This window comes from Pseudomonas frederiksbergensis, from assembly GCF_017114915.1.
Taxonomy (GTDB): Bacteria; Pseudomonadota; Gammaproteobacteria; order Pseudomonadales; family Pseudomonadaceae; genus Aquipseudomonas; species Aquipseudomonas frederiksbergensis_I.
The window spans coordinates 174,104-230,962 of the sequence record NZ_JAAUOE010000004.1 but is presented as its reverse complement, the minus strand read 5'-3'; the positions used below and the strand labels follow the sequence as shown (position 1 = coordinate 230,962).

Annotated in this window: 51 protein-coding genes (1 of these 51 running past the window's edge); 17 read left to right on the top strand and 34 right to left on the bottom strand. The window is 60.4% G+C overall.

Translation table 11 applies throughout. The annotated features are described in order from the left end of the window. The first annotated feature begins 7 nt into the window (after positions 1-7). Positions 8-1,027: a DUF4917 family protein gene (locus HCU66_RS05305; RefSeq protein ID WP_205887484.1), complete on the top strand. Its 1,020-nt coding sequence runs from the start codon at positions 8-10 to the stop codon at positions 1,025-1,027. Between the two features lie 58 nt (positions 1,028-1,085). Here the strand turns inward: HCU66_RS05305 and HCU66_RS05300 are convergent, their stop codons facing one another. From HCU66_RS05300 to HCU66_RS05290, 3 genes are all read right to left on the bottom strand, one after another. Continuing rightward, positions 1,086-1,430, bottom strand: a complete 345-nt coding sequence (locus tag HCU66_RS05300; protein WP_205887483.1) for a YegP family protein — start codon at positions 1,428-1,430, stop codon at positions 1,086-1,088. Positions 1,431-1,577: 147 nt separating this feature from the next. Next, the gene (locus HCU66_RS05295; protein WP_205887482.1) at positions 1,578-1,877 is read right to left on the bottom strand and encodes a ribbon-helix-helix domain-containing protein; all 300 of its coding nucleotides are present in this window, start codon (positions 1,875-1,877) and stop codon (positions 1,578-1,580) included. A gap of 14 nt (positions 1,878-1,891) precedes the next feature. Beyond that, positions 1,892-2,473 (bottom strand): DJ-1/PfpI family protein, encoded by a 582-nt coding sequence (locus HCU66_RS05290; protein ID WP_205887481.1) that lies wholly within the window; start codon positions 2,471-2,473, stop codon positions 1,892-1,894. 213 nt (positions 2,474-2,686) lie between these two features. Between HCU66_RS05290 and HCU66_RS05285 the strand changes: the two genes are divergently transcribed. Then, positions 2,687-3,577 (top strand): DMT family transporter, encoded by an 891-nt coding sequence (locus tag HCU66_RS05285; protein ID WP_205887480.1) that lies wholly within the window; start codon positions 2,687-2,689, stop codon positions 3,575-3,577. A 104-nt stretch (positions 3,578-3,681) separates the two neighbouring features. On the opposite strand, the gene HCU66_RS05280 is transcribed toward HCU66_RS05285, so the two are convergent. The 4 genes from HCU66_RS05280 to HCU66_RS05265 all read right to left on the bottom strand — a co-directional run bounded on the left by HCU66_RS05280 (position 3,682) and on the right by HCU66_RS05265 (position 7,083). Further along, positions 3,682-4,896 (bottom strand): class I SAM-dependent methyltransferase, encoded by a 1,215-nt coding sequence (locus HCU66_RS05280; RefSeq protein ID WP_205887479.1) that lies wholly within the window; start codon positions 4,894-4,896, stop codon positions 3,682-3,684. 125 nt (positions 4,897-5,021) lie between these two features. After that, positions 5,022-5,639 (bottom strand): TPM domain-containing protein, encoded by a 618-nt coding sequence (locus tag HCU66_RS05275; protein ID WP_205887478.1) that lies wholly within the window; start codon positions 5,637-5,639, stop codon positions 5,022-5,024. A gap of 48 nt (positions 5,640-5,687) precedes the next feature. Next, entirely contained in the window at positions 5,688-6,428 is a 741-nt protein-coding gene (locus HCU66_RS05270) for a TPM domain-containing protein (RefSeq protein ID WP_205887477.1), read from the bottom strand. 43 nt (positions 6,429-6,471) lie between these two features. Continuing rightward, positions 6,472-7,083 carry a LemA family protein gene (locus HCU66_RS05265; protein WP_205887476.1) on the bottom strand — a complete coding sequence of 204 codons (612 nt, stop codon included), beginning with the start codon at positions 7,081-7,083 and terminating at the stop codon, positions 6,472-6,474. Positions 7,084-7,332: 249 nt separating this feature from the next. On the opposite strand from HCU66_RS05265, the gene bglX reads away from it, so the two are divergent. Continuing rightward, complete coding sequence (bglX, locus tag HCU66_RS05260; protein ID WP_205887475.1) at positions 7,333-9,624, top strand: beta-glucosidase BglX; 2,292 nt, start codon at positions 7,333-7,335, stop codon at positions 9,622-9,624. 132 nt (positions 9,625-9,756) lie between these two features. Here bglX and HCU66_RS05255 read toward each other — a convergent pair whose 3' ends face one another. The 5 genes from HCU66_RS05255 to HCU66_RS05235 all read right to left on the bottom strand — a co-directional run bounded on the left by HCU66_RS05255 (position 9,757) and on the right by HCU66_RS05235 (position 14,190). Beyond that, positions 9,757-10,914, bottom strand: coding sequence for a phospholipase D-like domain-containing protein (locus HCU66_RS05255; protein ID WP_205887474.1), 1,158 nt, complete (start codon positions 10,912-10,914; stop codon positions 9,757-9,759). 1 nt (position 10,915) lies between these two features. Beyond that, positions 10,916-11,506, bottom strand: coding sequence for a YceI family protein (locus tag HCU66_RS05250; RefSeq protein WP_205887473.1), 591 nt, complete (start codon positions 11,504-11,506; stop codon positions 10,916-10,918). A gap of 210 nt (positions 11,507-11,716) precedes the next feature. Beyond that, positions 11,717-12,046: an amidase gene (locus HCU66_RS05245; RefSeq protein WP_205887472.1), complete on the bottom strand. Its 330-nt coding sequence runs from the start codon at positions 12,044-12,046 to the stop codon at positions 11,717-11,719. Further along, positions 12,043-13,137, bottom strand: a complete 1,095-nt coding sequence (locus tag HCU66_RS05240; RefSeq protein ID WP_205887471.1) for a serine hydrolase domain-containing protein — start codon at positions 13,135-13,137, stop codon at positions 12,043-12,045. The genes HCU66_RS05245 and HCU66_RS05240 overlap by 4 nt, the downstream gene beginning before the upstream one ends. Before the next feature lie 171 nt (positions 13,138-13,308). Then, positions 13,309-14,190 carry an acyl-CoA dehydrogenase family protein gene (locus HCU66_RS05235; RefSeq protein ID WP_205887470.1) on the bottom strand — a complete coding sequence of 294 codons (882 nt, stop codon included), beginning with the start codon at positions 14,188-14,190 and terminating at the stop codon, positions 13,309-13,311. Positions 14,191-14,344: 154 nt separating this feature from the next. Between HCU66_RS05235 and olsB the strand changes: the two genes are divergently transcribed. Both olsB and HCU66_RS05225 read left to right on the top strand, forming a co-directional pair. Then, the gene (gene olsB / locus HCU66_RS05230) at positions 14,345-15,100 is read left to right on the top strand and encodes an L-ornithine N(alpha)-acyltransferase (RefSeq protein ID WP_205887469.1); all 756 of its coding nucleotides are present in this window, start codon (positions 14,345-14,347) and stop codon (positions 15,098-15,100) included. Beyond that, entirely contained in the window at positions 15,100-15,891 is a 792-nt protein-coding gene (locus HCU66_RS05225) for a lysophospholipid acyltransferase family protein (protein ID WP_205887468.1), read from the top strand. The genes olsB and HCU66_RS05225 overlap by 1 nt, the downstream gene beginning before the upstream one ends. Before the next feature lie 118 nt (positions 15,892-16,009). On the opposite strand, the gene HCU66_RS05220 is transcribed toward HCU66_RS05225, so the two are convergent. Then, on the bottom strand, positions 16,010-16,585 hold the full coding sequence (locus HCU66_RS05220) for an acyl carrier protein phosphodiesterase (protein WP_205887467.1): 576 nt from the start codon (positions 16,583-16,585) through the stop codon (positions 16,010-16,012). A gap of 155 nt (positions 16,586-16,740) precedes the next feature. On the opposite strand from HCU66_RS05220, the gene HCU66_RS05215 reads away from it, so the two are divergent. The 3 genes from HCU66_RS05215 to HCU66_RS05205 are packed head-to-tail and all read left to right on the top strand — an operon-like array spanning position 16,741 to position 19,301. After that, complete coding sequence (locus HCU66_RS05215; RefSeq protein WP_030132713.1) at positions 16,741-17,061, top strand: ArsR/SmtB family transcription factor; 321 nt, start codon at positions 16,741-16,743, stop codon at positions 17,059-17,061. Positions 17,062-17,063: 2 nt separating this feature from the next. Next, complete coding sequence (locus HCU66_RS05210; protein ID WP_205887466.1) at positions 17,064-18,230, top strand: MFS transporter; 1,167 nt, start codon at positions 17,064-17,066, stop codon at positions 18,228-18,230. 21 nt (positions 18,231-18,251) lie between these two features. Beyond that, positions 18,252-19,301, top strand: a complete 1,050-nt coding sequence (locus HCU66_RS05205) for an alkene reductase (protein ID WP_205887465.1) — start codon at positions 18,252-18,254, stop codon at positions 19,299-19,301. A 106-nt stretch (positions 19,302-19,407) separates the two neighbouring features. Here the strand turns inward: HCU66_RS05205 and HCU66_RS05200 are convergent, their stop codons facing one another. Together HCU66_RS05200 and emhR are read right to left on the bottom strand one after the other, a co-directional pair. Next, positions 19,408-20,292 carry a DMT family transporter gene (locus tag HCU66_RS05200; RefSeq protein WP_205887464.1) on the bottom strand — a complete coding sequence of 295 codons (885 nt, stop codon included), beginning with the start codon at positions 20,290-20,292 and terminating at the stop codon, positions 19,408-19,410. 162 nt (positions 20,293-20,454) lie between these two features. Continuing rightward, the gene (gene emhR / locus HCU66_RS05195) at positions 20,455-21,087 is read right to left on the bottom strand and encodes an efflux system transcriptional repressor EmhR (RefSeq protein ID WP_205887463.1); all 633 of its coding nucleotides are present in this window, start codon (positions 21,085-21,087) and stop codon (positions 20,455-20,457) included. Between the two features lie 265 nt (positions 21,088-21,352). On the opposite strand from emhR, the gene emhA reads away from it, so the two are divergent. The 3 genes from emhA to emhC are packed head-to-tail and all read left to right on the top strand — an operon-like array spanning position 21,353 to position 27,135. Further along, positions 21,353-22,510, top strand: coding sequence for an efflux RND transporter periplasmic adaptor subunit EmhA (gene emhA, locus HCU66_RS05190; RefSeq protein WP_205887462.1), 1,158 nt, complete (start codon positions 21,353-21,355; stop codon positions 22,508-22,510). Between the two features lie 3 nt (positions 22,511-22,513). Then, on the top strand, positions 22,514-25,675 hold the full coding sequence (emhB, locus tag HCU66_RS05185; RefSeq protein WP_205887461.1) for an efflux RND transporter permease subunit EmhB: 3,162 nt from the start codon (positions 22,514-22,516) through the stop codon (positions 25,673-25,675). Further along, complete coding sequence (gene emhC, locus HCU66_RS05180; RefSeq protein ID WP_205887460.1) at positions 25,675-27,135, top strand: efflux RND transporter outer membrane subunit EmhC; 1,461 nt, start codon at positions 25,675-25,677, stop codon at positions 27,133-27,135. Before emhB ends, emhC begins: the two co-directional genes overlap by 1 nt. A 130-nt stretch (positions 27,136-27,265) precedes the next feature. Here the strand turns inward: emhC and HCU66_RS05175 are convergent, their stop codons facing one another. From HCU66_RS05175 to HCU66_RS05160, 4 genes are all read right to left on the bottom strand, one after another. Further along, positions 27,266-29,236 carry a multinuclear nonheme iron-dependent oxidase gene (locus HCU66_RS05175; RefSeq protein ID WP_205887459.1) on the bottom strand — a complete coding sequence of 657 codons (1,971 nt, stop codon included), beginning with the start codon at positions 29,234-29,236 and terminating at the stop codon, positions 27,266-27,268. Between the two features lie 16 nt (positions 29,237-29,252). Continuing rightward, positions 29,253-30,413 carry an aKG-HExxH-type peptide beta-hydroxylase gene (locus tag HCU66_RS05170; RefSeq protein ID WP_205887458.1) on the bottom strand — a complete coding sequence of 387 codons (1,161 nt, stop codon included), beginning with the start codon at positions 30,411-30,413 and terminating at the stop codon, positions 29,253-29,255. A 14-nt stretch (positions 30,414-30,427) separates the two neighbouring features. After that, entirely contained in the window at positions 30,428-30,904 is a 477-nt protein-coding gene (locus tag HCU66_RS05165; protein ID WP_205887457.1) for a GNAT family N-acetyltransferase, read from the bottom strand. 96 nt (positions 30,905-31,000) lie between these two features. After that, the gene (locus HCU66_RS05160; protein ID WP_205887456.1) at positions 31,001-31,264 is read right to left on the bottom strand and encodes an Os1348 family RiPP precursor; all 264 of its coding nucleotides are present in this window, start codon (positions 31,262-31,264) and stop codon (positions 31,001-31,003) included. Positions 31,265-31,884: 620 nt separating this feature from the next. Here HCU66_RS05160 and HCU66_RS05155 point away from each other — a divergent pair. Further along, complete coding sequence (locus HCU66_RS05155) at positions 31,885-33,144, top strand: OprD family porin (protein ID WP_205887455.1); 1,260 nt, start codon at positions 31,885-31,887, stop codon at positions 33,142-33,144. Between the two features lie 122 nt (positions 33,145-33,266). Here the strand turns inward: HCU66_RS05155 and pcaC are convergent, their stop codons facing one another. From pcaC to pcaR, 10 genes are all read right to left on the bottom strand, one after another. Further along, on the bottom strand, positions 33,267-33,659 hold the full coding sequence (pcaC, locus tag HCU66_RS05150; RefSeq protein WP_205887454.1) for a 4-carboxymuconolactone decarboxylase: 393 nt from the start codon (positions 33,657-33,659) through the stop codon (positions 33,267-33,269). A gap of 10 nt (positions 33,660-33,669) precedes the next feature. Beyond that, positions 33,670-34,476 (bottom strand): 3-oxoadipate enol-lactonase, encoded by an 807-nt coding sequence (pcaD, locus tag HCU66_RS05145; protein ID WP_205887453.1) that lies wholly within the window; start codon positions 34,474-34,476, stop codon positions 33,670-33,672. Between the two features lie 11 nt (positions 34,477-34,487). Next, complete coding sequence (locus HCU66_RS05140; RefSeq protein WP_205887452.1) at positions 34,488-35,852, bottom strand: 3-carboxy-cis,cis-muconate cycloisomerase; 1,365 nt, start codon at positions 35,850-35,852, stop codon at positions 34,488-34,490. Between the two features lie 154 nt (positions 35,853-36,006). Further along, entirely contained in the window at positions 36,007-36,573 is a 567-nt protein-coding gene (pcaG, locus tag HCU66_RS05135) for a protocatechuate 3,4-dioxygenase subunit alpha (RefSeq protein ID WP_205887451.1), read from the bottom strand. Between the two features lies 1 nt (position 36,574). Then, positions 36,575-37,279 (bottom strand): protocatechuate 3,4-dioxygenase subunit beta, encoded by a 705-nt coding sequence (gene pcaH / locus HCU66_RS05130; RefSeq protein WP_205887450.1) that lies wholly within the window; start codon positions 37,277-37,279, stop codon positions 36,575-36,577. Positions 37,280-37,316: 37 nt separating this feature from the next. Beyond that, positions 37,317-38,522: a 3-oxoadipyl-CoA thiolase gene (gene pcaF, locus HCU66_RS05125; RefSeq protein WP_205887506.1), complete on the bottom strand. Its 1,206-nt coding sequence runs from the start codon at positions 38,520-38,522 to the stop codon at positions 37,317-37,319. Further along, the gene (locus HCU66_RS05120) at positions 38,519-39,298 is read right to left on the bottom strand and encodes a CoA-transferase subunit beta (RefSeq protein WP_205887449.1); all 780 of its coding nucleotides are present in this window, start codon (positions 39,296-39,298) and stop codon (positions 38,519-38,521) included. The genes pcaF and HCU66_RS05120 overlap by 4 nt, the downstream gene beginning before the upstream one ends. Then, a complete protein-coding gene (locus tag HCU66_RS05115) occupies positions 39,298-40,155 on the bottom strand; it encodes a CoA transferase subunit A (protein WP_018926877.1) in 858 nt (285 codons plus the stop codon). Before HCU66_RS05115 ends, HCU66_RS05120 begins: the two co-directional genes overlap by 1 nt. A 287-nt stretch (positions 40,156-40,442) precedes the next feature. After that, a complete protein-coding gene (pcaK, locus tag HCU66_RS05110; protein ID WP_205887448.1) occupies positions 40,443-41,789 on the bottom strand; it encodes a 4-hydroxybenzoate transporter PcaK in 1,347 nt (448 codons plus the stop codon). Between the two features lie 289 nt (positions 41,790-42,078). Next, on the bottom strand, positions 42,079-42,921 hold the full coding sequence (gene pcaR / locus HCU66_RS05105) for a pca regulon transcriptional regulator PcaR (RefSeq protein ID WP_105348389.1): 843 nt from the start codon (positions 42,919-42,921) through the stop codon (positions 42,079-42,081). Between the two features lie 665 nt (positions 42,922-43,586). On the opposite strand from pcaR, the gene HCU66_RS05100 reads away from it, so the two are divergent. Next, on the top strand, positions 43,587-43,787 hold the full coding sequence (locus tag HCU66_RS05100) for a hypothetical protein (RefSeq protein ID WP_205887505.1): 201 nt from the start codon (positions 43,587-43,589) through the stop codon (positions 43,785-43,787). A 378-nt stretch (positions 43,788-44,165) separates the two neighbouring features. After that, the gene (locus tag HCU66_RS05095; RefSeq protein WP_205887447.1) at positions 44,166-45,641 is read left to right on the top strand and encodes an inorganic phosphate transporter; all 1,476 of its coding nucleotides are present in this window, start codon (positions 44,166-44,168) and stop codon (positions 45,639-45,641) included. 257 nt (positions 45,642-45,898) lie between these two features. On the opposite strand, the gene ccoM is transcribed toward HCU66_RS05095, so the two are convergent. The 3 genes from ccoM to HCU66_RS05085 all read right to left on the bottom strand — a co-directional run bounded on the left by ccoM (position 45,899) and on the right by HCU66_RS05085 (position 46,762). Beyond that, on the bottom strand, positions 45,899-46,009 hold the full coding sequence (ccoM, locus tag HCU66_RS27305; protein WP_277397045.1) for a cytochrome c oxidase subunit CcoM: 111 nt from the start codon (positions 46,007-46,009) through the stop codon (positions 45,899-45,901). 144 nt (positions 46,010-46,153) lie between these two features. Continuing rightward, positions 46,154-46,315 (bottom strand): hypothetical protein, encoded by a 162-nt coding sequence (locus tag HCU66_RS05090; RefSeq protein ID WP_007935839.1) that lies wholly within the window; start codon positions 46,313-46,315, stop codon positions 46,154-46,156. A 105-nt stretch (positions 46,316-46,420) separates the two neighbouring features. Continuing rightward, a complete protein-coding gene (locus HCU66_RS05085) occupies positions 46,421-46,762 on the bottom strand; it encodes an aspartate-semialdehyde dehydrogenase (protein WP_205887446.1) in 342 nt (113 codons plus the stop codon). 229 nt (positions 46,763-46,991) lie between these two features. Between HCU66_RS05085 and rapA the strand changes: the two genes are divergently transcribed. Then, the gene (rapA, locus tag HCU66_RS05080; RefSeq protein ID WP_205887445.1) at positions 46,992-49,838 is read left to right on the top strand and encodes an RNA polymerase-associated protein RapA; all 2,847 of its coding nucleotides are present in this window, start codon (positions 46,992-46,994) and stop codon (positions 49,836-49,838) included. A 62-nt stretch (positions 49,839-49,900) separates the two neighbouring features. On the opposite strand, the gene HCU66_RS05075 is transcribed toward rapA, so the two are convergent. Beyond that, a complete protein-coding gene (locus HCU66_RS05075; RefSeq protein WP_205887444.1) occupies positions 49,901-51,253 on the bottom strand; it encodes a spinster family MFS transporter in 1,353 nt (450 codons plus the stop codon). A gap of 312 nt (positions 51,254-51,565) precedes the next feature. Between HCU66_RS05075 and HCU66_RS05070 the strand changes: the two genes are divergently transcribed. Further along, complete coding sequence (locus tag HCU66_RS05070; protein ID WP_205887443.1) at positions 51,566-53,848, top strand: putative bifunctional diguanylate cyclase/phosphodiesterase; 2,283 nt, start codon at positions 51,566-51,568, stop codon at positions 53,846-53,848. Here HCU66_RS05070 and HCU66_RS05065 read toward each other — a convergent pair. Next, entirely contained in the window at positions 53,739-54,635 is an 897-nt protein-coding gene (locus HCU66_RS05065; protein WP_205887442.1) for an NAD(P)-dependent oxidoreductase, read from the bottom strand. The genes HCU66_RS05070 and HCU66_RS05065 overlap by 110 nt on opposite strands. Before the next feature lie 197 nt (positions 54,636-54,832). On the opposite strand from HCU66_RS05065, the gene HCU66_RS05060 reads away from it, so the two are divergent. Continuing rightward, positions 54,833-56,859, top strand: partial view of a hypothetical protein gene (locus tag HCU66_RS05060; RefSeq protein WP_205887441.1) — the 5' portion only. 172 nt of this gene lie beyond the right edge of the window; 2,027 of the gene's 2,199 nt are visible here — the first part of the coding sequence; the start codon lies at positions 54,833-54,835; the stop codon falls past the right edge of the window.

The following is a 56,859-nucleotide window of genomic DNA, read 5'->3' as shown; positions in this document are numbered from 1 at the left end:
GATCGCAATGACCGATTTCCAGGATGTCGATGCCCAACTTGAAGACTGGAACGCCTTGCGCACCACCGCCTCGTTCGGCGGCCTGCTGGTGGGTAATGGCGCCAGTCGTGCGGTATGGGACGACTTCGGCTATGACTCGCTGTTCGAAAACGCCCGCACCGTCGAAGAAAAGCCTCTGAGCCAATCCGAACTGAGCGTGTTCGACGCGATGCAGACGCGCAGTTTCGAGCAGGTGCTTGGCGCGCTGAAGACCACCAGCCGGGTCAACAAGGCCCTGGCCGTCAGCTCCGCGGCACCGCGCAATCGCTATTACGCGATCAAGGAAGCGCTGATCAACAGCGTGCACGCGGTGCACATCCCGTGGCGGCTGGTGAAAGCCTCGACACTGATGGCGATCAATCAGGAACTGGGCAGCTATCGGACGGTGTTCACCACCAACTACGACTTGCTCAACCATTGGGCGATCCAGCATCGGCCTGACGTCATGACCGATCTGTTCCAGGGGACCGAGCCGGGTTTCGACCTGAGCGCCAGCGCCACCGACAAGCCACGTTTGTTGTACCTGCACGGCGGCCTGCATCTGGTGCGCAATCAGGACGGCACGGCGCGCAAACTGATGTCGACCGAGGGTACGTTGCTGGGCAATTTCGCGATCAACAATACGATCAAGACCCTCGACGACGTGCCGCTGTTCGTCAATGAAGGCCCGGCGCAGGACAAGCTCAAAACCATTCGCAGCTCGGATTACCTGTCGTTCTGCTACGACCAGTTACTGGGCCATGGCGACGGGTTGTGCATCTTCGGGCATGCCCTTGGCGAGCAGGACAGTCACATTGTTCATGCGTTGCGCCAGGCGAAGCCGAAAGCGGTGGCGATTTCGATTTACCCGCGCAGCAAGGCGTTCATCCAGCATCAGAAGCGGCATTACGCGAAGGTGTTCGAGGGGACGGGGGTGGCGTTGCGGTTTTTTGATTCGAAAACCCATGCGCTCGGTAACCCTAAGCTCACAGTTCCAGTCGAGGTTTAGCGGCGACGCGGCTGACACCATCGCGGGCAAGCCCGCGAAGGGGAGTTGGATGCTGTGCTCAGAACACCGGCAAGGTCTTGTCCTTGATCACCGTGGTCGGGCCATTGGCTTTGACGCTGGCAATGCCCTTCTCCCTCGCGGCGTCGGATGAGTAGGACTCGCTGCTGCCGATGATTTGATGGTTGGCAGCCTTGAGATTGAAGTAAGGATGGCCGTCCTTGGTGCTTTTTTTCTCGTAGCGTTCGTCCAGCGGGCTGTTGGCCTGAACCGAGGCGATACCGCCATCGGCCGCACTGCGCGTGGTGTATAACTCGCTGGTCAGAATGGTTTCGGCATTGGCAGCTTTCAACACAAACCTGAACTGACCATTGCTGGTTTTGCTCACTTCGTACCATCCGGACATGTTTGTACTCCTTGGCGATTGATAGGTTTCGCGCTTCAGAGTAAAGACCACCTCAACGGCAAGATCAAAAGATCGCAGGCTTCGCCAGCGCCTACACGAGGTTGCATACCTCTGCAGGAGTTGGCGAAGCCCGCGATTTTTCGATGTTCAGGCCGACCGCACCACACTCATCTGTGGCACAGCCACCCGGCGCTGGCTCAAATAGCGCATGCAACTGACCCGCAAGAACGAGGCGAAATTCACCACTTCGCCGCGGTAGTCCATCACCTCTTCATACAACTTGGCGATCAACTGATTGGTGGTCATGCCGTCGACCTCGGCGATTTCGCTGAGAATGTCCCAGAACTGATTCTCCAGCCGCAGGGTGGTCACCACCCCGCAGATGCGCAGCGAGCGGGAGCGCGATTCGTAGAGAATCGGATCGGCCTTGACGTAAAGCTCGCACATGAACAGGTCCCTCGTTACAGCGTGATTTGGGTGCCCAGCAACCCGAGGAAACCGGCCAGCCAGCTCGGGTGTGCCGGCCAGGCCGGGGCAGTGGCCAGATTGCCTTGAACGTGACCTTGCGTCACCGGGATATCGATGTACGTGCCGCCAGCCAGGCGCACTTCCGGGGCACAGGCCGGGTAGGCACTGCACTCGCGCCCCTCAAGAATCCCGGCGGCGGCCAACAGTTGCGCACCGTGACACACGGCGGCGATCGGTTTGCCGGCCTTATCGAAGGCTTGCACCAGCGCCAGGACTTTTTCGTTCAGGCGCAGGTACTCCGGCGCACGACCGCCCGGGATCAGCAATGCGTCGTAGTCCGTCGCATCAACCTTGGCGAAATCGAAGTTCAGGGCAAACAGGTGACCGGGTTTTTCGCTGTAGGTCTGGTCGCCTTCGAAGTCATGAATCGCGGTGCGCACGGTCTGGCCGGCGGTTTTGTCCGGGCAAACGGCATGCACCGTGTGGCCGACCATCAGCAGCGCCTGGAACGGCACCATCACTTCGTAGTCTTCGACGTAATCGCCAACCAGCATCAGAATTTTTTTAGCCGCCATGGGGAGGACTCCTCTGGAAAATGCGTGGGCCTGCAGGAGTATTCAAGGTAGTCCTTATCCGGCGGGTCGGGTAATAACCAGCTACTACCTGATGGACCGCGATGGCGTCCGCAAACTGTATGGATAACTCTGCGTCTAGCTGTAACAGATCGTCCCCTGCGGTTTATGGCTAGATGAAGGCTCTTCCCGCCACCCTCGATTCTGGTTGCCATCATGTCCTCGCGCGAAAACACCGGCATGGCCCTCGGCCTGCTCGGCGTCATTATCTTCAGCCTGACCCTGCCCTTCACACGGATCGTCGTACAGGAACTCCATCCGCTGCTCAACGGCCTGGGCCGTGCGCTGTTCGCGGCGATTCCGGCGGCGCTTTTGTTGCTGTGGCGCCGGGAAAAATGGCCCACCTGGAAACAGGTCAAAGGCCTGACGCTGGTGATCGCAGGCGTCATCCTCGGCTTCCCGGTGCTGTCGGCCTGGGCCATGCAGACGTTGCCCGCCTCCCACGGCGCACTGGTCAACGGCTTGCAACCGCTGTGCGTGGCGCTGTATGCCGCGTGGCTGTCCCATGAGCGTCCGTCGAAAGCCTTCTGGATCTGCGCCGCACTGGGCAGTGCGCTGGTGCTCGGTTATGCGCTGATCAGCGGCGCCGGCAGTATTCAGGCCGGTGACTTGCTGATGCTCGGGGCGATTGCCGTGGGTGGGTTGGGTTATGCCGAAGGCGGCCGGTTGGCCAAGGAGATGGGCGGTTGGCAGGTGATCTGCTGGGCGCTGGTGCTGTCGACGCCGCTGCTGATCGGGCCGGTGCTGTACCTGGCGCTGCAACACCAGGGCGAGATTTCGGCCAGGACCTGGTGGGCCTTCGGTTATGTCTCGCTGTTTTCGCAATTCATCGGGTTCTTTGCCTGGTACGCCGGGCTGGCCATGGGTGGCATTGCCCGGGTCAGTCAGATCCAGTTGCTGCAGATCTTCTTCACCATCGCGTTTTCGGCGTTGTTCTTCGGTGAGCACGTCGAGCCGATTACCTGGCTGTTTGCCGCCGGGGTGATCGTGACGGTGATATTGGGGCGCAAGACGGCGGTACAACCTGCGCGTGTTGCGACGGCCTAACCCTGTAGGAGCCAGGCTTGCCGGCGAAGGCGTCCTCTCAATCGCCTTCGCCGGCAAGCCTGGCTCCTACAGAATTAGCGGCGACCGTCGTCCCGTGGCAGCGATCAGAGGTAACCGTCAGCCCGCAGCAATGTTTCCAGGCAATGTTCGCTGATGTGGTAAAAATCCTTCAGCTCCTGAATCTTCACCAACAGTTGAGCCGGGTTCACCGGCTCGGCGCGTTTGACCGCCAGAATCATCTTGTTCTTGTTGGTGTGGTCCAGTGAGATGAATTCGAACACCTTGGTCTCGTAGCCGCAGGCTTCCAGAAACAGTGCGCGCAAACTGTCGGTGACCATTTCCGCCTGCTGGCCCAGGTGCAGGCCGTATTGCAGCATCGGCTTGAGCAGCGCCGGGCTCTGGATTTGCAGGCGGATCTGTTTGTGGCAGCACGGCGAGCACATGATGATCGCAGCGCCGGAACGAATGCCGGTGTGGATCGCATAGTCGGTGGCGATGTCGCAGGCATGCAGGGCGATCATCACGTCCAGCTCGCTCGGCGCGACGCTGCGCACGTCACCGCATTTGAACACCAGCCCCGGATGCTCCAGCTTCGCCGCCGCGCTGTTGCACAGTTTGACCATGTCTTCGCGCAGCTCGACGCCAGTCACCTCGCCCTCGGCTTTCAGGGTGTTGCGCAGGTAATCGTGGATCGCGAACGTCAGGTAGCCCTTGCCCGAGCCGAAATCCGCCACCCGCACCGGTTTGTCCAGCGCCAGTGGCGAGGAGGTCAGCGCATGGCTGAAGACTTCGATGAACTTGTTGATCTGCTTCCACTTGCGCGACATCGCCGGGATCAGTTCATGCTGGGCGTTGGTCACGCCGAGGTCTTTGAGGAACGGCCGGCTCAGGTCGAGGAAACGGTTCTTCTCGCGGTTGTGCTCGGCGGACGGCACTTCACGCAATTGCTGGGGTTTGCTCTTGAACAGCGAAGATTTGCCCTTTTTGCTGTATTCGAGCTGGGCTTCGTCGGTCAATGACAGCAAATGCGCATTTTTGAACGATGCGGGCAACAGCGCGGCAATGGTCGCCACGCCTTCGGCAACCGGCAGGTTCTTGGTGATGTCGCGGGTCTTGTAGCGGTAGACGAAGGACAGGCACGGCTGATCCTTGACCGTCAGCTGCTTGATGATCAGCCGCTGCAAGTCCGCCTCGCTACCGACGTACTTGGCCAGCACCAGTTTGATGAAGGCGTTCTGCTCGAGGCTGGTTTGCAGCAGGTCGATGAACTGGGCGTGGTGATCCGGCGCGAGGCTGGCGGGAGTGGCGGTGACGGACATGGAAAAAACGGCCTCGGCGGTGCGAATCGGGGAATGGCGGGTATTTTAGGGGGGATGGCCGTTCGGGACACGCAGTTATTTACCGAACGGTGTGATCCGTAGCAGCAGACGCAGCCTGCGAGTCTTTAGCTCAACACCACCAACCGATTCGGCAACTCATTGCGCACCTGGGTCACCGGCACATGCACCTTGAGCAACTCGCCGCACGCCTCGATGCACGTCACAAAGCCTTGCAACGTCTGCCCCTGCTTCACCTGCTGGGTAAACGCCGCCACGATGGAGTCCCAGTTCTTGTTGTCCAGCCGTTTGGAAATGCCTTCATCCACCAGGATCTCCACATAGCGCTCGGCCTCGGAGACGAAAATCAGCATGCCGGTGCTGCCCACGGTGTGGTGCAGGTTTTGCTCCAGGAACTGCCGACGCGCCAGGTTCGACGCACGCCAGTGCCGGACCGAGCGCGGGATCAGGCGCGTGGTGACTTTCGGAATGCGGAACACCAGGCACAACACGATGAAGCTGACCCATTGCACCAGCAACAGGCTGTGCATGGTCAGCCAACCGGTCAGGTAATGCACGATACCTGGCACCACCAGCGCCAGCAGGCTGGCCCAGAGCAGCGGGATGTACGCATAGTCGTCGGCGCGGGCCGCCAGCACCGTCACCAGTTCGGCGTCGGTGTCGCGCTCGACCTGGGCAATCGCCTCGGCGACTTTGCGTTGTTCGTGTTCAGTCAGTAATGCCATGTTTATGAGTGCCTGCTCGCTATTGTTGTTATGTTTCCTGCCGTGTCATCACCAGCCGCCCGACGAACCGCCGCCGCCGAAACTGCCCCCACCGCCACTGAAGCCCCCACCACCGCCGCCAAAACCTCCACCACCGAAACCGCCCCGGCCTCTACCCCCTCCACTTGGCAGAATACCGAACATCTGGCCGACGAAGACCGTCAGGATAAACAGCAGCACCAGGATCACGAACAACCCCGGATGCCGCGCAACGAAATCGCTCTCCTGACTGCCACGCGACTCATACACCGTCGACGGCTCGTCCAGCGGATTGCCTCCCAGCACCACCAACATCGCCGAAACGCCATCGCTGATGCCCTTGCTGAAATTGCCGGCCTTGAACGCGGGCGTGATCACCTGGTTGATAATCACCGAACTCTGCGCATCGGTCAGGCGATCTTCCAGGCCATAACCGACTTCGATCCGCAATTTTCGCTCGGCACGCGCGACAATCAGCAGCGCGCCGTTGTTCTTGTCCTTCTGGCCAATGCCCCAGTAGCGTCCCAGTTGATAGCCGAAATCCGCGATGTCGGCACCCTGCAAGTCCGCCAACGTGACCACCACCAACTGCTCGCCGGTGGTTTTTTCGTGGGCATCAAGCTGTTGAGCGAGCTGCTCGCGCACCACGGGCTCGATCATCGCGGCGTTGTCCACCACCCGTCCGGTCAGTTCCGGGAACTTCAACTCAGCCTGGACCATCAGGGCAAACACCCAGAGCAACAACACCAGGCCCACTTTCAACACACGCATTGGCAACCTCATCCTTGGTGGCACTTCAAGCCCGTTCCGGCGCTTACTGGAACTTCACTTCAGGCGCCTTCTCGGCACCGGGGCTTGTGGCCTCGAAAGTTTCGCGGATCGGCAAATCGCTGTACATCACGGTGTGCCACAAGCGACCGGGGAAGGTGCGAAGTTCGGTATTGTATTTTTGCACCGCGAGGATGAAGTCGCGACGCGCCACGGCGATTCGGTTCTCGGTGCCTTCGAGTTGCGATTGCAGCGCCAGGAAGTTCTGGTTGGCCTTGAGGTCCGGATAGCGCTCGGACACCACCATCAACCGACTCAGCGCGCCGGTCAGTTGATCCTGCGCCTGCTGGTACTGTTTGAGTTTTTCGGGGTTATCCAGCGTGCTGGCATCCACCTGAATCGACGTCGCCTTGGCCCGGGCCTCGATCACCGCCGTCAGGGTCTCCTGTTCGTGCCGGGCATAGCCCTTAACGGTTTCCACCAGATTGGGGATCAAGTCGGCACGGCGCTGGTACTGGTTCTGCACCTGGCTCCAGGCCGCCTTGGCCTGTTCATCCAGGGTCGGGATCGTGTTGATGCCGCAGCCGGCCAACAGTGTGGTCAGCAGCATCAAGGCTGCAACCTGCAGGCTCGAGCGATAGGGGTGTCGTACATTCATCTGGTTGATGCTCCCTTGCACATTGCGTTGATAAAACAACCGGCGAACTCTGAGCCCGGCTCTTGGGGCATAATCTGCGCCGCTACTGGATTGCAGCGAGCCAATGGGCTAAAAGGTGCCCAGCGTAAAAAACAGTTAAGAAATGTGCTGCATTTTTCTGCACAACACCTGAACAACAATAGTCGCTCCCAACATTTTGGCTGACCGGCGCGTATTCATTGCCGCTTGGGCCTTTTGAGAAAACCATTCATGAAGAAGCTGTGTTTGCTGGGCCTGTTCGTCAGCCTGGCCAGTCATACCGTATTGGCCGCCACGACACCCGCACCTCTGGAGAACAAGGACGCCTTCATCAGCAACCTGATGAAGCAGATGACCCTCGATGAAAAGATCGGCCAACTGCGCCTGATCAGCATCGGCCCGGAAATGCCGCGGGAGATGATCCGCAAGGAGATTGCCGCCGGCAATATCGGCGGCACCTTCAACTCGATCACCCGCGCCGAGAACCGTCCGATGCAGGACGCGGCCATGCGCAGCCGGTTGAAGATCCCGATGTTCTTCGCCTATGACGTGATCCACGGCCACCGCACCATTTTCCCGATTCCCCTGGCCCTGGCCTCGACCTGGGACATGGACGCCATTGGCCGCTCCGGACGCATTGCCGCCCAGGAAGCCGCGGCTGACAGCCTCGACATCACTTTCGCGCCGATGGTCGACATCTCCCGCGACCCGCGCTGGGGCCGCACGTCCGAAGGCTTCGGCGAAGACACCTACCTGGTTTCGCGAATCGCCGGCGTGATGGTCAAGGCTTTGCAGGGCAGCGGTGCAAACGCGGCCGACAGCATCATGGCCAGCGTCAAGCATTTTGCCTTGTACGGCGCGGTCGAGGGCGGTCGCGACTACAACGTCGTCGACATGAGCCCGGTCAAGATGTACCAGGATTACCTGCCACCGTACCGCGCCGCCATCGACGCCGGTGCCGGCGGGGTAATGGTTGCGCTGAACTCGATCAACGGCGTGCCGGCCACCGCCAACACCTGGCTGATGAACGACCTGCTGCGCAAGGAATGGGGCTTCAAGGGCCTGGCGGTCAGCGACCACGGGGCGATTTTCGAGCTGATCAAACACGGCGTCGCCCGCGACGGTCGTGAAGCGGCGAAGCTGGCGATCAAGGCCGGCATCGACATGAGCATGAACGACACGCTCTACGGCAAAGAGCTGCCGGGGCTGCTCAAATCCGGCGAGATCGAACAGAAAGACATCGACAACGCCGTGCGCGAAGTCCTCGCCGCCAAGTACGACATGGGCCTGTTCAAGGACCCGTACCTGCGCATCGGCAAGGCCGAGGATGACCCGGCCGACACCTACGCCGAAAGCCGCCTGCACCGCGCCGAAGCCCGTGATGTCGCGCGCCGCAGCCTGGTGTTGCTGAAGAACCAGGGCGAAACCCTGCCGCTGAAGAAAACCGCGAAAATCGCCCTGGTCGGCCCACTGGCCAAGGCGCCGATCGACATGATGGGCAGCTGGGCCGCCGCTGGCCGTCCCGCGCAATCGGTCACCCTGTTCGACGGCATGACCCACGCACTCGGCGCGCAGTCGACGCTGATCTACGCCCGTGGCGCGAACATCACCGACGACAAGAAAATCCTCGATTACCTGAACTTCCTCAACTTCGATGCCCCGGAAGTGGTGGACGATCCGCGCCCGGCCAACGTGTTGATCGACGAAGCGGTAAAAGCCGCCAAGGATGCTGATGTGGTAGTGGCTGCGGTGGGCGAATCCCGTGGCATGTCCCACGAATCCTCCAGCCGCACCGACCTGAACATCCCGGCCAACCAGCGCGAGCTGATCAGGGCGTTGAAGGCTACCGGCAAACCGCTGGTGCTGGTATTGATGAACGGCCGGCCGCTGTCGATTCTCGAAGAGAACGAGCAGGCTGACGCGATTCTGGAAACCTGGTTCAGCGGCACCGAAGGCGGCAATGCCATCGCAGACGTGCTATTCGGCGACTACAACCCGTCGGGCAAACTGCCGATCACCGTCCCGCGTTCGGTGGGTCAGATTCCGACCTACTACAACCACCTGAGCATTGGCCGGCCGTTCACCCCGGGCAAACCGGGCAACTACACCTCGCAGTATTTCGAAGACACCACCGGGCCGCTGTTCCCGTTCGGCTTCGGCCTGAGCTACACCCAGTTCAGCCTGACCGACATGGCGCTGTCGTCGACCACGCTGAACAAGACCGGCAAGCTCGATGCCAGCGTCGTGGTGAAAAACACCGGCAAACGTGACGGCGAAACCGTGGTGCAGTTGTACATCCAGGACGTGACCGGTTCGATGATCCGCCCGGTCAAGGAGTTGAAGAACTTCCAGAAAGTGCTGCTCAAGGCCGGCGAACAGAAAGTCGTGCGCTTCACCATCACCGAGGATGACCTGAAGTTCTACAACGCCCAGCTCAAGTACGCCGCCGAACCTGGCAAGTTCAACGTGCAGATCGGCCTGGACTCCCAGGACGTGACGCAGCAGAGTTTCGAGCTGCTGTAACCCCTGACACACCGCAATTGATCGTTCCCACGCTCTGCGTGGGAATGCCTCAAGGGACGCTCCGCGTCCAGTGACGCGGAGCGTCACGGGCTGCATTCCCACGCAGAGCGTGGGAACGATCTGAAAAAGTATTCAGCCCCGCCGATCCAGCAGATTCACCACCACCCGATCCACCCATCCCCACACCCTTTGCTTGACCCGCCGCCATAACGGACGGCGCTTCCACGCTTCGAGGCTGACTTCCTGGCTCAGAGAAAAGTCATGCTCGAAACTCGCCGCCACCGCCCGGGTCAGTCCGGGGTCCAGGGCTTCAAGGTTGGCTTCCAGGTTGAAACGCAGGTTCCAGTGATCGAAATTGCACGAACCGATGCTCACCCAGTCATCGATCAACACCATTTTGAGGTGCAGGAAACACGGCTGGTATTCGAAGATCTTCACCCCGGCCCTGAGCAGTCGCGGGTAATAGCGATGCCCGGCATAGCGCACCGACGGGTGATCGGTACGCGGCCCGGTCAGCAGCAGACGCACATCGACGCCACGATTCGCCGCCCGGCGCAGCGAGCGGCGGACTTTCCAGGTCGGCAGGAAATACGGCGTGGCCAGCCAGATTCGCCGCTGGCCGCTGTTCAGCGCGCGAATCAACGATTGCAGAATGTCCCGGTGCTGACGGGCGTCGGCATAGGCGACCCGGCCCATGCCCTCGCCCATCGCGGGCACTCGCGGCAGACGCGGCAAACCGAAGTGCGAAGCCGGTTTCCAGGCACGCCGATAGCGGTTGGCGATCCATTGGCGGTCGAACAGCAACTGCCAGTCGATCACCAGCGGGCCGGTGATTTCCACCATCACTTCGTGCCATTCGCAGGTGTCTTCGCCCGGTGACCAGAATTCATCGGTGACCCCGGTGCCGCCGACCACTGCCAGGCATTGATCCACCAGCAGCAGTTTGCGGTGATCGCGATAGAAATTGCCCACCCAGCGCCGCCAGCTCAGGCGATTGTAGAAACGCAACTCGACACCGGCGGCCATCAGGCGCTGACGCAAAGTCAGGGTGAAGGCCAGGCTGCCATAGTCATCGAACAGGCAGCGCACCCGCACGCCGCGTTCGGCCGCCTGGACCAGCGCCTGAACCATAGCCTCGGCGCAGGCCCCCGCTTCCACCAGATACAGCTCCAGTTCGACTTGTTCTTCGGCGCGGGCAATCGCCACCAGCATGCGCGGGAAAAATTGCGGGCCGTCGATCAGCAATTCAAAACGGTTGCCGTCGCGCCACGGAAAAATTGCGCCGCGCATCTCAGCGCGCCGTGAAAATCAGCACCGCACCCACCGGCACCGACAGACTGATGGCCGACAAACCGGCGACCTTGCGCAAACTTTCCAGGCCCGGGGCCAGATCGAAATCTTCGGCGCGGATCACCAAAGGTTCGAGGGTCACCACTTGAAAGCGCCGGTCATCGAGACGAGTCGCCAGCAGTTCAGCGTTGTATTGCTGTTGTTTGCCATGCAAGTTGACGGTCAGCGGCAAGCGCAACTCCAGTTGTGCACCGGGTGCCAGGTCATTGATCGGCCGCAGATCGATCTGCGTGGTGATCAGTGCCTCAGGGAATTTCTGGATTTCGAACAGCTCCTTGCGCATGCGCTCGTCACGCAGCGGAATGCCGCTGTTGACCGACTCCAGCTCCACTTCTACTTCGGCCAACCCCTTGGGATCGACTTTGCCGTGCAGCACCAGAAAGCGCTGCACTTCAGAGATGTTGGCGTTTTTGGTGCTGATGAACGACAGCCGCGAGGACTCGCCATCCAGATACCAATTGGCCTGAGCCGACACGGTGACGCCGGCCAGCAACAGGAAGGCGAGGGTTTTGCAGACAAAGCGGTTGAACATAGAGACTCGTGGGCAGATAAACCTGAGCGAACCTTAACTGTCCGCGAGTCAGTTGCAAACCTGTAGCAGCTGCCGAAGGCTGCGTTCGGCGGCGAAGCCGTCGTAAAACCATGCATTGCGGTGTTTCAGATAGATAGGGGGGACCGGTCTTGGCGACGGCTGCGCCGCCGAACGCAGCCTTCGGCAGCTGCTACATAAGCTGCGATCTTTTCAAGGGATCAGGCGGCAGCCCTGGCGCTCGCCGATCCACTGTGCGCTGTTGCTGCGCCCCATACCGCCGACCGTCACCCGCTTGCTCGCGGCATCATCGACGAACCCGCTGGTGGGCAAGTACTGCTTCACATAACCCTGGCAATACGCCGCCGCATTGTTCATCACATAGCGACACGAGCAGTACTCCTTGGCGGTGTAAGCACTGATGATGTCCGGAAACGCCCACAGCGCGACACGTTCCTGCCAGCCCCAGCCGAGCACGGCGATCAGCAGCACCAGCAACAGCGTGCTGAACGGCCGACGGCGAATGAAACTGCGGCGGCTCATGGCTGCACCTTCATGGCGAACGCCTTGAGCGCGTGTTTGAGCAGTTCGTTGTGCCGATAACGCCCGTCGCGGTCATCGCCGTAGCGCACGATCACCAGCTTTTCGCTGGAAATCACGTACATCGCCTGACCCCAATGGCCCAGCGCGGCGAAGGTGTCGACGGGCGCATCGGGCCAGGGTTGTGCCGCACCGTCCACCGCGCGATTGAGCCACCAGTGACCGCCGGGCACCGCTTCATCCTGGTTGGCTCGATAGTGGGCGAAAGGCTCACGACTGAAGTCGACCCAATCCTTGGGCAATAGCTGCCGCTCGCGCCAACGACCGTCGCGCGCCATCAACAGACCGACGCGTGCCAGGTCCCGGGCGGTGAGGTAGGCATAGGACGAAGCGACAAACGTCCCCGTGGCATCCGCCTCCCAAACCGCGCCGCGAATGCCCAAGGGTTCGAACAATGCGGTCCACGGATAATCCGGATACCGGGCCGGGCCGACGATGTTTTTCAGCGCGGCGGCCAACAGATTGCTGTCGCCGCTGGAGTAACGGAAGGCCCGACCGGGCCTGGCGTACGCGTCGTGCCCGGCGGTGAACGCGGCCATGTCGCGGTGACCACGGGTGTAGAGCATGGCCACCACCGAGGACTTCAACGGTGCGTATTCATAGTCTTCCTGCCAGTCCAGGCCCGAGGCCCAGTGCAGCAGATCGGCCATGGTCATGGCGGGGTGTTTTTCCAGCGGCGGATAGAACTGCACCGCCGGGTCCTGCCGTTTGAACAGGCCTTCGCCATAGGCCACGCCGAGCACCGTGGCCATCAGGCTTTTGCTGATCGACCAGGTCAGGTGCGGGGTGTCGGCGCGGGTCGGCGCGGCGTAACGTTCGTAGACGAGTTGGCCGTCGCGGATCACCAGCAAGGCATCGGTGCGGATGCCTTCGCGGGTGGTGTCGTTGCGGGGTGGGAACGCGTAGTTCTCCAGGGCTTGAAGGGCTGGGCCGGTGATTTTCGGGCCGGGCGACCATTGCTCATCCGGCCAGTTTTCAGCCTTAGACGGAAGGCTGAGCAGCAGCATGAAAATCAGGGACAAGCCTTTGAACATGAGGGGCGCTCGGAGGGATGAACCAGCAGAGCCTAGTCGAGCTTGATGACAGTTCCGGGATTTGTGTCGTCAATGGGATCGCCTTCGCGGGCAAGCCTCGCTCCTACAGGATTTGTGTCGTATCACTAAACTTGTAGGAGCGAGGCTTGCCCGCGAAGGGTTCCTTCAGCCTTACGACAATCCCGCCAACGCCTTGGCCAACCGTTTCCCCCGCGCCCCTGCCGCCAATTCCATCACGCTCTGATCGCGCTGCCACATCGCCGCCCATTGCGGCGGACCATCGGCCAGGGCCTGATTCACTTCAGCCTTGAGCCCGTCGAACTGCGCAAACAACCCGCCCAGCAACACATGCCCGGCCGGATTGTTCGGCGCCTGGCGGCTGACTTCCGCGCACCCGGCCAGCAGTGCCAGCAAACGCAGCTGCAAGGTTTGTGGCCAGTCGCTGTCCTGACCGACGCCGAACAGCCAGGCGGTCATGGCGCTCAGCACATAGATGTCTTCCAGGGTGCGGAATGGTTTGACGTAAGCATCCCAGCCATCCCCCGCCAACAATTCGCACAGTGCGTTATCGAGAAACAACCGGCCGTGGCCGATGTCCGGCATCAGCGGCATCGGCGCGAGTTTTTCCAGGCGCACGCCCGGTTCGCCGGGGTAAACCACCGCCAGACTCAAGCGCGGGGCGTCGCCGGGTTCTTCACTGCGGGCGGCGACCAGCAGCCAGTCGGCGGCGTCGCCAGCGGTGACGAAATCCTTGCGTCCAGTCAGGCGCAAATCGCGCAGCCGGGTCTGCATGTCCGCCACCCGCAAGCTGCGCTGTTCGGTCGCGCACAACGCCCCCAGGCTCAGTGGCGCGCTCGGCCAAAGCATGCGCAACGCCGCTTGATAGCCCACCAGAAACGCCAGCCCAGGTGTCGCCATCAGCCGTCCGCCAGCCACCGCAAGATCGAACGGCGTGACCGTGCCCAAGCGTTGCAACAAGGTCGAAAAACCTTCGCCAAGGTCTGGGTCGGCGGGCAAGCGATCGCTGCGGTTCAACAGGGTTTGCCAGGGCATAAGAGGCTCCTTGTGGGCTGTCATATAAGCATCACCAAAGCTTCATGGCGATGACACCGGGGCTACATAGCCTGACTTTGCACAACACGGCTGCATAAAGAAAGTCGATCGGCCGCAACCCAAGACGGGTGGCCAGCCCGTACGGAGATTCGCAATGACTCAGATCGCCCGCATCAGCGACACCGGCAATGAACGCCGCCTGCAAGCCGAACGCCTGGTGGGCGCCGAGGCACTGCAGGAAGCCCAGGCCTTGCGCTTCAACGTGTTCAGCGGCGAATTCAACGCCAGGCTGAAAGGCGCGGAGCTGGGTCTGGACATGGATGATTATGATGTTCACTGCGCCCACATCGGCGTGCGTGACTTGAACACCGGGCGCCTGGTGGCGACCACTCGTTTGCTCGACCACACCGCCGCCGGCAGCCTGGGCAAGTTCTACAGTGAAGAAGAATTCAGCCTGCATGGCCTGGTCCATCTCAAAGGCCCGATCCTGGAAATCGGTCGCACCTGCGTCGACCCGGCCTACCGCAACGGCGGCACTATCGCCGTGCTCTGGGGTGAGCTGGCGGAAGTGCTGAACCAGGGCGGCTACAGCTATCTGATGGGTTGCGCGAGCATTCCGATGCAGGACGGCGGCATCCAGGCCCATGCGATCATGCAGCGCTTGCGCGAACGTTACCTGTGCACCGAACACCTGCGGGCCGAGCCGAAGAAACCATTGCCGACGCTGGCAATTCCATCGAACGTCATCGCCGAAATGCCGCCACTGCTCAAGGCCTACATGCGCCTGGGGGCGAAAATCTGCGGCGAGCCGTGCTGGGACGAAGACTTCCAGGTGGCCGACGTGTTCATCCTGCTCAAGCGCGACGAGCTCTGCCCGCGCTACGCCAAGCACTTCAAGGCGGCTGTGTAATGAGCCGCTTGCGGGTGTACGCGCGAATTGCGCGAGTGCTGATGGTGGTGGCGCTGGGCTTGGGCATGGCCAGTGTGTTCGGCGCGTTCGAACGATTGGGGATTGCCCATTCGATGGTCCGTCGCCAGCGCTGGTCGCGGTTTTTCATGGCGCGGCTGAGCAATGCCCTGCCCTTTCGTGTGACCGTCCACGGTCAATTGCCCAAGGCACCGATGCTCTGGGTCAGCAATCACGTGTCCTGGACCGACATTCCGCTGTTGGGCATGCTCACACCGCTGTCATTCCTGTCCAAGGCCGAAGTGCGCACCTGGCCGGTGGCGGGCTGGTTGGCGGCCAAGGCCGGCAGCCTGTTCATTCGCCGTGGTTCAGGCGACAGTCAATTGATCCGCAAACAGATGACCCGCCATCTGGAACAGGAACACCCGCTGCTGATGTTCCCGGAAGGCACCACCACCGATGGCCGTTCGCTGCGCACCTTCCACGGTCGTTTGCTGTCCGCGGCGATCGATTCCGAAGTGGCGCTGCAGCCGGTGGCGATTCGTTATCTGCGCAATGGCGAGCTCGATACCCTGGCACCGTTCATTGGCGATGATGATTTGCTGTCGCACCTGATGCGCTTGTTCGCCAATGATCGGGGGGACGTGGAAATTTACCTGCTCAAACCGATCGAATGCCAGGACCGGGAGCGTGCAGCGCTGGCGTTCGAGGCACAGCAGGCGGTGCAGAAGACGTTGTTTGGGGCGATTCCACAGACGCAACCGGAGCCGCTACGCCCTGCCATCGCGGCCTGACACCAATCCCCCGTAGGAGCTGGCTTGCCAGCGAAGGCGGCTTAACTTCCAACGAAGATGTTGAATGTTATGGCTTTTTCGCTGGCAAGCCAGCTCCTACAACAAGCCAGCCCCTACATTAGATCTCCTTCGTTTGGGCGAATGCCTGTAACTCGGGATAGAACAACCGGAAATCCTCGCTCAACGGTTCATACAACCGCCGCAACTCCTGCATCGCTGCGGCCAGTTCCTCGGGCCGCGTCAGTCTCCGTGAAATCCCCCGCAGCACCTGCTCAAGTACTTCGAACTCCTGATAAGCCCCCAACCAGTCATTGGCCACCATGTGCGGCGCAATTTTCGCCAGGCGCTCCGGCAGCTGCGGCTCGGCCAACAGCACCCGGTAAACGTCCGAGGTGAATTGCGCCAGCGGACGGTCGGCGTACAACGTCCAGTCCCGCGCCAGGCAGTGGTCGAAAAACACATCGAGCGCGATCCCGGCGTAGCGCCTGCGCGTGATGGAAAACCGCGACAAGGCGATGTCCACCAGCGGATGGCGATCGGTAAACACGTCAATGCGGCGATGCAACTGAATGGCCGCCTCGATCTCCGGATCGAACTGCCCTTGCAGCCGTCCCTTGACGAAATCGCCATACAGACTGCCGAGCATTTGACCGGGGCGCTGGCCACCGAGGTGCAGATGTGCGAGATAGTTCATGGGCGCAGCTTAGCACTGCGTCATCCATATCGTTATAACCCGATATACCGATTTGCACAGTTATCAGAGCAAAATCATATTGGTATATCGCGAAGTACCGATTTAAAGTTCGCCTCATCGCGATATAGCGTTTTACTCATCACGAGCCCAAACCCATGACCATCGACCTCGACGAAATAATAAAAGCGCTGGCACACCCAGTACGCCGAGACATCCTCATCTGGCTGAAAGACCCCAAGGTTCAGTTCCCGGAACAGCTCCACAACCATGAATACGGCATTTGCGCCGGACAGATCGATCAACGCTGCGGCCTGTCGCAGTCGACCGTGTCCGCCCATTTGGCGACCTTGCAACGGGCGGGACTGATCAGCAGCCAGAAAGCCGGTCAATGGCACTTCTTCAAACGCAACGAGGACGTGATTCAGGCGTTCCTCGACGCCATCGTCAAAGAGCTCAGCGCTCCGACAAGGAACTGATAATGCCCCTCTCGCTACTCATCCTGGCCTTGAGCGCCTTCGCCATCGGCACCACCGAGTTCGTCATCATGGGCTTGCTGCCCGATGTGGCGGCGGACCTCGGCGTGTCGATCCCCGGTGCCGGCTGGCTGGTGACCGGTTACGCCCTGGGCGTGGCCATCGGTGCGCCGTTCATGGCACTGGCCACCGCCAGACTGCCGCGCAAAGCCGCATTGGTAGCGTTGATGGGGATCTTCATCGTCGGCAACCTGCTCTGCGCCCTGGCCAGTGATTACAACGTCCTGATGTTTGCCCGGGTAGTCACGGCCCTGTGCCACGGCGCCTTCTTCGGCATCGGTTCGGTGGTGGCGGCGGGTCTGGTGCCGGCCAATAAACGCGCGTCGGCCGTGGCCCTGATGTTCACCGGTCTGACCCTGGCCAACGTCCTCGGCGTACCGCTGGGCACCGCGCTCGGCCAGGAAGCCGGCTGGCGTTCGACCTTCTGGGCAGTGACCGTGATTGGTGTGATTGCGCTGATCGGCCTGATCCGCTTCCTGCCGGCCAAGCGCGATGAAGAAAAACTCGACATGCGCGCCGAACTGCGCGCTCTCAAGGGTGCCGGTATCTGGCTGTCCCTGAGCATGACCGCCTTGTTCGCAGCGTCGGTCTTCACCTTGTTCACCTATGTCGCACCGCTGTTGGGCGAAGTCACCGGCGTCTCGCCACGCGGCGTGACCTGGACCCTGGTGCTCATCGGCCTGGGCCTGACCGTCGGCAACATCATCGGCGGCAAGCTGGCCGACAAAAGCATGGCGGCGACGCTGATCGGCGTGTTCATCACCATGGCGGTGGTGTCCACCGTGCTGACCTGGACCAGCATTGCCGTGATCCCCACCGAAATCACCCTGTTCCTTTGGGCCACCGCTTGCTTTGCCGCCGTACCCGCCCTGCAAGTGAACGTGGTGACCTACGGCAAGGCGGCACCGAACCTGGTGTCGACCCTGAACATCGGCGCTTTCAACGTTGGCAACGCGCTGGGTGCCTGGGTCGGGGGCAGCGTCATCGCCCACGGTTTCGGCCTGACCCGCGTGCCACTTGCGGCCGCCGCACTGGCGGTGCTCGCCCTGCTGGTGACCCTGATTACTTTCCGTCAGAGCGGCGATGCCGAGCTGGCCCCCGCTACTAATTAATCGCTAAAAGAGAGCTATTAAATGACGACTATTTTCGATCCGATCAAACTGGGCGACCTCGAGTTGGCCAACCGCATCATCATGGCACCGCTGACCCGCTGCCGCGCCGACGAAGGCCGTGTGCCGAACGCGCTGATGGCTGAATACTACGTACAGCGCGCCTCTGCCGGCCTGATCCTCAGCGAGGCCACGTCGGTCACGCCGATGGGCGTCGGTTACCCGGACACGCCCGGTATCTGGTCCAACGACCAGGTGCGCGGCTGGAGCAACGTGACCAAAGCGATCCACTGCGCGGGTGGCAAAATCTTCCTGCAACTGTGGCACGTGGGTCGGATTTCCCACCCCTTGTACCTGAACGGCGAAGCACCGGTCGCGCCGAGCGCCCTCCAACCCAAGGGCCATGTCAGCCTGGTGCGTCCATTGGCCGACTTCCCAACCCCACGCGCCCTGGAAGTCGCCGAAATCGCCGACATCGTTGACGCCTACCGCGTGGGTGCCGAAAACGCCAAGGCTGCCGGTTTTGATGGCGTGGAAATCCACGGCGCCAACGGTTACCTGCTCGACCAATTCCTGCAAAGCAGCACCAACCAGCGCACCGACCACTACGGCGGCTCCCTGGAAAACCGTGCGCGTCTGCTGCTGGAGGTGACTGACGCTGCCATCGAAGTCTGGGGGGCTGGCCGTGTGGGTGTGCACCTGTCACCCCGTGCCGACCTGCATGACATGGGCGACGACAACCTGTCCGAGACGTTCACCTACGTCGCTCGCGAGCTGGGCAAGCGTGGCATCGCCTTCATTTGCTCACGCGAGAAAGAAGCCGGCGACAGCCTCGGCCCACAATTGAAAGAAGCCTTCGGCGGCCCGTACATCGCCAACGAACGCTTCACCAAGGACAGCGCCAACGAGTGGCTGGCCAGCGGCAAGGCTGACGCGGTGGCGTTCGGTGTACCGTTCATTGCCAACCCGGACCTGCCGGCGCGCTTGAAGGCCGATGCGCCGTTGAACGAGGCGCGTCCGGAATTGTTCTACGCCAAAGGCCCGGTGGGTTATATCGACTATCCGGCGTTGTAAGCGTCAACCGTTGAAATGCAAAAGCCCCGACTCGAAAGAGCCGGGGCTTTTGCGTAGGGAAGATCGAAAGATCGCAGTCTTCGACAGCGCCTGCATTGCAATCTTGTCAGCGTTTGCGCTGCCCCCAGGCGACCGCAAGACCACTGAGGCAAATCACTGCAATCCCGATCACACCGAAGCTGTCCGGCGTGTGATCGAAGATCAGGTAACCGTACATCCCGGCAAACAGAATCTGCCCATAGCTGAACGGCGCGAGCATTGCCGGAGCGGCATGACGGAAGGCCTGGGTCAGCAGCATGTGACCGAGCATGCCGCAGGTGCCCAGGCCAATCATGAACAGGCCGTGCACCAGGCTGGGCGTGCTCCAGAAAAACGGCAACAACGCGGTCATGATCAGGCTGTTGAGAATGCCGGTGAGAAAGTTGCTGGTGGTCGGACTGTCCACACCGCTGAGCAGTCGCGTGAGCAACTGATAGAAGCCAAAACACAACGCCGAACACAGCGGCAGCAAAATCGCGGGGGTAAACAGTGCACCGCCAGGCCGCACGACAATCAACACACCCAAAAACCCGCTGAGTACCGCCAGCCACTGATTGCGGGTTACCCGCTCACGCAGCAAGGGCACGGACAACGCGGTCACTAATAACGGTGCAAGAAAGGTGACGGCCGTGGCTTCAGCCAAGGGGATGTAACGCAGACCGGTGGTGAACAACAGGCTGGTGCCGATCAGGCACAGGGCGCGTAATAACTGCAATCCGGGACGCTGGGTGCGCACCACCGCCGAAAAACCACTGCGCGGCACGAAAATCACCAGCATCAACAAGGTGTGCACCACGTAACGTGCCCAAACCACCATCACGATCGGGTAGAAGCCGGACAGGTACTTGGACAACGTGTCGTGGCTGGCGAACAACAAAACCGCCAGACAGATCAGCGCGATCCCCTTGATCGGCTGCTCGGCGCCCTTGTAGCCCGGGGTGTTCACACTCATTCACACACTCGACACAAAATCCCTACAAAATACGTAGCTCGCTACCTATCAACCTGGCAAGTGTACGTATATAAAAGCACCCCATTACACAAAGGCGAGCGAAGCAGGGATATTTCCCCCGCTTCAAGCTTGACATAAATGGATCCAATTACGCATTTTGTTTCATTTGCGCAGGCTGGTACTCAAGCGCAGCATGTCCAACCCTGTATCGACCCAACGCTCGGCTTCGGTGTGCAGTTGAAAACTGTCGGGAGCCAACAGCCACTGATACAGGATGCCATCGATGTACGCATGCAGGCTGATGGCCGCGCGGGCAGTGTCGAGGTCTTCCGGCAGTTGCCCGCGATTCACCGCATTACTCAGGGCCAGCGCGATTCGCACATTGCAATCGAGATTGACCGTTCGGCGCTGCTGGCGCAGGTCGCACATTTCATCGGTGAACTCGCACTTATGAAACAGAATCTCGTTGATGCGTCGGGTTTTCGGGTCAAGGGCAACTTGATGAAACAAATGGATCAGCAGCTTGCGCATGCAACCCAGCGGATCGAGTTCATCTTCGCTTTCACTGGCCTTGGCCATTTCATCCAGCGGCTCGTGCAAGGTATCGAGCATTGCCTGCAACAGATCCGCCTTGTTGCTGAAATGCCAGTAGATGGCCCCGCGAGTCACGCCGGCCAAGGTAGCGATATCCGCCAGTGTCGTGCGTGCCACGCCTCTCTCGAAAAAGGCTTTTTCTGCCGCTTCGAGTATCTGGCTTCGGGTTTCTTGAGCTTCCTCTTTGGTGCGACGAACCATGGCAGTACAACCTCAATCAGGATGTTTCAGCGATGTCTGAATATCCGCTGAATAAAAGTGGGGCGAGCGCTCTCGGGCTTCGTCTCCGGCCTACAATTCCAGCCTTTGAACAGTTTTCGTAACCGTGTGGATACACCGCCAAGGCCTTTACAAACAACCATGAACGTAAGTATATTCCTTAGCAAGCTACTTATCCACCCGGTAGAGATTTTTTACCTTTCCACCTTTCTTGTGCGCTGTTTGCGCGCCTGACCCGAGGATCTTCATGCAATTCAAGCCAGCTGTTACCGCTCTGGTTACTGCCGTCGCCCTGGCATCGCTGCTCAGTGGATGTAAAAAGGAAGAGGCGGCGCCTGCCGCACCCACCCCTCAGGTCGGCGTCGTAACCCTGCAACCACAAGCCTTCACCCTGACGTCCGAACTTCCGGGGCGCACCAGTGCGTTCCGCATCGCCGAAGTTCGCCCACAGGTCAACGGCATCATTCTCAACCGACTGTTCAAGGAAGGCGCCGACGTCAAGGCCGGTCAGCAGCTCTATCAGATCGACCCGTCGGTGTATGACGCGACGCTGAAAAGCGCCGAAGCCAACCTGCGTTCGACCAAGTCGATCTCCGATCGCTACAAGCAACTGGTCGACGAACAGGCCGTCAGCCGTCAGGAATACGACACGGCGCTGGCTAACCGCCTGCAATCGGAAGCGTCCCTGCAGACCGCCCAGATCAACGTGCGCTACACCAAGGTTTACGCACCGATCTCCGGTCGCATCGGCCGTTCGTCAGTGACTGAAGGTGCACTGGTCAGCAGCGGCCAGACCGACGCCATGGCCGTCATCCAGCAACTGGACCCGATCTACGTCGATGTGACCCAGTCCTCAGTGGAGCTGCTTGAGCTGCGTCGCGAACTGGAAAGCGGCCGTCTGCAAAAGGCCGGCGACAACGCCGCCAAGGTCAAGCTGACCCTGGAAGACGGCAGCCAGTACTCACTGGACGGCAAGCTGGAGTTCTCCGAAGTCTCGGTTGACCAGACCACCGGTTCCGTGACCCTGCGCGCCGTGTTTCCCAACCCTGAACACACCCTGCTGCCGGGCATGTTCGTTCACGCCCAGTTGCAGGCCGGTGTGAACAGCGCAGCGATTCTGGCGCCGCAACAAGGCGTGACCCGTGACCTCAAAGGCACCCCGACCGCGCTGGTCGTGGGTCCCGACAATAAGGTCGAACTGCGTCAGCTCAAGGCCAGCCGTACTGTCGGCAACCAATGGTTGATTGAAGATGGCCTGAAGGCTGGCGATCGCCTGATCACCGAAGGGCTGCAATTCGTCAGACCTGGCGTTGAAGTCAAGGCCACAGAAGCCACCAACGTTAGCGCCAAGAGCCCGGTCCCCGCACAGGCAGCCAAAGTCGCTGTCGGCGGCAAAGGGGAGTAAATCATGTCGAAATTTTTTATCGACCGTCCGATTTTCGCCTGGGTAATTGCCTTGGTGATCATGCTGGTCGGGGCTTTATCGATCCTCAAACTGCCGATCAATCAATACCCGAGCATCGCGCCTCCGGCGATTGCGATCTCCGTGACCTACCCGGGCGCGTCCGCACAAACCGTGCAGGACACCGTGGTGCAGGTGATCGAGCAACAGCTCAACGGTATCGACAACCTGCGTTATGTCTCGTCGGAAAGTAACTCCGACGGCAGCATGACCATCACCGCGACCTTCGAGCAGGGCACCAGCTCCGATACCGCGCAGGTTCAGGTCCAGAACAAACTGAACCTGGCCACCCCGCTGCTGCCGCAAGAAGTGCAGCAGCAGGGCATCCGCGTGACCAAGTCGGTGAAAAACTTCCTGATGGTCATCGGCGTGGTGTCGCGCGACGGCAGCATGACCAAGGACGACCTGTCCAACTACATCGTGTCGAACATGCAGGACCCGATCTCGCGGACCGCCGGTGTCGGTGACTTCCAGGTCTTCGGTGCCCAGTACGCGATGCGCATCTGGCTCGACCCGGCCAAGTTGAACAACTTCAACCTGACCCCGGTAGACGTGAAAACCGCCATCGCGGCGCAGAACGTCCAGGTTTCGTCCGGTCAACTCGGCGGCTTGCCTGCCCTGCCCGGCCAGCAACTGAACGCTACCATCATCGGCAAGACCCGCCTGCAGACCGCCGAGCAGTTCAAGGAAATCCTGCTCAAGGTCAACAAGGACGGCTCGCAGGTTCGCCTCAAAGACGTCGCCGAAGTAGGCCTGGGTGGCGAGAACTACAGCGTCAGCGCCCAGTTCAACGGCAGCCCGGCCTCCGGTCTGGCAGTGAAACTGGCCAACGGTGCCAACGCCCTCGATACCGCCAAGGCCCTGCGCAAAACCATCAACGACCTCAAACCATTCTTCCCGCAGGGGATGGAAGTGGTGTTCCCGTACGACACCACCCCGGTGGTGACTGAGTCGATCAAGGGTGTGGTTGAAACCCTGGTCGAAGCGATCGTGCTGGTGTTTTTGGTGATGTTCCTGTTCCTGCAAAACTTCCGCGCCACCGTCATCACCACGATGACCGTGCCGGTGGTATTGCTGGGTACGTTCGGGATCCTCGCGGCGTTTGGCTTTAGCATCAACACCCTGACCATGTTCGGCATGGTGCTGGCCATCGGCTTGCTGGTGGACGATGCCATCGTCGTGGTGGAAAACGTCGAACGGGTCATGAGTGAAGAAGGCCTGTCACCCAAGGAAGCCACCAAAAAATCCATGGGGCAGATCCAGGGTGCTCTGGTCGGTATTGCCCTGGTGCTGTCGGCGGTACTGCTGCCGATGGCGTTCTTCGGTGGCTCCACCGGTGTGATCTACAAGCAGTTCTCGATCACCATCGTTTCGGCCATGGCCTTGTCGGTGCTGGTTGCATTGATCTTCACCCCGGCGCTCTGCGCCACCATGCTCAAGGCGATTCCCAAAGGCGAGCACGGCACGCCGAAACGCGGCTTCTTCGGCTGGTTCAACCGCAACTTCGACCGTGGCGTCAAAAGCTACGAGCGCGGCGTGGGCAACATGCTCGCGCACAAGGCTCCGTACCTGCTGGCCTACCTGATCATCGTGGTCGGCATGATCTGGCTGTTCACCCGCATTCCAACGGCATTCCTGCCGGAAGAAGACCAGGGTGTACTGTTTGCCCAGGTGCAAACCCCGGCCGGTTCCAGCGCCCAGCGCACGCAAGTGGTCGTGGACGAAATGCGCGAATTCCTGCTGCGTCCAAGCAAGGATGGCGGTGAAGGCGATGCGGTGGCCTCGGTGTTTACCGTGACCGGCTTCAACTTCGCCGGTCGTGGTCAGAGTTCGGGCATGGCGTTCATCATGCTCAAACCGTGGGACGAACGTAACGCCGACAACAGCGTGTTCAAACTGGCGGCCCGTGCCCAACAGCACTTTTTTACCTTCCGTGACGCCATGGTGTTTGCCTTTGCGCCACCGGCGGTACTGGAACTGGGTAACGCCACCGGTTTCGACGTGTTCCTTCAGGACCGCGCCGGTATCGGTCACAACAAGCTGATGGAAGCCCGTAACCAGTTCCTCGGCATGGCGGCGCAAAGCAAGGTCCTGTCGCAGGTCCGTCCGAACGGTCTGAACGACGAGCCGCAATACCAGCTGGAAATCGACGATGAAAAGGCCAGCGCCCTGGGTGTGACCCTCACCGACATCAACAACACCCTGTCGATTGCCCTGGGCAGTAGCTATGTGAACGACTTCATCGACCGTGGCCGTGTGAAGAAGGTTTATGTGCAAGGCCTGCCTGGCGCTCGCATGAGCCCTGAAGACCTGAAGAAGTGGTACGTGCGCAACAGCGCCGGCACCATGGTTCCGTTCTCGGCGTTCGCCAAGGGTGAGTGGATCTACGGTTCGCCGAAACTGGCCCGTTACAACGGCGTGGAAGCGATGGAAATCCTCGGTGCCCCGGCGCCAGGCTATTCCACCGGTGAAGCCATGGCCGAAGTCGAGGCGATTGCTGCCAAACTGCCGGCCGGTGTCGGTATTTCCTGGACCGGCCTGTCGTACGAGGAACGTCTGTCCGGCTCGCAAGCGCCAGCGCTGTACGCCTTGTCGCTGCTGATGGTGTTCCTGTGTCTGGCGGCGTTGTATGAAAGCTGGTCGATCCCGATTGCGGTCATGCTGGTGGTGCCGCTGGGGATCATCGGTGCGCTGATGGCGACCAGCCTGCGCGGCCTGTCCAACGACGTGTATTTCCAGGTGGGGCTGTTGACCACCATCGGTCTGGCGGCGAAAAACGCCATTCTGATCGTCGAGTTCGCCAAGGAACTGCATGAGCAAGGGCGCAGCCTGCGCGATGCCGCGATCGAAGCCTGCCGGATGCGTCTGCGACCGATCATCATGACCTCGCTCGCGTTCGTGCTCGGCGTGGTACCGCTGGCCATTTCCACGGGCGCAGGTTCGGGTAGCCAACATGCGATCGGCACCGGGGTGATTGGCGGTATGCTCACGGCCACGATCCTGGCGATCTTCTGGGTTCCGTTGTTCTTCGTCACCGTGTCGTCCATGGGCCAGCGCAAAGTCGCCGACCAGGATGACGCCATTGAAACTTCTCAAGAGGCTGGCTAATGAGCAAGTCGCTACTCTCCCTGGCAGTCACCGCTTTCGTGCTAAGTGGCTGCTCGCTGATCCCCGATTATCAGCGGCCTGAAGCACCGGTGGCGGGCCAGTACCCGCAAGGCCCGGCGTATTCGCCGGCCCAGGCGCCCAACCAGGCCGCCGCCGAACAGGGCTGGAAGCAGTTTTTCCACGACCCTGCGCTGCAACAGGTGATTCAGACCGCGCTGGAGAACAACCGTGACCTGCGCGTCGCGGCGCTGAACATCGACGCTTACGCGGCTCAATACCGCATCCAGCGCGCCGACCTGTTCCCGGCGGTTTCGGCCACCGGCAGCGGCAGTCGTCAGCGGGTTCCGGCACGGGCCTCGCAAACCGGTGAAGCGAACATCAGCAGTTCCTACTCGGCCACTGTCGGCATCAGCGCCTATGAACTCGACCTGTTCGGTCGGGTGCGCAGCCTGAGCGAAGAAGCCCTGCAGAAGTACTTCGCCACTGAAGAAGCGCGCCGCAGCACGCAGATCAGTCTGGTCGCCAGCGTGGCCAATGCCTACCTGACCTGGCAGGCGGACAAGGAACTGCTGAAGCTGACCCAGGAAACCCTCGGTGCCTTCGAGGAGAGCTACAAGCTCACCTCGCGCAGCAACGAAGTGGGTGTAGCCTCGGCGCTGGATTTGGCCCAATCGCGTACCTCGGTGGAAAACGCCCGTGCGCAATTGGCCAAGTACACCCGTCAGGTTGCCCAGGATGAAAACAGCCTGGTGCTACTGCTCGGCACCGGTATCCCGGCCAATCTGCAAGCGGCCAAGCCACTGTCGGATGACCTGCTGAGCGACGTACCGGCCGGCCTGCCGTCGGACTTGCTGCAACGTCGTCCGGACATCCTCCAGGCCGAATACAACCTCAAGGCCGCTAATGCCAACATCGGCGCGGCACGGGCGGCATTCTTCCCGAGCATCAGCCTGACCGCCAATGCAGGCTCCCTGAGCCCGGACCTGTCCGGTCTGTTCAAAGGTGGTTCGGGCACCTGGTTGTTCCAGCCGCAAATCAACCTGCCGATCTTCAACGCCGGCAGCCTGCGCGCCAGCCTGGATTACTCGAAAATCCAGAAAGACATCAGCGTGGCGAACTACGAGAAGTCCATTCAAACGGCCTTCCAGGAAGTCGCCGATGGCCTGGCCGCACGCCAGACCTACACCGAGCAGTTGCAGGCTCAGCGTGATTTCGTCAGCGCCAACCAGGACTACTACCGTCTGGCCGAGCGTCGTTATCGCATCGGTGTCGACAGCAACCTGACCTTCCTCGATGCCCAGCGCCAGCTGTTCAGTGCCCAACAGGCGCTGATCACCGACCGTCTGGCGCAACTGACCAGTGCGGTCAACCTGTACAAGGCGTTGGGCGGTGGCTGGAATGAACAGACGGCGAAGAACGAGCCGTTGAAAGAAGAAGCGCCGAAGATGAAGTTGTTCTGATAGCGCGAAACCTGTAGGAGCGAGCTTGCTCGCGAAAGCGGTGGATCAGGCAACATCAATGTTGACTGTGCCGCCGTCTTCGCGAGCAAGCTCGCTCCTACAGGGATTACGCAAAAAGGCAGCTTTCGTATCAGCCTCCGACACCATTGACCAGAAACACCGGCTCCTCCAGATAATCGAGCCCCAAGCGGTTTTCGAACATTTCGTCGCGTAACGCCGCGGTAGTGAAACACCCCAGGTCCAACGCGGTGGCCAGCAGTGAAAAGGTCTGACTCAGATGCCCGGCGTCCATCAGCGCCACCCGCAGTGCGCGGCTGAATTCGTATTTCCAGGCCATTCGCTCGACCCGCGCCGTGGAAACGAACACCGCTGCCGCATCCTTGATCCACGTCTGACCGCCACAGGCCTCGCTGATCCAGGCTCGTGGATCTTCCAGGGACAGCAGCTCCAGCCCGTGACGACGGACCGAATAGTGATAAAGCCCCCGCTCGAAACCTTGCACATTCATCAGCACCGCATACACCTCGGTGCCCTGCAGCGAACCGCCGGCCGGCGAGGTTTTCTTCAGGAAGTAGTCGCCCATGCGATTGTGCTCCATGACCGTCGCGCCCCAGGTGTAGTAGAGCAACAGTGACAGCTGCGCCGAACTCAACGGCTGACCACTGAAGGTTCGCGACGTGCGGCGATTGCACAGCGAGTCCAGCAATGTCGGCTGAGCGATCGTGCAGGAAGTCAGTAGAGGGTTTTCCAGGGCAATGAACGGATGGGACCCGTAGTCCTTGAACGCCGACGGCTGGCATCGCGCCGAGGCCTTTTGCTCCAGTTCCGTTTCCAGCTCGGCAACGCTGATGTAGGGGGTGTGCGAGTCGGTCCGGGTACTCAGGTAAAACTCCAGCGCCGCGTCCCAGCGGGTCCAAAGGTTGAGCGGATGTTTACTCTCCTCGGACGGGGCGCTATCCGGTTGATTGACGACGGGTAGCAAAATACCGTGGCTGACCAGTGTCCTCAGGAATGCCAGGTTGTCGTCCTGTGCAGGACTCTGCAAAACCCCCGGCAGCAACAAGGCACTCTCCAGCGTCTGCGGGCTCAGGAAGTGGCGCAGTAACGGCAGCAACGTCACGTCAAACTCCAGGCTCAGGTCCTGCTGCCGGTCCCGGATAAAAAACGACGCCGAGCCGACGCTGAGCCAGGTGCTTTGCCTGAGTTTCAGCAGGGTCTGCGCGCCCTCCGATGGCGTCTGTTGATCGCCTTGTTGATCAAGGCCCTGCCAGAACAGGGCCTTGGGCCTCAAGGACTTGATGGCCTTGATCAAGGTCAACAGCTCTGCGTCATCGGCTTTGCGGGAAATATCCCACTCCAGGGTGATCGCTTTCACCGGGGATGACGCAAACAACTCTCGCAAAATGTCCCAATCCCGTCGCGGATGTCCGGTGTGAATTTCAATCAACCGGTCCAGCGGCAACGAACGCAAATAGTCGTTCAGGTCGTAACCCTGGGTTCTGGCGGTCGCCATCGCGCTGTCGAGATCCAGCAGAAAGCCCGAACCGCTGCGCGCCACCACACTGGAGATGAATTCGCCTTCGGACTGCTCTTGTGCGCCCGGCAATGAAAACAACCGCGGTGCGTTTTCCAGCACCAGCAGCGTTGCGGTGAGCTCGCGCAATTCAATGGCATTGGCCACCACCGTGTCGGCCACTTCTTGGGCCAGTGTCGGCAAAATGAAGTGCTGCGTGTCGCCACCACGGAAACGCGACCAGGAAATATGCTCGGCCAGCCATGGCGAGCGGGTTTTTTCGCACAGTCGCCGCGTCATACGCAGAAACTCGCGATCCATCGCGATCCCCACGCTGCCCAGGGACAAACTGGACGAATGCAGCAGGCTCGGTACTTGAGCGCTGACGTCCAGTAAACGAGGCTGAAGAATGCAGTGTGTCGGCTGAAACTCGACGTAATCGAAATGCGGCAAGCCCTCAGCGAGAATTCGCTCGACAGTCGGGTCGAGTCCATTCTCCGACCGGTCATCCTGAAGGCTGTGCCGTGGCAAATGGTATTCCAGCCCTACTCCGCCCTCCGGATAGGACGAGGCATCAAACATCCCCATGTGAGCCTCCCTGGCTTCAGGCGGTCAAACCCAGCAAGCGCTGTTGCTCAGCCTCAGTCCCCGATATCGCCAACAGCCCGGCATATTGGTTTTCCAGTACTCTGACCTCTTTGGCCAGGTTTTCCAGGAGTTGACGTCCCTGGGGGGTGAATTCAGTGCTGGCTTCGAAGTCCGGCAATGCCTTGATCAAGCCGCGCAGGATGTACAAAAGACGGTCTTGCGCTCGTTGCAGCTCTTCGGACGAACGCGAGCGAACCCGCCCCAGGTATTTGACCAACGCGATGTACACGTAAAACGCGTGGAAGTAGCCATAAAAGTCACGCTTCTGTCCCGACCATGGCAAGGTGTACAACGGCTCCCGCGAGGTCTCTTCCTTGACAACCGGGCACGCCTCGACAATGTGATAAAGCAACTGATGAGTGGCCTCATGCACCAGGGACTCTTCCAGATCGAGTATCGAATCATCCCGGCTCGACAACAGGATGATTCCGGTGAAGCGGGACGCCGAACAGCTTCGAAATGAACCATCGGGCAAATAAAAAATCGACTTGACCAGTTTTTTGATTTGCTCGCGGCAGGCGGGCCAAGTGTGTTCTATGCGCAACAGGGCAATATTCACCACATCGCAAAAAAACCGTACGGAATAACCGCTACGCTCCAACTGTTTGCGGACGGCTTCATCTTCCGGAAACTCATAGCTGGGCGGCATCACTATCGCAACCAGCGGATCGACATCGAACCGATGCACGGGGGGACAATAATGATTCACGCGTGAATTGTCGGCCGTTTTGACACGCACTAACATCTCTGGAAATTCAAACAGCATTTTTTCCAGCTCACTTCTGTCCGTTGTCTTTTGCGTGATGATCAGGTTGGCATAATGAGCCGTCAGCACATTCCACACTTGAAACACCGGATCATTAATAATCAAGCGCTGTTCCCGGGTCGGAGGAACGATAAGATTAAACGCCTGCTCAAAAAACTCTGCCAGATGCGGGGCATTGGGAAACAACTGAAAAAGTTCGGTGTACAGCGCAACAAAGCTGGTGTATCGATTTCGACTGACACGCTCCAGCAAGACTTCAAATCGCGAAGGCTCCGAATCCGCAAGGAAGGTCGTGCCCTGAAATAAATCGTCGACCGAGAGCTCACGTTGACCACTGTTATCGATGTCCATTTCTCAACCTTCCCTTAGGCTGACGGCAACGGCTTCGCCATTGTCAGACTGGCAATGCCATAACCCGATTGTTCATAAAGACGACGTGCCGCCTCGTTGCGGCCAAAGACATGCAACCGCACTTCCCTGCATCCCGCCTGGCTCGCCCATGACTCCAGGGCCAGCAGCGATTGTTTTGCATAACCCTGGCGACGCGCGCCGGGGTCAATGTAGATATCCAGAATGAAGGCGATCCGACCGGCGCCGGCGTGTCGTTCGGCGACCCATAACTCACCGATGCGCCGCGCTTGATCCTGGATCACCCAGAGTTGATTCTTTTCAGTCAATCGCCCTTGCGGCAACAATTGCTCGAAGACGCTTCGCGCCTTTTGCGACGCCTCCTCCTGGACCCACTCGCCTGCGGCGACCATCCCGTCGCCATATTCAGCAAGGGCTCTTTCGGCGAACGTAACGAAGTCCGCGTCATTCATTGGAGCCAAGGTGACAGACATGAGTCATTCACTCCGTGCCCGAGCGCTAATAAAGCCATTCGGCGTACCCGCGTGAAGGCCCACCTTTCGTGGCACGCCAAATGGCATCATCCACCTTTAATCCATTCGCGCTTGTTGCTGCTGGTTCTGTGTGTCAAATACCGCGCGTATCCCCAGGTTGCTCCGAATTCCGGAGGAGGCAGCCGTCAGTTTTGCAGCATCAATACCTTTAACTGCCGCGATCTCGTCAGTACTTAAATGCACACCAATATTTTTAGCCGCCCCTGCCGGATCACTGTGTAACTCTCTGGCAAATTTTTCGTCCAGCACGGCCCGTCCCAGAACCGAGGCCAAACGTTCCTGATTGACTTTATTACCCATGGCACTTCTCCTTGTTATTTCGGCATGACGAAAACTACCCCCTGACGAAGCATCAGAGTGTCTTTTGCCCGCCTGAGGACTTTGAATATAGCAAGGCCTCTTTTCTTTTCCAGCGAAGTCCGCGGCTCTCTTTAAATCTTTTTACGATAACCGACAATACCAATTCTTAAGTTTAACCAGCGATTATCGACATACCTTTAATGACAGTTAGCGCTGTAGGAAACGTCTTACAACTAAAGCAATAAATACTTCCATCTAATACCAACAAAGCAACAAGGCGCCATTAATAGAACACACCGTCGCCCCCTCGCTATCAACCCGAATAACCATAGGATTTTATTAAGAATGCCTCACACCGTCCGTCATCCGGCCGGCGTCGATTAGTGTTCGTTAATCGCCCAAAACCCCATACCCCCCAATTGAATCCCCCCGCCCATCCCTCGCACCATTGTCCGCACCTGCAAAAATCAATAACAACAAGGTCCAACACCATGACTACGCGCACTCTGCACTCCGGCTGATCTCGCTCGCCCCCTTATCCGAATTCGATTTTTTGTCTGCGACCCCTTGGTTGCGGCTGTGTACTGCCTTATCCCTGACAATTAGAGAGACCCGAGCCCATGACTTCCCCCACACCGCAGTATTTGTTTCCCAGCCTGATCGCCATCGCACTGGCCGGTGCGGCCCTGCCCGCCCTGGCCGAGGAAGCGGGCTTTGTCGAAGGTGCCAAGGTCAACCTGAACCTGCGCAACTTCTACATCAACCGTAACTTCACCAACCCGACCAAGGCCCAGGGCAAGGCTGAAGAATGGACGCAAAGTTTCATCCTCGACGCCAAATCCGGGTTCACCCAGGGCACCGTCGGGTTCGGCATGGACGTGCTGGGGTTGTATTCGGTCAAGCTCGACGGCGGCAAAGGCACTGGCGGTACGCAGTTGCTGCCACTGGATTCTGATGGTCGCCCGGCGGACAACTTCGGGCGCACCAATGTGGCGTTCAAGGCGAAACTGTCCCAGACCGAAGTGAAGGTCGGCGAATGGATGCCGGTGCTGCCGATCCTGCGTTCGGACGACGGTCGCTCGCTGCCGCAAACCTTCCGTGGCGGCCAGATCACTTCGAAGGAAATCGACGGCCTGACGCTCTACGGTGGCCAGTTCCGCGCCAACAGCCCGCGTGACGACAGCAGCATGAATGACATGTCGATGACCGGCAAAGCGGCGTTCAAGTCAGACCGCTTCAACTTCCAGGGCGGCGAATACGCCTTCAACGACAAGCGCACGCAGATCGGCCTGTGGAACGCGGAACTCAAGGACATCTACAGCCAGCAATACGTCAACCTGATCCACAGCCAACCACTGGGCGACTGGACGCTGGGCGCCAATCTCGGGTTCTTCTACGGTAAGGATGACGGCAGCGCCCGGGCCGGCGAGCTGGACAACAAGACCTGGTCGGGCCTGTTCTCGGCCAAATACGGCGGCAACACCTTCTACGTCGGCCTGCAAAAACTCACCGGCGACAGCGCGTGGATGCGGGTCAACGGCACCAGCGGCGGCACCCTGGCCAACGACAGCTACAACGCCAGCTATGACAACGCCAAGGAACGCTCCTGGCAAGTGCGCCACGACTACAACTTCGCCGCCCTGGGCGTACCGGGCCTGACCCTGATGAACCGCTACATCAGCGGCGACAACGTCCACACCGCCACCACCAGCGACGGCAAGGAATGGGGCCGCGAAAGTGAACTGGGCTACACCGTGCAGAGCGGCACGCTCAAAAACCTCAACGTCAAATGGCGCAACTCCACCATCCGCCGCGACTTCAGCAACAACGAGTTCGATGAGAACCGGTTGATCGTCAGCTATCCGATCAGTTTGTTGTAAACCCACAAAATTGTAGGAGCGGCGGTGCGGCGATCCGACTTGCCCGCCAAAGCGGTGTGTCAGGCGACATCAATGTTGACTGTACCGACGTCTTCGCGGGCAAGCCCGCTCCTACATGTGGCTTACTCCCGCGATTCAACCCCCAACTCATCCCACACCGACTCGGCCAAATGGAACGTCGCGTTGGCCGCCGGAATGCCGCAATAGATCGCGCTCTGCATGATCACTTCCTTGATCTCGCCGCGGGTCACGCCGTTGTTGGCGGCGGCGCGCAGGTGCAGTTTGAGTTCTTCGTTGCGGTTCATCCCGATCAGCATGGCGATGGTGATCAGGCTGCGGGTATGGCGCGGCAAGCCCGGGCGGGTCCAGATGTCGCCCCAGGCGTGGCGGGTGATCATTTCCTGGAACTCCGAGTTGAACTCGGTCAGCGTGCTCAGGCTGCGATCGACGTGGGCGTCGCCCAGTACCGCGCGGCGGACTTTCATGCCCTCGTCGTAACGTTGTTTCTCGTCCACAAAAAAACCCTCAATGACCTGAAAGAAACGCCAGCACCCGCTCACTGAACGCAGCGCCGGCCTGGACGTTGGACAGGTGCGCGGCGTAGAACTCGGCGTACTCGGCGCCCCGCACATGTTCCTGAATGAAATGCCCGCCGGACGGCGGCGTTACCGCATCTTCGGTACCGGCGATCACCAGCAGCGGCGTCTTGATCGAGGACAACTGATCGCGGAAATCGGCATCACGCACCGCCGCGCAATTGGCCGCATAGCCTTCAGGCGAAGTGGCCGCGAGCATGTCGGTGATCCGCTTCGCCGCTGCCGGGTTGGCGGCGGAAAAATCCGGAGTGAACCAGCGGGCAATCGACGCATCGCGCAGGGCGACCATCGCCGCCGCGCCGTCGCGCAGCACGGTTTCGATTCGTGGGTTCCACACCGATGGATCGCCGATTTTCGCCGCGGTGTTGCACACGATCAGTTTGTTCAAACGCTGACCGGCGTTGATCCCCAGCCATTGGCCGATCAACCCGCCCATGGACAGACCGCAGAAATGCGCGCGCTCGATGTGCAAGGCATCCAGCAGCGCCAACACGTCGCGGCCCAGTTGCTCGATGCTGTACGGCCCTGGCGTCACCAATGACTTGCCGTGACCACGTGTGTCAAAACGCAGCACCCGGAAACGCTCGGTGAACGCCGGGATCTGCGCGTCCCACATGTGCAGGTCGGTGCCCAGTGAGTTGGACAGCACCAGTACCGGAGCTTCTTCAGGGCCATCGAGTTGCGGCCCTTGAATTTGGTAGTGCAGTTCGCCCTCGGCGAGTTGTACGAATGCCACAGCAGCCTCCTTCAGGCAGTCAACGCAAAATGTTCAGCCACCGCTCGCTCGACCCAGGTATGGGCCTGACCGAGGTAATGGGCGGGGTCCAGCAGATGATCGAGTTCAGCGTCCAACAGCTGGGCGGTCACTTGCGGCTCGTCGCCGAGTACCGCGCGCAGATGACGTTGCTCGGCCACGGCGCGTTTGCAGCATTGCTCCAGCAGATGGTGCGCGGTGTCGCGACCGACCCGTTGCGCCAGCACAATGCTCACAGCTTCGGCCAGCACCAGGCCTTGGGTCAGGTCGAGGTTGCGAGTCATTCGGTCGGCATCCACTTCCAGGCCGTCGGCCACCAACAGCGCTTGCTGCAGGCTGCCCGACACCAAACAGCAGATCTCCGGCAGGGTTTCCCACTCGGCATGCCACAGACCCAGGCTGCGCTCGTGTTCCTGGGGCATGGCGCTGAACAAGGTCGAGAGCAGACCCGGCACCCGCGTCGCCGCACTGATCAACACCGCCGCGCCCACCGGGTTGCGTTTGTGCGGCATGGTCGAGGAACCGCCCTTGCCCGGTGCCGAAGGTTCGAACACTTCACCAGTTTCGGTCTGCATCAACAGGCTGATGTCGCGACCGAGTTTGCCCAGGCTGCCGGCGATCAAGCCAAGCACCGCGCCGAACTCCACCAGACGATCGCGCTGGGTGTGCCAGGGTTGTTCCGGCAAGGTCAGTTGCAGTTCTGTGGCCAAGGCTTGGGCAATCGGCATCGCCTGTTCGCCGAGCGCCGCGAGGGTGCCGGAGGCGCCACCGAATTGCAGCACCAGCAGGCGTGGCTTGAGTTCCAGCAGACGCTGACGGCTGCGGGTCACCGCGCCCAGCCAACCGGCGATTTTCATGCCGAGGGTGACCGGTGTCGCGTGTTGCAGCCAGGTGCGCCCGGCCAGCGGCGTGGCAACGTACCGCCTGGCCTGGGTCGCGAGGGTTTCTCCCAGCTGCGCCAGATCAGCTTCGATCAGCTCCAGCGCGCGGCGCAGTTGCAACACCAGCCCGGTGTCCATCACGTCCTGGCTGGTCGCGCCCAGATGCACGTAGCGCTCGGCTTCGGCATCACTTTTGGCGATCTGCTTGCCCAGCGCCTTGACCAAGGGAATCGCCGAATTGCCCGCCGTGGCAATCGCCTCGCCGAGAGCGGCGAAGTCGTAATGCTCAGCCTGGCAGGCCGCTTCGATAGAGGCGACAGCCGTCTGCGGAATCAGGCCAACCCGCGCCTCGGCCCTGGCCAGTGCGGCTTCGAAATCGAGCATGGCCTGAACCCGGCCCTGATCGCAGAACACCCCACGCATGTCGCGTGCCGTGAAGTAGGCATCGAACAATTGATTACCCGGTCGCTGGTTCATAAACAGTCCTTGCAGGTGAGGGCCAGTGAGGCCCCGCGCAGAAATCAAAGGTCTTGTGCAGGCGCCAAAAGATCGCAGGCTGCGCCAGCTCCTACAGGAACCATACCCCTTCCCGGTAGAAGCTGCCGCTGGCTGCGATCTTTTGACCTTGATCTCAATAATCGAAGAACACCGTCTCGGCATCCGTCCCCTGCAGAATCACATTCCACTGATAAACACCCGAAGCATCTTTCTTCGCCAGCAAGGTGCTGCGGCGTTCGGCAGGTACACATTCGAGCAGAGGGTCCGCCACGTTGGCCGGCTCACCCTCAAAGTAAATCCGCGTCAGCAAGTGCTTCACCAACCCGCGAGCGAACACCAGCACCACCAGGTGTGGCGCCTGGATCGTGCCTTTCAGACCTTCCACGGTGCCCGGCTTGATCGTGGTAAAGCGAAAGCGCCCTTGCGCATCCACCGGCACCCGGCCAAACCCTTCGAAGTTCGGGTCCAGGGGTTTGTCCTGATCGTCTTCGGGGTGGTCGTATTTGCCGGCGGCGTTGGCCTGCCAGACTTCGAGCATGGCGTCGTTGACGAAGTCGCCATTGCCATCGACGACTTGCCCGGTGATCGCCACACGCTCGCCGAGGGTTTGCTCGACAGTCAGGTCTTCGCGGTTCAGCCAGGTCAGACCAATGTGGTAATACGGCCCGACGGTGTGGGACGTGGTCGCGTTCAGCGTCATCTTATTTCTCCATCGGCGTGGCTTCGCGGCCGCGCAAGACGATGTCCCAGCGATAACCGAGGGCGTAGGACGGGATGGTTTTTTCCAGGTCGAAACTGGCGATCAAACGCTCTTTGGCGTGGGTGTCGGGCACGCAGTTGTAGATCGGGTCGTAAGCCAGCAACGGGTCGCCCGGGAAATACATCTGGGTCACCAGGCGCGTCAGAATACTCGGCCCGAACAGTGAGAAATGGATGTGCGCCGGGCGCCAGGCGTTGGGGTGGTTACCCCACGGATAGGCGCCAGGCTTGATGGTCTGGAACTGATACCAGCCATCGGCGTTGGTTACGGTGCGGCCGGTGCCGGTGAAGTTCGGGTCCAGCGGTGCATCGTGCAGGTCGCGGGCATGGGCGTAGCGACCGGCAGAGTTGGCCTGCCAGATCTCCACCAGAATGCCCGGCACCGGCAGACCGTCTTCATCCAGCACACGGCCGTGAATGATGATCCGTTCACCCAATGGCTCGCCGGAGTGCTGGGCGGTGAGGTCGTTGTCCCGCTCCTGGATACGTTCGGCACCGATGGTCGGACCGGTGATTTCCGACAGCGAATGAGGCAAGAACACCAGCGGCTTGGACGGCGAGCGAAGGTTGGTGGATTGATAAGGAGGGTGCAGGTATTCCGGCTGAGTGCCCGCCTGTGGGCGACGGTAACCAGGTTTGTCAGTCATTGCGCATTCCTCAGTTCTTATTAGTCGCTTCTGTGCGTCAGACACGTTCGATCGCCAAGGCCAGACCCTGGCCGACACCGACACACATGGTCGCCAGACCTTTCTTGCCGCCAGTCTTTTCCAATTGATGCAGTGCAGTCAGTACCAAACGCGCACCGCTCATGCCCAGCGGATGGCCCAAGGCAATGGCGCCACCGTTCGGGTTGACCTGGGCCGCATCATCCGCCAATCCGAGCTCACGCAACACGGCCAAGCCCTGGCTGGCGAAGGCTTCGTTGAGTTCGATCACATCGAAATCGCTGACCGCAAGGCCCAGGCGCTCGGTCAATTTGCGCACCGCCGGCACCGGGCCGATGCCCATCACCCGTGGCGCGACACCGGCGCTGGCCATGCCGAGCACTTTGGCGCGGGCGGTCAGGCCGTGTTTCTTCACGGCTTGGGCCGAGGCCAGAATCAGCGCCGCCGCACCGTCGTTCACACCGGAGGCATTGCCGGCGGTGACGGTTTTGTCCGGGCCGTTGACCGGTTTGAGTTTGGCCAGGGTTTCGAGCGTGGTGTCGGCGCGAGGATGTTCGTCCTGGCTGACCACTGTTTCACCCTTTTTGTGGGCAATGCGCACTTCAACGATTTCTTCGGCGAAAAATCCTGCGGCTTGCGCGGCGGCCGTGCGTTGCTGGCTGCGCAGTGCGAAAGCGTCCTGATCCTCGCGGGAAACTTCGTAATCGTCCGCCACATTGTCGGCGGTTTGCGGCATCGCATCGACACCGTATTGGGCTTTCATCAACGGGTTGATGAAACGCCAGCCGATGGTGGTGTCTTCCAGCTTCATGTTGCGCGAGAACGCCGCATCGGCCTTGCCCATCACGAACGGTGCGCGGGACATCGACTCGACGCCACCGGCAATCGCCAGCTCCATCTCGCCGCTGGCGATGGCCCGGAACGCGGTGCCGACAGCGTCCATGCCTGAAGCGCAGAGGCGATTGAGGGTCACGCCCGGAATGGTTTCCGGCAGCCCCGCCAGCAGCAACGCCATGCGCGCCACGTTGCGGTTGTCTTCGCCGGCCTGGTTGGCGCAGCCGAGGAACACCTCGTCCACCGCGCTCCAGTCCACCGACGGGTTACGCGCCATCAGCGCTTTGATCGGCACGGCGGCCAGGTCATCGGCGCGGACCGTCGACAGGCCACCGCCGAAACGGCCGATGGGGGTGCGAATCGCATCGCAGATATAAACGTCGCGCATCAGGCTTCTCCGGGTGCTTGGCCGTGGGCTGCCGCGGTACGGGCTTCCAGATCGCGCAGCGCGGTCAGCTCGACCTCGGTGGGCTCGGCAGTGCTTTCAACCGTGTCGGCAAAACGAATCGCCCAACCGGTGGCCGCGATCACTTGCTCGCGAGTGACACCTGGGTGCAGCGCGGTGACCACGAACTCATGGGTGCCGGCTTCCGGTTCCATGATGCACAGGTCGGTAATGATGCCGACAGGACCGGCGCCCGGCAGGCCGAGACGTTTGCGCGAATCACCGCCCTCGCCATGGCCGACCGAGGTAATGAAGTCGAGCTTGTCGACGAACGAACGCGCCGACTGCTTGAGGATGATCAATACGCTTTTGGCGGAACCGGCGATCTCCGGCGCGCCACCGGCACCCGGCAGGCGAACCTTGGGCTGATGGTAGTCGCCCACCACGGTGGTGTTGATGTTGCCGAAACGGTCGACTTGCGCGGCGCCAAGGAAACCGACGTCGATGCGCCCGCCCTGCAGCCAGTAGCGAAAAATCTCGCCGGTCGGGACGACGGTGTCGGCGGTTTCCGCCAGCTCACCGTCACCGATCGACAATGGCAGTACGCTTGGCTTGGCACCGATCGGACCCGATTCGTAGATCAGGACGACATCCGGCGAGGACGTCAGTCGCGCCAGGTTGGCGGCTTTCGACGGCAGGCCGATACCAACGAAGCACACCGAACCGTTTTTCAGGCGGCGGGCGGCGGCGACGGTCATCATTTCATTGGTGGTGTAAGTCATTACTTGGCCTCCGAAGCAGCGGCCAGCTTGGCCTGGAACTCGCTGAAGTCAGCGCAGCCGTGGATGTACTCGTTGATCCACGCGGTGAAGGTTTCACGGTCGCGGGCAATCGGATCCCAGGCCTGGTAGAAGCGGTTGTCACGCTCGGTGTAACCGTGGGCGTAGGACGGATGCGCCCCGCCCGGTACGTGGCAGACCGCGCTCAGAGCCCAGGTCGGCAGCACGCAAGCGTTCATCGGTGCGTTGAGGTCATCGACGATTTCTTCGACGGTGACGATGCAACGCTTGGCCGCCAGCGCCGCTTCTTTCTGCACCCCGAGAATGCCCCAGAGCAGCACGTTGCCTTGGCGGTCGGCTTTCTGCGCGTGAATCACGGTGATGTCCGGACGCACCGACGGCACCGCCGCCAGCACTTCGCCGGTGAATGGGCAAGTGACGGTTTTGATCAGCGGGTTGACCTTCGGCAGGTCGGAACCGGCGTAGGCACGCAACACCGCGAACGGTAAGCCCGAAGCGCCCGCGACGTAGGCATTGGCCAGGTCGGCGTGGCTGTGTTCTTCGATTTCCAGCGCATGCGGCCACTGCCGCTCGACGGCGTCACGCAGACGGTGCAGCGAACCGACGCCGGGGTTGCCGCCCCAGGAGAAAATCAGTTTGCGAGCACAACCGGCACCGATCAACTGGTCGTAGATCAAGTCAGGCGTCATCCGCACCAGGGTCAGGTCTTTCTTGCCCTGGCGAATGATTTCGTGACCAGCCGCCGTAGGAATCAGGTGAGTGAAGCCTTCGAGCGCGACGGTATCGCCGTCGTTGACGAACTGCTTCACCGCGTCATGCAGCGAAAGGATTTCAGCCATGGGGCAGGCTCCCGTTTTGTTATGAACCGACAGTGTGGGAAAAAGGCGCCGATGCGCAGCGCCGGAATGACTGAAGATTAAGCCCCTGGAAAAGCCCAAACAATCCGATAATCGACTGAGTGTTCGTTTATCGAACAGATTGTTGTCTGGCTATCGTTCTCTCTCAGATCGTTCCCACGCTCTGCGTGGGAATGCAGCCCGGGACGCTCCGCGTCCCAAAAGCGGACGCAGAGCGTCCATTGAGGCATTCCCACGCAGAGCGTGGGAACGATCGATCTCAAGCTGGATCAGGTCGCATCCGCATGGCTGACCATGCCCTTGATCACCACCGCCGTGGTCGCCAACGCGGCCGGAATCACCAGTGCCGTCAGCACCTGCTCGAAGTTCCAGCCCAGGCCAAGCAGCGTTGCGCCCATCCATGCCCCGAGGATCGCACCGAAGCGGCCAATCCCGAGCATCCATGACACACCGGTCGCCCGCCCTTGGGTCGGATAAAACCTCGCTGCCAGCGACGGCATCGCTGATTGCGCGCCGTTGACACACATCCCGGCCACCAGCACCAGGGTCGCCAGCACGGCGATGTTGCCCAGGCTCTGCCCTACCGCGTAGGCAAACACCCCGGCCAACAAGTAGAAAGTGCCGATGACCTTGTGCGGATTGAACCGGTCCATCGCCCAACCTACGCCCACTGCGCTCAATACCCCACCGAACTGGAACAGCGCACCAATGAACGCTGCCTGCTCCATGCTCGCGCCACTGTCACGCATCAGCGTCGGCAACCAACTGGTCAACAGATAAACAATCACCAGCCCCATGAAATACGTCAGCCACAGCAACAACGTGCCGGTGCTGAAAGTGCCGGAGAAGATCACCGCGAACACATTGCGTGCCTTCACGGTTTTCTGTTCCGGCACGCTGAAGCTCGACGCCTGGGCCACTGCCGCCGGGTCGATCGGCGCCAGGGCCTTGCGCACTTTGTCGGTGCCACGATTGCGCACCACCAGATAGCGCGCCGATTCCGGCAACCAGAACAGCAATACGACGGCGAGGATCAGCGGCAGAATCCCGCCGATCATCAACAGACTGTGCCAGCCGAAAGCCGGGATCAGTTTGGCCGAGATAAACCCGCCCCCGGCCATGCCAAGGTTGAAGCCGCAGAACATGCTGGTCACCAGCAGGGATTTCTTGCGTTCCGGGGTGTATTCGGACAGCAGCGTGGTGGCGTTCGGCATGCCGGCGCCCAGGCCCAGGCCAGTGAGGAAGCGCAGGACCAGCAGCTGATCGACATGGGTGCTGTAAGCGGAAGCCAGGCTGAAAACGCCGAACAACAACACCGCGCCCACCAGTACGACTTTTCGCCCGAAGCGGTCAGCCAACGGGCCAGAACCCAAGGCGCCGAAGACCATGCCGATCAGCGCCGCACTCATCACCGGGCCAAGACTGGCGCGATCGATGCCCCAGTCCTGGGACAGTGCCGGCGCGATAAAACCCATGGCCGCGGTGTCGAGGCCATCGAGGAAGACAATCAGGAAACACAGGATCACCACCCGCCATTGGTAGCGCGAAATGGGTTGAGCGTTGATGAAGGACTGCACGTCGAGGCAGTTTCCTAGAGCAGACTGAGGCTGGTTCATTATTTTTATTCCACGTAAAGAACGCAGTCGAACAGATGCCAGCCGGGGCTGACGTTGTCACAAGGAAAGGAGGTCGGGATCAGGCGATCCGGTTTCGGCAGTTAAACCGGTGGGAACAGCGACAGTCGGGAAACGTGCGCATGACGATTGCCTCTTCTCATTATTATCAGGGTCGTCGCCCGGCGGCTGACCAAGGCCAGCAGCGCCGGATGACGCTGCCGCGACATTAATGATCCAAGGGAAAGAGCGTCAATTCGATAAACGCGACTTCGTGCGTTTATCGAACAGCTTAGGCGAACAGCTGCGCGCTGAGATCTCGACTGGCGCTTAGCAGACCAGGCAAGAAACGTTGCTCCAGCTCGCTGCGGCTGACCCGGCCGGCGTGGGTGCTGACGTTCAGCGCCGCCACCACCTGGCCGGAAGCGTCGTACACAGGAACGGCTATCGAGCGCAGGCCCTGCTCCAGTTCCTGATCGACGATGCACCAGCCTTGTCGCCGTACCTCTTGCAGGCATTCGAGCAATGCCTCGGGGGTATGCAAGGTGCGACTGGTCTTGGCTTGCAGCTCTGCATGATCGAGGTACTCGCGCAACGACGTGTCGTCCAGCGCGGCGAGCAGAATCCTGCCCATGGAGGTGCAATAGGCCGGTAACCGTCCCCCCACCGAGAGGTCGACGGAAATCAGCCGCTGGGTGGTCGCCGAGCGAGCGATGTACAAAATGTCATCGCCTTCCAGCGTGGCCATGTTGCAGGCCTCGTGCAGTTGCTCACTCATGCGGTCCAGGTACGGCTGGGCAGATACCGCCAGCGGTGTCGACGACAAATAGGCATGGCCCAGGGTCAAGACTTTGGGCAGCAGCGAATAGGTACGCCCGTCGGTGGTGGCATAGCCGAGCTTGATCAGGGTGTGCAGGCAGCGTCGCACCGCGGCGCGGGGAATTTCCGTGCGATGGCTGATCTGCGCGATGGTCAGGTGCCGCTTGCGCTCCTGGAATGCTTGCACCACCGCCAGGCCACGGGCCAGGGAGGTCATGAAATCCGGGTCACCGGTCAAGGCCTGGATTCGCTTGGCGGGCGAGGCGACGATCGGCGGCGCCGCTGAAGCAAAGGAATTGCGCATTTGATCGTTCATATCAGATTGTTTCCCACACGGATCAGCGACTATTACAAGCGGCTCCCGGTCCGGCACACAAGCCATCGGCCGCCAGGATTGGGCGATTATCGAACCATGGGCCGATAATCGCAATCATATAGTGCGTGCAGTGAGCCTGCTGCCTTTCACTCTACTCGCAAAGGGTTGTTATTTTCGGTCACTGGCTTAAAGGAGGACGATGTAATAATTTGTCCGGCTTAATGGCGCCAGAAAGTCACCGCTGCAACTGGCACCTGCCCACCGTAGTTACCGGTAAAGTTGCGAGTGACAAAACAATCACACAGGGAGAACTACTTTTAACTCTCAAGAGATAGTGTTCTTTGGATCGACCGCTATAATGCATCTCAGTGGCGACCGGCTTTTTACCTGCCGACTCCGCCAACCGGCAGCGCAATATCCATTGCCGCTGTCCGCAGCAAGCGCCTGACGCTCATTTCGTATGCTCCGCCAACGCGCTCGCTGAAACAGGAGACTGATGCTACGTCAGCTGTTTTTCTCTGGTGCCGTGGCCGCCTGCAACAAGGAAGTATTGATTGCGCCGTGGGAACGATGCCGTATCAGGCATTGTCCTTTCGACGAGCATGGTCAATAAATCGATGCAGCGCGTTTCACCAGAATTAATCTCAACTCAATCAGGTAGCACTGTGACGAAAGACGAACTGCGCGCGGAACTTGAGCGCCAGGAACAACGTTACAAGGAAGTTTACGGCGGGGAAGTCACCACCTACGCCGCTCAGCCAGATCCCGAACGTAAACCCTGGCGTAAACGCGCCACCGTTCAGGATCAGGCCTTCACCCAGGAATTGCAGAAGATGGAAAAGGAACTCAAAGCCGAAGAGCCATGACCGCCTCGGTTTGTATCCTTTCAAGAGCCTGCGTCTGCACCCGTTAAAAGCGGGTTGTATCGATGATGCTTTTCGCGCCCGCTACAAGCGGGCGGCGGCCCCCTCCTCCAATTGGATGAGGAAAACGGCTCTTGTCTGACCTTCTTCTCAGATATTTCACACAAGCGTTCAAGCCTCTTGTCCCGACGAGAGAAACCCTTGCGGCTGCTGCCTTTCCAAGAAAATTCAATGACTTGTAAAACCCTGAAAAACCCTGGGGCTCAGGGGTTTGCCACAAATTAATTCGTTGAAGAATGTAACCGATGAGCAGCAAGTGCGTTGATTAGCAGTCTTTTCTGGCATAATCGCGCCCCCTTACGACCGGGTCAGAAAACCTTCATGATCGATTTATTCAGCGGACTGGATGCTTGGGTGCTCGTGAGCCTCTTCCTAGCCCTGGCCTTTGTCCTCGCCTTCGAGTTCATCAACGGCTTTCATGACACCGCAAACGCGGTGGCCACTGTTATCTACACCAAAGCCATGCCGCCCCATCTGGCGGTGTTCTTTTCCGGTGTGTTCAACTTCCTCGGCGTGCTGCTGGGCGGTGTCGGCGTGGCGTATGCCATCGTTCACCTGCTGCCGGTCGAACTGCTGATCAATGTGAACACCGGTCACGGACTGGCCATGGTGTTCTCGTTGCTCGCCGCCGCCATCACCTGGAACCTGGGCACCTGGTACTTCGGTATCCCGGCCTCCAGCTCCCATACGCTGATCGGTTCGATCCTCGGTGTCGGCCTGGCCAACGCCCTGATCAACGATATTCCGTTGGCCGACGGTGTGAACTGGCAGAAAGCGATCGATATCGGTGCGTCCCTGGTGTTCTCGCCGATGGCCGGCTTCCTGATCGCCGCCCTGGTGCTGATCAGCCTTAAATGGTGGCGTCCGCTGTCCAAGATGCACAAGACACCGGAACAGCGCCGCAAGATCGACGACAAGAAACATCCGCCGTTCTGGAACCGTCTGGTGCTGGTGATTTCGGCGATGGCAGTCAGCTTCGTGCACGGCTCGAACGATGGCCAGAAAGGTATCGGCCTGATCATGCTGGTGCTGATCGGTATCGTACCGGCACAGTTCGTCCTCGACCTGAACAGTACCACCTACCAGATCGAACGGACTCGCGATGCGACCCTGCACCTGAGCCAGTTCTACAAGCGCAATGCCGATACGCTGGGTGAATACCTGGCTTTGGGCAAGAGCATGAAAGGTGATCTGCCGGAGAAATTCCGTTGCAACCCGCAACAGACCGAACCGACCATTGCCGCCCTGCTCGACACCCTCAAAGGCGTAGCCGACTACCACTCGCTGCCGTCGGAAAGCCGCATCGAAGTGCGTCGCTACCTGCTCTGCCTGGACGACACGGCGAAGAAAGTCAGCAAGTTGCCTAGCCTCGCCGCTCGTGAAAAGGCTGACCTGGACAAGCTGCGCAAGGACCTGACCACCACCACCGAATACGCCCCGTTCTGGGTGATTCTGGCGGTCGCACTGGCCCTCGGCCTGGGTACCATGGTTGGCTGGAAACGCGTGGTACTGACCATCGGCGAGAAAATCGGCAAGCAAGGCATGACCTACGCCCAAGGCATGTCGGCGCAGATCACCACCGCGTGCATGATCGGCGCGGCCAACATCTTCAGCCTGCCGGTTTCCACCACCCACGTCCTGTCCTCGGGCGTGGCCGGCACCATGGTCGCCAACAAAAGCGGCCTGCAAGGCGGCACCGTCAGAACCATCCTGCTGGCCTGGGTCCTGACCCTGCCAGCCACCGTGGCCCTGTCGGCCGGCCTGTTCTGGCTGGCATCCAAGGCACTGGGTAGCTGATACACCGCTACTGAAAAAGGCGCGTTCCGTGAGGTTCGCGCCTTTTTTATTGCATTTCGGTAGTTAGATCGTTCCCACGCGCAGCAAAGGAATGCAGCCCGGGACGCTCCGCGTCCCTTTCGAGAACTGGAACGCGGAGTGTCCCTTGAGGCATTCCCACGCAGAGCGTGGGAACGATCGGATTCGCAGACAAAAAAAAGGGCAACCGAAGTTGCCCAAAATGCCTTGCGTGCTCATTGCTCCAGAAAGACCTGCGGTTATTTCCGCTTGTGCGAATCCTTCCAGATAAAAAATCCAAACCCTGCAAAAAACAGAACCATGAGGCCGACTGTCAGCACTCCGGCGATCACCACGTTGTCGAAAAACATGACTGGCCTCCTGCATTTGCCCTGTTGCGATGGGGCTAAGTTAACCAATCGGGCAGGAGAGAAAATTGACCGGGATCAATGCCGCCCGAGACAGGGCGTAAAGGAAGGGAAATAACTGACCCGCATCAACAGATGCAGGGTGTTTCAACGCTTTTTCGGTTTGTTCTTCGGCTTTTTCTTCGCTTTGCCCAACGGCATCGCCTGCTCAAACGCCTGACGCACTTCGTTCAGGCGCTTTTCATTGAGGTCATGAACCCGCTTGGCACGTTCAGAGTTAAGGTCGATCAGCTTGTCATCTTGGCTCATGGCGTTCAGTGCATCGCTTGGAAATGAATTCAGCTGCCGGCTAAAGGCGACAGGATTGCGCCAATAATGCGGTCTGGCGCGGGCGCTGACCAGTGATCCGACACTTCAGATCTCGATATCGACCCATAAACCCTGACGCGGCTGATTCTCCATCAATGGCACCACCGGCACGGTGTTGTCAGCATTAAGCTCATCACCGGGGATCGCCAGGTGTTCTTCAGGGTCCTCATCGGCCTCACGACGGCGTCGCTCCTGTTCCTGCCGCCGACGCTGTTCCTCGCGCAACTGCAGGCCCGCCTCTTCCGGGTCGCGCTTTTGCAGGTCGATGGTGCTTTCGTTCGAGCTTTCCTGCACCGGCACCACGGGCGGAATATCCGGGCGCTGGCGGATCGGGTCCTGCTGTGAAGTGATCGGCACGGCGCTCAAGGGGAGCATCGGTGGCAGCATATTATGAGTCTCCTGTCAGCAGGCTGTCGGCTGCGGGGATGGCGACTTGAGCCATCGGTCGCAAACTTGTGACCCACTTGGCACCGTAGGAGCTGGCGCAGCCTGCGATCTTTTGATCCTGGATCCTGAAAAGATCGCAGCCTTCGGCGGCTCCTACACACGTAAACCTTTGGTCCGGGGCCTGATTCCGTTAAGATAGCCCGCTTTTTCAAGGTGGGAGTCAGGCAGCATGGCGCAGCAGTATCAACCGGGGCAACGCTGGATCAGTGACAGCGAAGCCGAGCTGGGTTTAGGCACCGTTCTGGCACAGGACGGCCGCTTGTTGACCGTGCTCTACCCGGCCACTGGCGACACTCGCCAGTACGCGCTACGGAATGCGCCCCTCACCCGCGTGCGGTTTTCGCCGGGTGACTCGATCACTCACTTCGAAGGCTGGAAACTGACCGTACAGGAAGTCGACGACGTCGACGGCCTGCTGGTCTACCACGGCCTCAACGGGCAGAACGAAGTGGTCACCCTGCCGGAAACCCAGCTGTCGAACTTCATTCAGTTCCGACTGGCCAGCGACCGTCTGTTCGCCGGCCAGATCGACCCGCTGGCCTGGTTCTCCCTGCGTTATCACACCCTGGAACACACCAGCCGTCAGTTGCAGTCCTCCCTTTGGGGCCTGGGCGGCGTGCGCGCGCAACCGATCGCGCACCAGTTGCACATCGCCCGTGAAGTCGCCGACCGCATTGCGCCGCGGGTTCTGCTGGCCGACGAAGTGGGCCTGGGCAAGACCATCGAAGCCGGTCTGGTGATCCATCGCCAACTGCTCTCGGGCCGCGCCAATCGCGTGCTGATCCTGGTGCCGGAAAACCTCCAGCACCAGTGGCTGGTGGAAATGCGCCGCCGCTTCAACCTGCAAGTTGCGCTGTTTGATGAAGAACGCTTCATCGAAAGCGATGCCTCCAACCCGTTCGAAGACACCCAGCTCGCCCTGGTGGCGCTCGAATGGCTGGTGGACGACGAGAAAGCCCAGGACGCGCTGTTCGCCGCCGGCTGGGATTTGCTGGTGGTCGACGAAGCGCACCACCTGGTGTGGCACGAAGACCAGATCAGCCCTGAGTACTCCCTGGTCGAGCAGCTGGCTGAAACGATCCCGGGCGTATTGCTGCTGACCGCAACCCCGGAACAACTGGGCCAGGACAGCCACTTCGCCCGTCTGCGCCTGCTCGACCCGAACCGTTTCCATGACCTGCAAGCCTTCCGCGCCGAGAGCGACAACTATCGCCCGGTGGCCGAAGCCGTTCAGGAGTTGCTGGATAAGGGGCGCCTGTCGCCTGAAGCGCACAAAACCATTCATGGCTTCCTCGGCAACGAAGGCGAAGCCCTGCTGAGCGCCGTCAATGATGGCGATGCCGAAGCCAGCGCCCGCCTGGTGCGCGAACTGCTGGACCGCCATGGCACAGGCCGCGTGCTGTTCCGTAATACCCGCGCCGCCGTGCAGGGTTTCCCGGAGCGCAAGCTGCACCCGTACCCACTGCCGTGCCCGGACGAATACCTCGAACTGCCTCTGGGCGATCACGCCGAGCTGTACCCGGAAGTCAGCTTCCAGGCCCAGCCGGACGCCAACGAAGAAGAACGCTGGTGGAAATTCGACCCGCGTGTCGAGTGGCTGATCGACACCCTGAAAATGCTCAAGCGCACCAAAGTGCTGGTGATCTGCGCCCACGCCGAAACCGCCATGGACCTGGAAGACGCCCTGCGCGTGCGTTCCGGCATTCCGGCCACGGTCTTCCACGAGGGCATGAACATCCTCGAGCGTGACCGCGCCGCCGCTTACTTCGCCGACGAAGAATTCGGCGCTCAGGTGCTGATCTGCTCGGAAATCGGCAGTGAAGGTCGCAACTTCCAGTTCTCGCACCACTTGGTGCTTTTCGATCTGCCGTCGCACCCGGACCTGCTGGAGCAGCGCATCGGGCGTCTCGACCGGATCGGCCAGAAGCACGTCATCGAACTGCACGTGCCGTACCTGGAAACCAGCCCGCAAGAGCGGCTGTTCCAGTGGTACCACGAAGCGCTGAACGCGTTCCTCAACACCTGCCCGACCGGCAACGCCTTGCAGCATCAGTTCGGCCCACGCCTGCTGCCGCTGCTGGAAGAGGCCGACGAGGGCGAGTGGCAAGCGCTGATCGACGAGGCCCGCGCCGAGCGTGAGCGTCTGGAGGCCGAGCTGCACACCGGTCGCGACCGCTTGCTGGAACTCAACTCCGGCGGTGCGGGCGAAGGTGATGCACTGGTCGAAGCGATCCTCGAACAGGACGATCAATTCGCCCTGCCGATCTACATGGAAACCCTGTTCGACGCCTTCGGCATCGACAGCGAAGACCATTCGGAAAACGCGCTGATCCTCAAGCCAAGCGAAAAAATGCTCGACGCCAGTTTCCCGCTGGGCGACGACGAAGGCGTGACCATCACCTACGATCGCAACCAGGCGCTGTCTCGCGAAGACATGCAGTTCATCACCTGGGAACACCCGATGGTTCAGGGCGGCATGGACCTGGTCCTGTCCGGCTCGATGGGCAACACCGCCGTGGCGTTGATCAAGAATAAGGCCCTGAAACCGGGCACCGTGTTGCTGGAACTGCTCTACGTCAGCGAAGTGGTTGCCCCGCGTTCGCTGCAACTGGGCCGTTACCTGCCGCCGGCCGCCCTGCGCTGCCTGCTCGATGCCAACGGCAACGACCTGTCCGCCCGTGTGTCGTTCGAAACCCTGAACGATCAACTGGAAAGCGTGCCCCGCGCCAGCGCCAACAAGTTCATCCAGGCCCAGCGCGACCAGCTGACGCCACGGATCAACGCCGGCGAAGAGAAGATCACCCCGCGTCACGCCGAGCGCGTGGCCGAGGCGCAACGTCGCCTGGCGGCCGATACCGACGAAGAGCTGGCGCGCCTGACCGCCTTGCAAGCGGTCAACCCGACCGTGCGCGACAGCGAACTGGTTGCCCTGCGCAAGCTGCGTGAGCAAGGCCTGGCCATGCTCGACAAGGCGGCACTGCGACTGGAAGCGATCCGGGTGTTGGTGGCGGGTTAATCCCTGCCCTGCCCCGTCAAAACAAAAGGCCCGCAGCGATGCGGGCCTTTTTGCTTTTGATCTTAAACCGCGGGCGCCGCCACAATCCCTGGCTCATCCACCGCCACCAACCCCTCTTTCATCCGCTTGGCATCCCGAACGAAACACCGCGATGCCAAAAACAGAAACACCATTGTCAGAAACAACGCCACCGGAATCAGGTACATCGCGTCATGCAGGCCGACAGCCTTGAACGCCTCGGTCATCTGTTCGGCACCCGCCGAGAGCATCGCGGCATGGGCGAAGTGATCGGACAGTCCGCCCACCACCACCGGCCCCAAGCCACCTCCCAACAGATACAACCCGGCAAAGAACAACGCCATCGCCGTCGCCCGCAAGCGCGGCTCGACCACGTCCTGAATCGCCGTGTAGACGCAGGTGTAGAAGTTGTAGGCGAACAACCAGCCCAAGCTGAACACCGCGACAAACACCCCGATCTCGATCCGCCCGGCATGCAGCGCCCAGGCTGTGCACAACGTCGAAATGATCAGGCTGAACCCGGCGAACAGCAGTCGCCCGTTGGCCACCCGCTGGTGAATCTTGTCGGCAATCCAGCCGCCGAGTGTCAGGCCAAATAACCCGGTCACTCCGACGATCACCCCGGTCGCCACCGCGGCGTCCTGCAACGGCATCAGGAAATAACGCTGCAGCATCGGCACCAGAAACGAGTTGCAGGCATACGTGGCGAAGTTGAAGCACAGCCCCGCCATCACCAGCCACAAAAACGTCGGCACCGCCAGGACTCGACGGATCGGTCGGTCCACGCGCTCCTGAGACACTTGCACGCTTTCCGCGGCGCCGCGTTTCGGCTCTTTGATGAAGAACATGAAGACCGCCAGGATCAGCCCCGGTACTGCCGCAATGAAGAACGGCGCCCGCCAGCTGTCGAACGCCTTGACCATCGCGCCAATGGTGAAGAACGCCAGCAGCAGGCCCAACGGCAAGCCGAGCATGAAAATGCCCATGGCCCGCGCCCGACGGTGAGCCGGGAACAGATCGCCGATCAGCGAGTTGGCGGCCGGTGCGTAACTGGCCTCACCAATGCCGATGCCCATGCGCACGATCAGGAAACTCCAGAAACTGCCCACCAGCCCGTTGACCGCCGTCAGCCCGCTCCACGTCGCCAGGCCCCAGCCCATCAGTTTGCTGCGCGAGCCGGTATCGGCCATTCGTCCCAGGGGCAGCCCGGCAATGGCGTAGACAATGGTGAACGCCGTTCCAATGATCCCTAGCTGAAAGTCGCTGAGGTGCCACTCCATCCGGATCGGCTCGATGATGATGGCCGGGATGGTGCGGTCAAAGAAGTTGAACAGGTTGGCCAGGAACAGCAGGAACAGAATGCGCCAGGCATTCGCCGCTTGGGTCGAGTTCTGCATGGGTCCGTCTCTTTTATTGTTATTGGGGCTTCACTGCCAACGCATTCGAGCCCGGAACTGTCAATCTAGTCAGGCCCGCCAGCGCTGTCTGTCATTATTCGTAAGGCTGATATCCGTCCATGGGAGTCAGCGCGGCCCATGCAACAATTTATTTCCAAATAGTTCTATTTATTCCCAATTATTCTAAAGGCCCTTCCAAAAACATAGACACTATTATGCCATCACGCCTTGCACTCTATGCATGGCCTCTATACTCCCACCATTCGTCGGCGTGAATGACGCAGGCCTGGATGACTCAAGACAGGACACGCTATGGAGTGGCTTGGTTTGCATTTCATGACCGGGCTGCCGGAGAGCGGGCAGGTCATACTCAATTGCACCCATAACCCGTTTCTGGTGTTGCTGGCCTATCTGGTCGCCTGCACGGCCGGTTTCGCCACGCTGGACATGACCGAACGGGTCGGGCATGTGGAAAAATCCGCCTCCCAGCGACTCTGGCGCTGGGTCGGCGCCGGGTGCCTGGCAGGCGGTATCTGGTCCATGCATTTCATCAGCATGCTGGCGTTCCAGGCGCCGATCGAAATCCAGTACCACCTGCCCACCACCCTGATCTCGCTGTTGTTCGCCCTCACCGCCTCATGGCTGGCCATGCACACGCTCAGCCATCCTCAGCTGAATTTCTGGCAATACCTGCGGGCCGCGGTGTGGATCGGCCTGGGCATCGCGACCATGCACTACGTGGGCATGGCCGCCCTGCGGTCGAATGCGCTGATCTATTACCAACCCGTCCTGTTCGCCCTCTCCATCGTGATCGCCATCGGCGCCAGCCTGGCTGCCCTGTTGATTTCCAGTCACTTGCGCGACGGCACCGGCCTGCTTCATCAAGTGCTCAAATACACCGCCAGCCTGGTACTCGGGGCCGGCATCGTCAGCATGCACTTCACCGGCATGGCGTCGCTCAATCTGGTGCTGCCCGACGACAGCCTTCAACCGCTGCCCGGCAACAACAATCACCTGCAACTGGGACTGACTGTTGCGGTAATGACACTGCTGATCATCGGCAGCAGCATCAGTGCCGCACTCGCGGACAAGAAACTGCAACACAAGGAGTCCGACCTGCAGCGGGTCAACGCCCTGCTCAGCCAACTGGATCAGGCACGCCTGTCGCTGCAGCAAGTGGCGCACTACGACCCCTTGACCAACCTGCTCAACCGCCGGGGCTTCAACCAGGTCTTCGCCGAGAAACTCATCGAGAAAGCCTACGAAGGCGGCATGTTGGCGGTGATGTTCCTCGACATTGACCACTTCAAGCGGATCAACGACAGCCTGGGCCATGACGCCGGCGACGAACTGCTCAAAGTCCTGGCCAGCCACATCAAGGCTTCGGTACGTGGCCACGAAGACGTGGTGGCACGCTTCGGAGGCGACGAATTCTGCATCCTCATCAGCCTGCATGACCGTGAAGAAGCGCGGCAAATGGCCCAACGCATCATGCTGAAAATGAAGGACCCCATCGAGTTGTCCGGACGGCGCATGGTCATGACCACCAGCATCGGCATCAGCCTGTTTCCGGAAGATGGCAAGACCTGCGAGGAACTGCTGAAGAGTGCCGACCTGGCGCTGTATCAGTCCAAGGGCAGTGGTCGTAACGGGCTGCACTTTTTCAGTTCAAACCTGAAAACCCGCGCCACCCTGGAGTTGCAACTCGAAGAAGAACTGCGTTACGCCCTGCGCGAAGACACCGGGTTGATACTGTATTACCAACCGATCTATGACCTGAAAAACGCTCAGGTCAGCAAACTTGAGGCGCTGATTCGCTGGCAACACCCGGTTCATGGGCTGCTGACACCGGACCGGTTCATCGCCATCGCCGAGGCCAACGACCTGATCGCCGAACTGGACAACTGGGTGCTGCGCAAGGCCTGCGAAGACCTGGGTGAGCTGTCCCGCCAAGGTTGCGACGACCTCAAGATCGCGGTGAATTGTTCACCCCTGAACCTGGCACGAGAAGAACTGGCCGATGAAATCGAATACGCCTTGCGCGTCTGCGGGGTGGCGCCACAGCGGCTGGAACTGGAAGTGACCGAAAACGCGCTGATGGGCAATATTTCCAATACCCTGGTGTTGCTGCGGCAGATTCGCGCCCTTGGGGTCTCGTTGTCGATCGACGACTTCGGCACCGGCTATTCATCCCTGGCCTACCTCAGGCGCCTGCCGTTAAACACGCTGAAGATCGACCGCTCATTCCTTCAGGATATCCCCAAGGCCACCCAGGACATGGAGATCGTCCAGGCCATTATCGTCATGGCCCACACCCTGCATTTGCAGGTCGTCACCGAAGGCGTCGAGACCTTCGAGCAATACGACTTTCTCGAACGCCACGGCTGTGATTTCGTTCAGGGCCACCTGCTCAGCCGTCCGGTGCCGCTGGCTGAGTTGCGTCCGGTGCTGGCCGACATCAACCAGCGCAAGCACGCGCACTCCGTCAATCCGTTGAGCCTGGCTCACGGTACAACTGCACTAACGTCGACGGATCCTTTTCCAGGAACCCCTGCCCCCCATGGAGGCGCATCAGTTGTGCGGCCAATCCGCTGATCGGCGTGGCCGAACCTTGTTCGCGGGAAAACTTCACGGCGGTGTCGAGATCCTTGAGCAGCGTGCGTACGTGCCATTTCACCGGCTCGAAACGGCTTTCGGCCATTAGCGGCGCGAGAATCTGCAACGGCTTTGAATCGGCAAAACCGCCGGCCAGCGCCTCGGCGATCAGGCGGGCATCGACCCCGGAACGCTCGGCCAGGGCCACCACTTCGGCAATGACCAAGGCGTTGCAGGCAACGATCATCTGGTTACAGGCCTTGGTCACCTGCCCCGCGCCGACAGCGCCCATGTGGGTGACGCGCTGGCCAAGGGTCAGCAACACCGGCCGCACACGCGCAAGGTCTGCCGCCTCGCCACCCACCATGATCGCCAGGCTGCCGGCCTCGGCACCGACCACTCCGCCGGACACCGGCGCATCGAGCCAACTCATGCCGGTTTTACTGACCAATGCTGCTGACATTTCCCGCGTCGCTGTGGGTTCCAGGCTGGAAAAATCCACCAGCAACTGGCCGCTTTTCGCCCCCTCGGCAATGCCCACCGCACCGAACACCACCTCGCGAACAACGCTAGTATCGGCCAGACACAACATCACCACGTCAGCGTGCTGACACAGCTCGGCCGGTGTCGCCACTTGCCGCGCTCCGGCCTCGACCAGCACCGCGCACTTGGCCGGGTTGCGATTCCACACCGTCAGCGGATAACCGGCCGCCAACAGGCGTCGGCACATCGGCAAACCCATCAGGCCGACTCCGGCGAACCCTAGCGCAGGCAACGTTGCCATCATTTAGCCTCCTTTTGATTAAAGATCATCGAATAGTGGCCGATTCATCATGGTTAAGGAAAGCAATCCCCCGAGCGATGTTCAGGCCAAGGCCCTGACGCTTGGGCCACATTCGCGCTACAAAAAGACGCGAGATCCCATTCCGTGATGACTCGATGACACTTGTCGCCGAGCCGACCAGTCCAGGTATATGGCGCACAATGACTTCTAAAAACAATCCGGCCACCGCGGTATCCGACCTGACCCTGAGCCCCGCGGCGAACAGCCCCTCAGCGTCGAAGCCATTGACCCCGTCGCGTCCACTGTCGACTCAGCAATACCTGTACTTCACCGAAACCAATACCGACCGCATCCTCGACAACCTCGACGGCCTGCGCGACCTGGTGTTCCCGCGCCCGCCCCATCTGGAAGACGACAACGAACAGCACAACGACCAGCAATTCCCGTCGGTGTGCCTGATCGGCCTGGGCCGCTGCGGTTCGAACATCGCGCTGGACGTGGCGGAGCTGGTGTACAACGCCCGCAAGTTCTACCTCAACGAATTCAACAACGAAGATCGTCTGTCGCCGGACAAGCGCTACGCCGAAAAGGGCTACAGCCCGGCGCAGTGGATTCGCAACAACCTGCGCCTGGGGCCGAACAAGGCCAGCAAACCGGTGTTCCTGGTCGAACCGCTGGTGATGCTCGGCGACCTGGACAAAGACATCGCCGGCCGCATCCGCTTCTCGCGCAAAGGCGAAAAAAGCGGTTTTCTGCGCGACTACAGCAAAATGAAAATCATGGACTTGTCGGAAGTCCACGCCGGTGGCGCCGGTAACGCGCCGATCCTCGGTCAGTACCTGGCCAAGATCATCCTGAACAAGGACACCCAGCGCTTCTCCAGCCCCGACTGGAAGATGATCCACTCGTACCTGATCGACAGCTGCGGGATCAAGGCCAACCAGTCGCGCCTGTATTTTTCGATTTTCAGCGCCGGCGGCGGTACCGGTTCGGGCATGGCCTCGGAATTCGGCCTGGCCCAGCAACACTCGTACATGAACAAGACGTTCGACACCAAGCCGATGGATGAGCACGACGGCAAAAGTGGTCATTCCTTCGTCTTCGAGCCGATCTTCACCAGCGGCATCTGCGTACTGCCGAACATTTCCGATCACCGCAGTGAAATGTCCGAGGCGCTGCACATCAACGCCGGTCGTTTGCTGTGCAAATACCTGTCGGAAGAGTGGGACTTCTCCTACAACTTCGCCAACGAAGACAGCAGCGAAGCCAGCGTCATGGGCCGAATCCGCCCATGGAACGCGATGATGCTGATCTCCAACGACATCATGCGTTATGCCGAAGAAAGCGATGACGGCAACATCCAGAACATCGACGTCAACGCGATGGAAAAGCACGCCAACCAGTACATCTCACAACAGATCTTCAATATTCTGACGGCACAGGCGGTGACCACCGACTACGACCAGAACTATTTCCGTCGCGCCGGCATCGACATCGGCGAAACCATTCGCCTGGACGCCAACGACCTGTTCATGAGCCTGGCCGGCCCCGTGGCGATTGCCTACGCCGAGTCCGTGGTGCCGGAAACCCCGCCGCCGAGCAGCGACAAATTCAAGGTGTTCGAGAAAGAGCCGCAACGTCTGAACATCGACGACCTGTTTTTCCGCTCCATCGACCTGCCGCACTTCAACAAGGTCACCCAGGCGATCGAAGGCATCAGCCTGTTGCCGATCGAGTCCAAGCGCTATCGCGCCTCGCTTGAGCAGTACAAGAATTCGGGCTATGACGCGGCCGCATTGCACGACCTGCACTTCTTCAAGAACTGCTCGTCGGTGGTGTCGATCGTGTCCTTACCCAAAGACTACAAGCTGTCTTACATGGACCTGAACCGGTTGAAGACCCACCTCAACAGCCTGTTCCCCAACACCACGCTCAAGCGTTATGCGCTGGTGATCGGCGCCTCGGCCAACCTGTCGCTGACCACCCTGATCGCCAAGAGCCCGTGTCTGTCGGACGACTTCCTGACGTTGATCGTGGCGTTCATCAAACGTTGCTTCGCGAAAAATCCATACCGCTTCGATGACACCCTGGACAACTCGATCCTGGACTTCATCATCAATGAAGACTTCGACGAAGACCGGATCGATGACTTGCTGAACGAATTCGAAAACCCGGCGAAGATCCTCGATACCAACTGGTACGCGATCAAACCGATGTACGAGAAGAA

Coding starts and splice junctions, on each gene's coding strand:
- HCU66_RS05305 (WP_205887484.1), top strand. CDS start 8: ATGACCGATTTCCAGGATGTCGATGCCCAACTTGAAGACTGGAACGCC.
- HCU66_RS05300 (WP_205887483.1), bottom strand. CDS start 1,430: ATGTCCGGATGGTACGAAGTGAGCAAAACCAGCAATGGTCAGTTCAGG.
- HCU66_RS05295 (WP_205887482.1), bottom strand. CDS start 1,877: ATGTGCGAGCTTTACGTCAAGGCCGATCCGATTCTCTACGAATCGCGC.
- HCU66_RS05290 (WP_205887481.1), bottom strand. CDS start 2,473: ATGGCGGCTAAAAAAATTCTGATGCTGGTTGGCGATTACGTCGAAGAC.
- HCU66_RS05285 (WP_205887480.1), top strand. CDS start 2,687: ATGTCCTCGCGCGAAAACACCGGCATGGCCCTCGGCCTGCTCGGCGTC.
- HCU66_RS05280 (WP_205887479.1), bottom strand. CDS start 4,896: ATGTCCGTCACCGCCACTCCCGCCAGCCTCGCGCCGGATCACCACGCC.
- HCU66_RS05275 (WP_205887478.1), bottom strand. CDS start 5,639: ATGGCATTACTGACTGAACACGAACAACGCAAAGTCGCCGAGGCGATT.
- HCU66_RS05270 (WP_205887477.1), bottom strand. CDS start 6,428: ATGCGTGTGTTGAAAGTGGGCCTGGTGTTGTTGCTCTGGGTGTTTGCC.
- HCU66_RS05265 (WP_205887476.1), bottom strand. CDS start 7,083: ATGAATGTACGACACCCCTATCGCTCGAGCCTGCAGGTTGCAGCCTTG.
- bglX (WP_205887475.1), top strand. CDS start 7,333: ATGAAGAAGCTGTGTTTGCTGGGCCTGTTCGTCAGCCTGGCCAGTCAT.
- HCU66_RS05255 (WP_205887474.1), bottom strand. CDS start 10,914: ATGCGCGGCGCAATTTTTCCGTGGCGCGACGGCAACCGTTTTGAATTG.
- HCU66_RS05250 (WP_205887473.1), bottom strand. CDS start 11,506: ATGTTCAACCGCTTTGTCTGCAAAACCCTCGCCTTCCTGTTGCTGGCC.
- HCU66_RS05245 (WP_205887472.1), bottom strand. CDS start 12,046: ATGAGCCGCCGCAGTTTCATTCGCCGTCGGCCGTTCAGCACGCTGTTG.
- HCU66_RS05240 (WP_205887471.1), bottom strand. CDS start 13,137: ATGTTCAAAGGCTTGTCCCTGATTTTCATGCTGCTGCTCAGCCTTCCG.
- HCU66_RS05235 (WP_205887470.1), bottom strand. CDS start 14,190: ATGCCCTGGCAAACCCTGTTGAACCGCAGCGATCGCTTGCCCGCCGAC.
- olsB (WP_205887469.1), top strand. CDS start 14,345: ATGACTCAGATCGCCCGCATCAGCGACACCGGCAATGAACGCCGCCTG.
- HCU66_RS05225 (WP_205887468.1), top strand. CDS start 15,100: ATGAGCCGCTTGCGGGTGTACGCGCGAATTGCGCGAGTGCTGATGGTG.
- HCU66_RS05220 (WP_205887467.1), bottom strand. CDS start 16,585: ATGAACTATCTCGCACATCTGCACCTCGGTGGCCAGCGCCCCGGTCAA.
- HCU66_RS05215 (WP_030132713.1), top strand. CDS start 16,741: ATGACCATCGACCTCGACGAAATAATAAAAGCGCTGGCACACCCAGTA.
- HCU66_RS05210 (WP_205887466.1), top strand. CDS start 17,064: ATGCCCCTCTCGCTACTCATCCTGGCCTTGAGCGCCTTCGCCATCGGC.
- HCU66_RS05205 (WP_205887465.1), top strand. CDS start 18,252: ATGACGACTATTTTCGATCCGATCAAACTGGGCGACCTCGAGTTGGCC.
- HCU66_RS05200 (WP_205887464.1), bottom strand. CDS start 20,292: ATGAGTGTGAACACCCCGGGCTACAAGGGCGCCGAGCAGCCGATCAAG.
- emhR (WP_205887463.1), bottom strand. CDS start 21,087: ATGGTTCGTCGCACCAAAGAGGAAGCTCAAGAAACCCGAAGCCAGATA.
- emhA (WP_205887462.1), top strand. CDS start 21,353: ATGCAATTCAAGCCAGCTGTTACCGCTCTGGTTACTGCCGTCGCCCTG.
- emhB (WP_205887461.1), top strand. CDS start 22,514: ATGTCGAAATTTTTTATCGACCGTCCGATTTTCGCCTGGGTAATTGCC.
- emhC (WP_205887460.1), top strand. CDS start 25,675: ATGAGCAAGTCGCTACTCTCCCTGGCAGTCACCGCTTTCGTGCTAAGT.
- HCU66_RS05175 (WP_205887459.1), bottom strand. CDS start 29,236: ATGGGGATGTTTGATGCCTCGTCCTATCCGGAGGGCGGAGTAGGGCTG.
- HCU66_RS05170 (WP_205887458.1), bottom strand. CDS start 30,413: ATGGACATCGATAACAGTGGTCAACGTGAGCTCTCGGTCGACGATTTA.
- HCU66_RS05165 (WP_205887457.1), bottom strand. CDS start 30,904: ATGTCTGTCACCTTGGCTCCAATGAATGACGCGGACTTCGTTACGTTC.
- HCU66_RS05160 (WP_205887456.1), bottom strand. CDS start 31,264: ATGGGTAATAAAGTCAATCAGGAACGTTTGGCCTCGGTTCTGGGACGG.
- HCU66_RS05155 (WP_205887455.1), top strand. CDS start 31,885: ATGACTTCCCCCACACCGCAGTATTTGTTTCCCAGCCTGATCGCCATC.
- HCU66_RS05140 (WP_205887452.1), bottom strand. CDS start 35,852: ATGAACCAGCGACCGGGTAATCAATTGTTCGATGCCTACTTCACGGCA.
- pcaG (WP_205887451.1), bottom strand. CDS start 36,573: ATGACGCTGAACGCGACCACGTCCCACACCGTCGGGCCGTATTACCAC.
- pcaH (WP_205887450.1), bottom strand. CDS start 37,279: ATGACTGACAAACCTGGTTACCGTCGCCCACAGGCGGGCACTCAGCCG.
- HCU66_RS05120 (WP_205887449.1), bottom strand. CDS start 39,298: ATGACTTACACCACCAATGAAATGATGACCGTCGCCGCCGCCCGCCGC.
- HCU66_RS05115 (WP_018926877.1), bottom strand. CDS start 40,155: ATGGCTGAAATCCTTTCGCTGCATGACGCGGTGAAGCAGTTCGTCAAC.
- pcaK (WP_205887448.1), bottom strand. CDS start 41,789: ATGAACCAGCCTCAGTCTGCTCTAGGAAACTGCCTCGACGTGCAGTCC.
- pcaR (WP_105348389.1), bottom strand. CDS start 42,921: ATGAACGATCAAATGCGCAATTCCTTTGCTTCAGCGGCGCCGCCGATC.
- HCU66_RS05095 (WP_205887447.1), top strand. CDS start 44,166: ATGATCGATTTATTCAGCGGACTGGATGCTTGGGTGCTCGTGAGCCTC.
- ccoM (WP_277397045.1), bottom strand. CDS start 46,009: ATGTTTTTCGACAACGTGGTGATCGCCGGAGTGCTGACAGTCGGCCTC.
- HCU66_RS05090 (WP_007935839.1), bottom strand. CDS start 46,315: ATGAGCCAAGATGACAAGCTGATCGACCTTAACTCTGAACGTGCCAAG.
- HCU66_RS05085 (WP_205887446.1), bottom strand. CDS start 46,762: ATGCTGCCACCGATGCTCCCCTTGAGCGCCGTGCCGATCACTTCACAG.
- rapA (WP_205887445.1), top strand. CDS start 46,992: ATGGCGCAGCAGTATCAACCGGGGCAACGCTGGATCAGTGACAGCGAA.
- HCU66_RS05075 (WP_205887444.1), bottom strand. CDS start 51,253: ATGCAGAACTCGACCCAAGCGGCGAATGCCTGGCGCATTCTGTTCCTG.
- HCU66_RS05070 (WP_205887443.1), top strand. CDS start 51,566: ATGGAGTGGCTTGGTTTGCATTTCATGACCGGGCTGCCGGAGAGCGGG.
- HCU66_RS05065 (WP_205887442.1), bottom strand. CDS start 54,635: ATGATGGCAACGTTGCCTGCGCTAGGGTTCGCCGGAGTCGGCCTGATG.